This window comes from Shewanella sp. 0m-8 (assembly GCF_052977265.1).
In genome coordinates, this window is the sequence record NZ_JBRIMB010000007.1 from 1 (window position 1) to 57,671 (window position 57,671).

Annotated in this window: 54 protein-coding genes (1 of these 54 running past the window's edge); 34 read left to right on the forward strand and 20 right to left on the reverse strand. The window is 44.5% G+C overall.

Going from position 1 to position 57,671, the window contains the following annotated elements:
* Positions 1-395: 395 nt before the first annotated feature.
* From hemB to rraA, 12 genes are all read right to left on the reverse strand, one after another.
* Entirely contained in the window at positions 396-1,406 is a 1,011-nt protein-coding gene (hemB, locus tag ACVBIO_RS04825) for a porphobilinogen synthase (RefSeq protein WP_447159808.1), read from the reverse strand.
* 24 nt (positions 1,407-1,430) lie between these two features.
* On the reverse strand, positions 1,431-3,305 hold the full coding sequence (locus tag ACVBIO_RS04830) for a sensor domain-containing diguanylate cyclase (protein ID WP_447172116.1): 1,875 nt from the start codon (positions 3,303-3,305) through the stop codon (positions 1,431-1,433).
* The gene (locus tag ACVBIO_RS04835; protein WP_447163298.1) at positions 3,305-4,099 is read right to left on the reverse strand and encodes a TatD family hydrolase; all 795 of its coding nucleotides are present in this window, start codon (positions 4,097-4,099) and stop codon (positions 3,305-3,307) included. The genes ACVBIO_RS04830 and ACVBIO_RS04835 overlap by 1 nt, the downstream gene beginning before the upstream one ends.
* Entirely contained in the window at positions 4,099-4,605 is a 507-nt protein-coding gene (locus ACVBIO_RS04840; protein WP_447159805.1) for a hypothetical protein, read from the reverse strand. Before ACVBIO_RS04840 ends, ACVBIO_RS04835 begins: the two co-directional genes overlap by 1 nt.
* Positions 4,606-4,777: 172 nt before the next feature.
* Positions 4,778-5,545, reverse strand: coding sequence for a twin-arginine translocase subunit TatC (gene tatC / locus ACVBIO_RS04845; RefSeq protein WP_447159804.1), 768 nt, complete (start codon positions 5,543-5,545; stop codon positions 4,778-4,780).
* 3 nt (positions 5,546-5,548) lie between these two features.
* Positions 5,549-5,944 (reverse strand): Sec-independent protein translocase protein TatB, encoded by a 396-nt coding sequence (gene tatB, locus ACVBIO_RS04850; RefSeq protein ID WP_447159803.1) that lies wholly within the window; start codon positions 5,942-5,944, stop codon positions 5,549-5,551.
* 6 nt (positions 5,945-5,950) lie between these two features.
* The gene (tatA, locus tag ACVBIO_RS04855; RefSeq protein ID WP_447159802.1) at positions 5,951-6,220 is read right to left on the reverse strand and encodes a Sec-independent protein translocase subunit TatA; all 270 of its coding nucleotides are present in this window, start codon (positions 6,218-6,220) and stop codon (positions 5,951-5,953) included.
* 60 nt (positions 6,221-6,280) lie between these two features.
* Positions 6,281-7,930 (reverse strand): ubiquinone biosynthesis regulatory protein kinase UbiB, encoded by a 1,650-nt coding sequence (ubiB, locus tag ACVBIO_RS04860; RefSeq protein ID WP_447159801.1) that lies wholly within the window; start codon positions 7,928-7,930, stop codon positions 6,281-6,283.
* Positions 7,927-8,550, reverse strand: a complete 624-nt coding sequence (locus ACVBIO_RS04865; protein WP_447159800.1) for a ubiquinone biosynthesis accessory factor UbiJ — start codon at positions 8,548-8,550, stop codon at positions 7,927-7,929. The genes ubiB and ACVBIO_RS04865 overlap by 4 nt, the downstream gene beginning before the upstream one ends.
* An 11-nt stretch (positions 8,551-8,561) precedes the next feature.
* Positions 8,562-9,317: a bifunctional demethylmenaquinone methyltransferase/2-methoxy-6-polyprenyl-1,4-benzoquinol methylase UbiE gene (gene ubiE, locus ACVBIO_RS04870; RefSeq protein ID WP_447159799.1), complete on the reverse strand. Its 756-nt coding sequence runs from the start codon at positions 9,315-9,317 to the stop codon at positions 8,562-8,564.
* Positions 9,318-9,521: 204 nt separating this feature from the next.
* Positions 9,522-10,556, reverse strand: coding sequence for a formimidoylglutamase (locus ACVBIO_RS04875; protein WP_447172117.1), 1,035 nt, complete (start codon positions 10,554-10,556; stop codon positions 9,522-9,524).
* Between the two features lie 230 nt (positions 10,557-10,786).
* A complete protein-coding gene (rraA, locus tag ACVBIO_RS04880; RefSeq protein WP_447159797.1) occupies positions 10,787-11,272 on the reverse strand; it encodes a ribonuclease E activity regulator RraA in 486 nt (161 codons plus the stop codon).
* 338 nt (positions 11,273-11,610) lie between these two features.
* Here rraA and ACVBIO_RS04885 point away from each other — a divergent pair, with 338 nt between their 5' ends.
* The 4 genes from ACVBIO_RS04885 (at position 11,611) to ACVBIO_RS04900 (ending at position 14,500) form a co-directional block, all read left to right on the forward strand.
* The gene (locus ACVBIO_RS04885; RefSeq protein ID WP_447159796.1) at positions 11,611-11,862 is read left to right on the forward strand and encodes a YgjV family protein; all 252 of its coding nucleotides are present in this window, start codon (positions 11,611-11,613) and stop codon (positions 11,860-11,862) included.
* A 306-nt stretch (positions 11,863-12,168) separates the two neighbouring features.
* Positions 12,169-12,681, forward strand: a complete 513-nt coding sequence (locus ACVBIO_RS04890) for a phosphatase PAP2 family protein (protein ID WP_447163301.1) — start codon at positions 12,169-12,171, stop codon at positions 12,679-12,681.
* Between the two features lie 9 nt (positions 12,682-12,690).
* Positions 12,691-13,746, forward strand: a complete 1,056-nt coding sequence (locus ACVBIO_RS04895; protein ID WP_447159795.1) for an MJ1255/VC2487 family glycosyltransferase — start codon at positions 12,691-12,693, stop codon at positions 13,744-13,746.
* An 82-nt stretch (positions 13,747-13,828) separates the two neighbouring features.
* Positions 13,829-14,500 carry a Crp/Fnr family transcriptional regulator gene (locus ACVBIO_RS04900; protein WP_447159794.1) on the forward strand — a complete coding sequence of 224 codons (672 nt, stop codon included), beginning with the start codon at positions 13,829-13,831 and terminating at the stop codon, positions 14,498-14,500.
* A gap of 53 nt (positions 14,501-14,553) precedes the next feature.
* On the opposite strand, the gene tsgA is transcribed toward ACVBIO_RS04900, so the two are convergent.
* The 8 genes from tsgA to priA all read right to left on the reverse strand — a co-directional run bounded on the left by tsgA (position 14,554) and on the right by priA (position 23,991).
* Positions 14,554-15,723 (reverse strand): MFS transporter TsgA, encoded by a 1,170-nt coding sequence (gene tsgA, locus ACVBIO_RS04905; protein ID WP_447172118.1) that lies wholly within the window; start codon positions 15,721-15,723, stop codon positions 14,554-14,556.
* A gap of 93 nt (positions 15,724-15,816) precedes the next feature.
* Positions 15,817-16,521 (reverse strand): purine-nucleoside phosphorylase, encoded by a 705-nt coding sequence (gene deoD / locus ACVBIO_RS04910; protein ID WP_447159792.1) that lies wholly within the window; start codon positions 16,519-16,521, stop codon positions 15,817-15,819.
* Positions 16,522-16,737: 216 nt separating this feature from the next.
* Positions 16,738-17,133 carry a gamma-butyrobetaine hydroxylase-like domain-containing protein gene (locus ACVBIO_RS04915; RefSeq protein WP_447159791.1) on the reverse strand — a complete coding sequence of 132 codons (396 nt, stop codon included), beginning with the start codon at positions 17,131-17,133 and terminating at the stop codon, positions 16,738-16,740.
* A gap of 116 nt (positions 17,134-17,249) precedes the next feature.
* Positions 17,250-18,575, reverse strand: coding sequence for an ATP-dependent protease ATPase subunit HslU (hslU, locus tag ACVBIO_RS04920; protein ID WP_447159790.1), 1,326 nt, complete (start codon positions 18,573-18,575; stop codon positions 17,250-17,252).
* 89 nt (positions 18,576-18,664) lie between these two features.
* Positions 18,665-19,189 (reverse strand): ATP-dependent protease subunit HslV, encoded by a 525-nt coding sequence (hslV, locus tag ACVBIO_RS04925; RefSeq protein WP_447159789.1) that lies wholly within the window; start codon positions 19,187-19,189, stop codon positions 18,665-18,667.
* A gap of 150 nt (positions 19,190-19,339) precedes the next feature.
* Positions 19,340-19,915 carry an SPOR domain-containing protein gene (locus ACVBIO_RS04930; RefSeq protein WP_447159788.1) on the reverse strand — a complete coding sequence of 192 codons (576 nt, stop codon included), beginning with the start codon at positions 19,913-19,915 and terminating at the stop codon, positions 19,340-19,342.
* Positions 19,916-19,925: 10 nt separating this feature from the next.
* A complete protein-coding gene (gene argS, locus ACVBIO_RS04935) occupies positions 19,926-21,671 on the reverse strand; it encodes an arginine--tRNA ligase (protein ID WP_447159787.1) in 1,746 nt (581 codons plus the stop codon).
* Between the two features lie 124 nt (positions 21,672-21,795).
* Positions 21,796-23,991 carry a primosomal protein N' gene (gene priA / locus ACVBIO_RS04940; protein WP_447159786.1) on the reverse strand — a complete coding sequence of 732 codons (2,196 nt, stop codon included), beginning with the start codon at positions 23,989-23,991 and terminating at the stop codon, positions 21,796-21,798.
* A gap of 245 nt (positions 23,992-24,236) precedes the next feature.
* Here priA and ACVBIO_RS04945 point away from each other — a divergent pair, with 245 nt between their 5' ends.
* The 30 genes from ACVBIO_RS04945 to ACVBIO_RS05090 form a co-directional block, all read left to right on the forward strand.
* On the forward strand, positions 24,237-24,953 hold the full coding sequence (locus ACVBIO_RS04945; RefSeq protein WP_447172119.1) for a FimV/HubP family polar landmark protein: 717 nt from the start codon (positions 24,237-24,239) through the stop codon (positions 24,951-24,953).
* A 201-nt stretch (positions 24,954-25,154) separates the two neighbouring features.
* Positions 25,155-25,367 (forward strand): 50S ribosomal protein L31, encoded by a 213-nt coding sequence (rpmE, locus tag ACVBIO_RS04950; protein ID WP_220762057.1) that lies wholly within the window; start codon positions 25,155-25,157, stop codon positions 25,365-25,367.
* A 201-nt stretch (positions 25,368-25,568) separates the two neighbouring features.
* On the forward strand, positions 25,569-26,342 hold the full coding sequence (locus ACVBIO_RS04955; protein ID WP_447163293.1) for a thermonuclease family protein: 774 nt from the start codon (positions 25,569-25,571) through the stop codon (positions 26,340-26,342).
* 165 nt (positions 26,343-26,507) lie between these two features.
* Positions 26,508-27,758: a malic enzyme-like NAD(P)-binding protein gene (locus tag ACVBIO_RS04960; protein ID WP_447159783.1), complete on the forward strand. Its 1,251-nt coding sequence runs from the start codon at positions 26,508-26,510 to the stop codon at positions 27,756-27,758.
* A gap of 170 nt (positions 27,759-27,928) precedes the next feature.
* Positions 27,929-29,848: an RNase E specificity factor CsrD gene (csrD, locus tag ACVBIO_RS04965; protein WP_447172120.1), complete on the forward strand. Its 1,920-nt coding sequence runs from the start codon at positions 27,929-27,931 to the stop codon at positions 29,846-29,848.
* Positions 29,849-30,065: 217 nt separating this feature from the next.
* Complete coding sequence (locus ACVBIO_RS04970; RefSeq protein ID WP_447169423.1) at positions 30,066-30,947, forward strand: MSHA biogenesis protein MshI; 882 nt, start codon at positions 30,066-30,068, stop codon at positions 30,945-30,947.
* Positions 30,944-31,552, forward strand: a complete 609-nt coding sequence (locus ACVBIO_RS04975; protein WP_447159780.1) for a PilN domain-containing protein — start codon at positions 30,944-30,946, stop codon at positions 31,550-31,552. Before ACVBIO_RS04970 ends, ACVBIO_RS04975 begins: the two co-directional genes overlap by 4 nt.
* Positions 31,549-32,205 (forward strand): MSHA biogenesis protein MshJ, encoded by a 657-nt coding sequence (locus ACVBIO_RS04980; RefSeq protein ID WP_447172121.1) that lies wholly within the window; start codon positions 31,549-31,551, stop codon positions 32,203-32,205. The genes ACVBIO_RS04975 and ACVBIO_RS04980 overlap by 4 nt, the downstream gene beginning before the upstream one ends.
* The gene (locus tag ACVBIO_RS04985) at positions 32,186-32,521 is read left to right on the forward strand and encodes an MSHA biogenesis protein MshK (protein WP_447172122.1); all 336 of its coding nucleotides are present in this window, start codon (positions 32,186-32,188) and stop codon (positions 32,519-32,521) included. Before ACVBIO_RS04980 ends, ACVBIO_RS04985 begins: the two co-directional genes overlap by 20 nt.
* 5 nt (positions 32,522-32,526) lie before the next feature.
* Complete coding sequence (mshL, locus tag ACVBIO_RS04990) at positions 32,527-34,200, forward strand: pilus (MSHA type) biogenesis protein MshL (RefSeq protein ID WP_447163290.1); 1,674 nt, start codon at positions 32,527-32,529, stop codon at positions 34,198-34,200.
* A gap of 2 nt (positions 34,201-34,202) precedes the next feature.
* Positions 34,203-35,111, forward strand: coding sequence for an ExeA family protein (locus ACVBIO_RS04995; RefSeq protein WP_447163289.1), 909 nt, complete (start codon positions 34,203-34,205; stop codon positions 35,109-35,111).
* Positions 35,108-36,361, forward strand: coding sequence for a tetratricopeptide repeat protein (locus tag ACVBIO_RS05000; protein ID WP_447172123.1), 1,254 nt, complete (start codon positions 35,108-35,110; stop codon positions 36,359-36,361). Before ACVBIO_RS04995 ends, ACVBIO_RS05000 begins: the two co-directional genes overlap by 4 nt.
* Positions 36,361-38,094: a GspE/PulE family protein gene (locus ACVBIO_RS05005; RefSeq protein ID WP_447163287.1), complete on the forward strand. Its 1,734-nt coding sequence runs from the start codon at positions 36,361-36,363 to the stop codon at positions 38,092-38,094. Before ACVBIO_RS05000 ends, ACVBIO_RS05005 begins: the two co-directional genes overlap by 1 nt.
* 2 nt (positions 38,095-38,096) lie before the next feature.
* Positions 38,097-39,317, forward strand: coding sequence for a type II secretion system F family protein (locus ACVBIO_RS05010; protein ID WP_447159773.1), 1,221 nt, complete (start codon positions 38,097-38,099; stop codon positions 39,315-39,317).
* A 36-nt stretch (positions 39,318-39,353) separates the two neighbouring features.
* Entirely contained in the window at positions 39,354-39,845 is a 492-nt protein-coding gene (locus ACVBIO_RS05015; RefSeq protein ID WP_447159772.1) for a hypothetical protein, read from the forward strand.
* 69 nt (positions 39,846-39,914) lie between these two features.
* A complete protein-coding gene (locus ACVBIO_RS05020) occupies positions 39,915-40,523 on the forward strand; it encodes a type II secretion system protein (protein WP_447159771.1) in 609 nt (202 codons plus the stop codon).
* A 63-nt stretch (positions 40,524-40,586) separates the two neighbouring features.
* Positions 40,587-41,111, forward strand: coding sequence for a type II secretion system protein (locus ACVBIO_RS05025; protein ID WP_447159770.1), 525 nt, complete (start codon positions 40,587-40,589; stop codon positions 41,109-41,111).
* 26 nt (positions 41,112-41,137) lie between these two features.
* Positions 41,138-41,638, forward strand: a complete 501-nt coding sequence (locus ACVBIO_RS05030) for a type II secretion system protein (protein WP_447172124.1) — start codon at positions 41,138-41,140, stop codon at positions 41,636-41,638.
* A 25-nt stretch (positions 41,639-41,663) separates the two neighbouring features.
* Positions 41,664-42,182 carry a type II secretion system protein gene (locus tag ACVBIO_RS05035; protein ID WP_447172125.1) on the forward strand — a complete coding sequence of 173 codons (519 nt, stop codon included), beginning with the start codon at positions 41,664-41,666 and terminating at the stop codon, positions 42,180-42,182.
* Between the two features lie 372 nt (positions 42,183-42,554).
* Entirely contained in the window at positions 42,555-43,040 is a 486-nt protein-coding gene (locus ACVBIO_RS05040; RefSeq protein WP_447163283.1) for a pilus assembly FimT family protein, read from the forward strand.
* Entirely contained in the window at positions 43,027-43,602 is a 576-nt protein-coding gene (locus ACVBIO_RS05045) for a type IV pilus modification PilV family protein (RefSeq protein ID WP_447159766.1), read from the forward strand. The genes ACVBIO_RS05040 and ACVBIO_RS05045 overlap by 14 nt, the downstream gene beginning before the upstream one ends.
* Positions 43,602-44,528: a PilW family protein gene (locus tag ACVBIO_RS05050; RefSeq protein WP_447172126.1), complete on the forward strand. Its 927-nt coding sequence runs from the start codon at positions 43,602-43,604 to the stop codon at positions 44,526-44,528. The genes ACVBIO_RS05045 and ACVBIO_RS05050 overlap by 1 nt, the downstream gene beginning before the upstream one ends.
* 46 nt (positions 44,529-44,574) lie before the next feature.
* Positions 44,575-45,057: an MSHA biogenesis protein MshP gene (locus tag ACVBIO_RS05055; protein WP_447172155.1), complete on the forward strand. Its 483-nt coding sequence runs from the start codon at positions 44,575-44,577 to the stop codon at positions 45,055-45,057.
* A gap of 7 nt (positions 45,058-45,064) precedes the next feature.
* Positions 45,065-49,486, forward strand: coding sequence for a DUF6701 domain-containing protein (locus ACVBIO_RS05060; protein ID WP_447172127.1), 4,422 nt, complete (start codon positions 45,065-45,067; stop codon positions 49,484-49,486).
* Between the two features lie 172 nt (positions 49,487-49,658).
* Positions 49,659-50,708: a rod shape-determining protein gene (locus ACVBIO_RS05065; RefSeq protein ID WP_447159762.1), complete on the forward strand. Its 1,050-nt coding sequence runs from the start codon at positions 49,659-49,661 to the stop codon at positions 50,706-50,708.
* 41 nt (positions 50,709-50,749) lie between these two features.
* The gene (mreC, locus tag ACVBIO_RS05070) at positions 50,750-51,637 is read left to right on the forward strand and encodes a rod shape-determining protein MreC (protein WP_447159761.1); all 888 of its coding nucleotides are present in this window, start codon (positions 50,750-50,752) and stop codon (positions 51,635-51,637) included.
* Positions 51,634-52,122 carry a rod shape-determining protein MreD gene (gene mreD / locus ACVBIO_RS05075; RefSeq protein ID WP_447159760.1) on the forward strand — a complete coding sequence of 163 codons (489 nt, stop codon included), beginning with the start codon at positions 51,634-51,636 and terminating at the stop codon, positions 52,120-52,122. Before mreC ends, mreD begins: the two co-directional genes overlap by 4 nt.
* Before the next feature lie 125 nt (positions 52,123-52,247).
* The gene (locus tag ACVBIO_RS05080; protein ID WP_447159759.1) at positions 52,248-52,856 is read left to right on the forward strand and encodes a Maf family protein; all 609 of its coding nucleotides are present in this window, start codon (positions 52,248-52,250) and stop codon (positions 52,854-52,856) included.
* 201 nt (positions 52,857-53,057) lie between these two features.
* Entirely contained in the window at positions 53,058-54,524 is a 1,467-nt protein-coding gene (gene rng / locus ACVBIO_RS05085) for a ribonuclease G (protein WP_447159815.1), read from the forward strand.
* Positions 54,524-57,671: the 5' portion of a YhdP family protein gene (locus ACVBIO_RS05090; protein WP_447172128.1), read on the forward strand. It continues 1,214 nt past the right edge of the window; the window shows 3,148 of its 4,362 coding nt (coding positions 1-3,148); the start codon lies at positions 54,524-54,526; its stop codon lies beyond the right edge, outside the window. Before rng ends, ACVBIO_RS05090 begins: the two co-directional genes overlap by 1 nt.

The following is a 57,671-nucleotide window of genomic DNA, read 5'->3' on the forward strand; positions in this document are numbered from 1 at the left end:
TAAAGTTATCCATAACCACAAATGAAGAGAATACGATGAATGCAATTAGATCATATTTTTACTTAGATTGGTATTACACCCACATGTGTTCGCTCCGTAAACCGATCCGTTTACGTGGATCTTTTTCTGCTCTAGATAAAGCCAAAGCTTCTTCAGCGCTGTAGTTTTTTAAAAGGGGAATACGGGTTGTTTGTGATACCTAGATTAGATCACAACTCTTTATTGATTAGTATAAATCAGTTTTTTTTGTTGTACGCTCTAGTAGCAAACAGAACACTTGGTTTTTCAAAGGAGCAAGAGTCTAGTGGGTGGTTTGGAAATAAGGGGTGAGGCTAATATGAAGGGAGAATGAAAAAGCCAGAGGCATTCTCTGGCTTTTTAATGACTAGGTTAAATTATTTGTCTTCTTTTAACCACTGAGCAGCGCGTTTAGCGAAGTAGGTTAGAATGCCATCTGCACCTGCCCGTTTAAAGCAAAGCAATGATTCCATAACGATAGCTTTCTCAGCTAACCAACCATTTTGAATTGCAGCCATGTGCATCGCGTATTCACCGCTTACTTGGTAAGCAAAAGTGGGTACAGCGAGCTCAGTCTTGACACGATGAACGATATCTAAATATGGCATGCCAGGCTTAACCATAACCATATCAGCGCCTTCTTGAATATCTAGAGCGACTTCATGCAGGGCTTCATCGCTGTTAGCTGGATCCATTTGGTAGCTATGCTTATTGCCACCTTTAAGGTTTCCTGCTGAGCCAACGGCATCACGGAAAGGTCCGTAGTAATTTGAAGAGTACTTAGCTGAGTACGCCATGATTTGGGTGTTAACGTGACCAGCTTCTTCTAGCGCTTGGCGAATCGCGCCAATACGCCCATCCATCATATCTGATGGCGCAACAATATCTGCACCAGCTTCAGCATGTGATAGTGCCTGTTTTACTAAAATTTCAGTTGTAATGTCATTCATGATGTAGCCGGTTTCATCAATGATGCCGTCTTGACCATGAGTCGTAAACGGATCAAGTGCTACGTCAGTCATCACACCTAACTGAGGGAAGGCTTCTTTCAGTGCGCGCACAGCACGCTGTGCTAAGGCATCTGCATTGTAGGCTTCTTCGGCCATCAAAGTCTTTTTCTCAGCTGGAGTCACTGGGAAAAGAGCGATCAGAGGAATACCTAGTTCCACTAGCTCTTCGGCTTCTTTAAGCAGAAGATCGATAGATAATCGTTCAACACCAGGCATTGAGGCGACTTGCTCTGTGCGATTGTTCCCTTCGAGAACAAACATTGGGTAGATTAAATCGTTAACTGTTAATCGATTTTCAGCCATTAAGCGGCGACTAAATTCATGTTTGCGCATACGACGCATTCTACGTTGTGGGTAGGCACTGGTAATAATATTCACATTAGGCTCCAGACGATGGTGATATTAATCTTGTTCAGGGCTGTATAACTTAATACGGTTACGCCCTTCATTCTTGGCTTGATAAAGTGCTTTATCAGCCTGTTCTAATAACAAGGTGGTATGGTCTTCTGAGGTGACAATTTCACTGCTCACCCCAATACTTACCGTTAGAGGGATGGCATTGCCTTCCCAGTAAATAACGAGTTCATCGATAACTTTTCTAATTGTCTCAGCGACTTGCTCAGCACCAATTTGATCAGTATTGGGTAATATAATAGCAAACTCCTCACCACCAAAACGTGATACTAGATCGGTTGGTCGCTTTAAGTTTTCTTTTAATTTATTAGCGACCACTCGTAAGGCGTGGTCACCAGCAAGGTGACCGTAGGAGTCATTAATTGATTTGAAACGATCCAAATCAAGCATCAAAATTGCCATTGGAGACTGCTGCCTACGGCTAATTCGGCCCTCTGCAATAATACGCCGATCAAATGAATTACGGTTTTTCACGCCGGTAAGGCTGTCTTTTGTTGTCTGTTCGGTGAGCTTTTGATTCGCTTCATTAAGCTCTCTTAAAGCAATCTCTAACTCAAGGGTTCGCTCTTGTACCATTTGGGCTAATTGCTCACTACTTCTGGCTTCAATTCGTAGCGCTTCTTCTTTATTGTCTTTGGCAAGTTTTGCTTGGGCTAAGGCCTCTTTTTGGACTTTCTGTTTAGATAAACGTTCGTCGTTATAGCGGATGGCTAATAGCGCAGCCATAAAAATAACTTCTATGCTTAGTCCAACCAAAAAAGGGGTTTTAGGGTCAATAGTCCAATTGAGCAGGCCTAAATAGATAGCCCCGGATATCAACGCACCTAGCATCATGCCCGCCCAGCCAATCGCAAATAGTTTTGCTAGCTTGTAGCCCTTAATTGCTTGGGTCACCGACATATACATCAGCATAAGGCTTGCAAACATGACGGCGTAAATATTAATAATTAGCGCGGCCGTGTAGTTAAGTAGTAAGCCAAGAAACAGCAGCAATACAGAAAGGGCTGCACTGGAACGGCAGAGCCTTAGCATGGCTTGGTTGTGATGTTTTAGTTGCATAACCTTCTCTGAGAACAGGAAGGCGAACATCATTGATAAGCTTAGCAGGGCTGGTAATGCGTACTCTTGAAAAATCGGCCAATTTGGCCAAATAAATCGAAAGGCTAAGCCGTGCAGGGTCGCGACAAATAGAGTAATAGAAAGTACATAACCTGCATAATAGCTATAACTGAATGAATTGGATGTGATGGCAATCAGTAAACTAAAGATACCAATAGCCATCAGTACACCTATCTGAAAACCATAGAAAATAGACTGCTGCTCCGCATTTTGATAATAAGCGTCGCTGTTCCATAAGGTGATAGGGAGGTACGCTGAGCCAGTCCCCTTTATTCGTAAGTAGAATCTATGGCTATCATGTTGTTGGCTGCTAAAAGGGTATAAAAAGTCAGTGCTTAGAATAGGTCTTTGACTAAAGGGATAGTTATCGCCGACATTTAGCTGCTCCACTAGAGTCGAACGGTTAAAATGGTATAGCTCAATATAATCAATATGCGGGTTGGTTATCGACAAAATCTGCTGTCTAGGTTCATGGTTATGCTGCTTAAGACTGAACCTAACCCAATACGATTTTTGCCCAATCCCTGTGATGCTTTTAGGATCGTATGGTTGCCATTGTCGCTCTGTAAAGTTTACGGCTTGCTGTATGTTCGAGTCTGGCAGTGCCTCAGCAATATATAGCTGAGGTGATAGCTGAACCTCTGTGGTGTGTTGTTCACTGACAAATTGGTGGTTTTCGGCATTGACGATATTAGAAAAGCTGAATAGAGCGATAAGAGCAATAAGCTGAAAGTGAAAAAGCATTAAAAATCCAATCCAAAAAAACGGCGACTATTTTTATAGGTATTATCTGCAAAAGTACTCATGTCTTGTTTTTTTAGATCGGCAATATACTGAGCGATATAAGGTAGATATTTGGGTTCGTTTTTACTCGACTTAGGCTTTGGCCGCATACTTCTTGGTAAAAGGTATGGGCTGTCTGTTTCGATAAGAAGACGATTATCTGGAATATACGGGACAATCGAAGCCAGCTCTTGGCCACGGCGCTCATCACAAACCCACCCAGTAACCCCAAGATAAATATCTTGCTCTATATAAGCTTCGAGAGACTGCATATTGCCTGTAAAACAGTGCAGCAGCGCTGCGGGGAGATCTGTGCGATATTCTTTTAAAATAGCTAAGAAATCTGGGTGAGCATCGCGTTCATGCATTAACACTGGCATTTCTAGCTCAACAGCGAGCGCTAGCTGCTTAGCAAAAACGTTTCGCTGCACATCCCGTGGTGAAAAATCTCGATTGTAATCAAGACCGCATTCGCCTATGGCAATGACGCATGGCGACTGTGCAAGCATACGGATAGTGTTAGCGCTACTTGTTTGCCATTCACTGGCATGATGAGGGTGAATACCTGCAGTGCTATAGAGTTGATCAGGAAACTGCTCACATAGGGCGATAGCGTGCTTGCTTTCATCTAAGTGGCTACCAATAACAACCATAGAAGTGACCGACTGATTAGTCGCATCTTCAATTACACGTTGAATATCTTTTTCAAGCGAGCTGCCGATAAGATTGACAGCTATATCCATATATTGAGGCATTACTTTAGACGCTTTACTCGAATAGTCGTGTTACGGTCATCCGTACCTAGCATAAATGAACCAAAAGCCGCTTTTTCAATAAAGACTTTTTGCCCTGGTTTTATCCGGAAGGTGCGGTTATCTGTTTGTTTCCAGACTTGATCGTTGGCAAATGAAATTTTTAAGGCGCCGTAAGCATCTTTAGATACTTTTGCAACCTCTAGGTAGATCTTGCTTATCTCTTCTTTGTCGGCTTTTTTTACTTGGCCAAAGTCATCATGTGATGTTTTGTTTGCCGTTGATGCGACGGCAGTGGTTGATGCCGCAACGGCGACGGTTTCTGTAACTGGGAGCTGTCCAGTTTTAGTTGAATTTAGTGATGAAGAAAGCTTGTCATAACAAATTAATCGTTCGAGCTTATCTTGAATTGCTGCGCATTGTGTTAACTGAGTTTCAACGGATGCATGGGCGCCGCTTGAGATAAGTAAAGACGCTGTGGTAAGTAGCAATAAGTGTTGCTTGATCATCAATAACTTCCTTTTATTTTTATAAAGCAGGTTTTAGACTGATTTTACATTTTATTAGGCGAATTGAAACATTAATGTTATTGATGGTTTAATGCTGTAAAAACAAAAAAAAGGCACTATCTCTGTTGATTTATAACGAGATAATACCTTTTTATAAGCTTAACAAGAAAGTCTATTGTGACTCAGATTCTTTCTGTTCATCTCCGTCTTCGCTTTCGTCGTCTTGATTACCTTTGCTGTAGAAGCGTGCGGCAATCAAACCTGCTTCAAACAAAATTAGCATAGGAATTGCTAGCATCGTTTGTGAGATAATATCTGGAGGCGTTAAAAGCATACCGATAACAAAGGCGCCAACAACAATGTAAGGGCGTTTCTGTTTCAGGTCTTCAGGTGTTGTTACACCTGCCCAGCATAACAGAATCACTGCTACAGGGATTTCAAACGCTAAACCAAAAGCAAAGAACAACTTTAGAATAAAGCTTAGATAGCTGCTGATATCAGTTGCGACCTCTACCCCTTCTGGTGCGGCACTGGCGAAGAAGCCAAAGACGACCGGAAAAACTATATAGTAAGCAAAAGCGATACCTAGATAAAAAAGGAGTGTGCTACTGGTTAGTAATGGCACAACCAGACGCTTTTCATGCTTATATAGACCAGGTGCGACAAAAGACCACACTTGGTAAAGAACATAAGGAACTGCAACAAAAAACGACAGAACCAGTGTTAATTTAAAAGGGGCAAAAAATGGCGCAGCTACATCAGTTGCAATCATGCTGCTTGATTCAGGCAGAACTTGCATTAATGGGGTGGCCATATAATGGTAGATATCGTTAGCCCAGTAGACTAAGCAAATAAATACCAAAAGAACACTGCCAATTGCTTTTAGCAACTTAGTGCGTAATTCAAGCAAATGGCTAATTAATGGCTGCTGTTGTGACATGGACTACCCGTTAGGTTTGTCTGAATTAGCACTCGTTGTCGCACTTGTCTCTGCAGGAGGGGTTTCTTTGGCTGGTGTATCCTTCGCCGCTGGAACGTCTTCTACTTGATAAGGACGATTAACAGATTGAGCCGCTTCTTTTAATTGATCGATTGAATCCTGTAACTCTGGAGAAAGGTTCTTTAAACCCTGACTCTCTGCATTTTTCAAATCAGAGTGCAGTTGCTCAATTTTAAGCTCTTGCTCTAATTCGTCTTTTACCGAGTTAGCCATTTTTTTCATGGCGCGGATCCAGCTAGAAATTGAGCGCACAGCGGTTGGGAGTCTTTCAGGGCCAAGTACGACAAGGCCCAAGATCCCAATCAGCAGCAACTCCATAAAGCCGATACCGTCGAACATAGTCGATTATGCCTGTTCTTTGCCTTTAGACTCAGCCTTTTTCTCGGCTGTCTCTGCAACTTTTGCAGTTTCTGTCACTTTTGCAGTGTCTGCAGTTGGTTTGTCAGTTGCGTTTTCTTCTAAAGCTTTCTTTTCTTCTTCAGAAGACATTGCGTTCTTAAAGCCTTTAACTGCACCACCTAAATCGCCGCCTAGTGAACGTAACTTCTTAGTTCCAAACAATAATACGACAATCAAAGCAATAATAAGAAGTTGCCAAATACTAATGCCACCCATGGATGAATCCTCTTAATTAGATACTGGTTCCATTATGAACCTTTGGTTATTTAGGTCTAGCTAAATTTTGCGATTCTTTGGTCTAGATCGCCATCCGAGCACCCACAGAGTGATGCCTATGCCAATACTGCCATAAGAGGGCCATAGTGTAGCGTCTTCGTTTAACAAAATAGTGCCACAGATCACTAAAACAGCTGATGTAATTAAAAGATAGTTACTTTTATGAGCTTTTTGCTGATGTTTGAGATACCGATCTAACAAATTATTCTGGTTTTTAGATAGGTTGCGACCCATTTTTAGGTTGTCGTAGATAAGCTCTGGTAATTCTGGCAAATGTTCGGCCCAATAAGGTAACTGTTTCTTAACCTTGTCGGCCATTGCTTTTGGCCCAACTTGCTCCGCCATCCATTGCTCTAAAAAAGGTTTTGCTGTTTGCCATAAGTCTAGTTGTGGGTATAGCTGACGGCCTAGCCCTTCGATGTACAGCAAGGTTTTTTCGAGTAGTACCAGTTGGGGTTGAACAACGATGTCAAAACGCCGAGCCGTTCTAAAAAGCTCGAGTAAAACGTGTCCAAATGAAATCTCATCCAGTGGCTTGTTGAACATAGGCTCACAAACGACTTTTACTGCTTGTTCAAATGCACCGACATCGGTATCTGGCGAAACCCAGCCTGATTCTATATATAACTGAGCAATACGGCGGTAATCGCGATTGAAAAAGGCTAAAAAATTCTCAGCTAAGTAACGCTTATCTTCATCGGTTAAAGTGCCCATAATGCCGCAGTCCAAACCGATATAGAAAGGATCGTTAGGGTGCTCACGGCTAACAAAAATATTGCCTGGGTGCATATCGGCATGGAAAAAGTTATCACGGAACACCTGTGTGAAGAAGAGTTCCACCCCGCGTTCTGCAAGCAACTTTAAGTTAGTGCCTTGTGCCTCTAGCGCGGCTTTATCTGAAACGGGTACACCATCAATGCGCTCCATTACGATAAGGCGGGTAAAGCATAGTTCCTCGTACATATACGGAATATATAACGCATTGGAATCGAGGAAGTTATTACGTAACTTTATGGCATTAAGGGCTTCAAGCTTGAGGTTTAGTTCGCCTTCAATTGTGGTGCGATAGTCTTCAATCACTTCTGCTGGGCGTAAGCGGTTATTGGCACCGAGTAAACTTTCTAAGACAGCGGCTGCTTGCGACATCAAGAGGATGTCAGCATGTACTTTTTGTTCGACATCGGGGCGTAAAACTTTTAAAACCACCGCTGCACCATTAGATTTAAGTGTTGCAGTATGAACTTGAGAGATAGAAGCTGACGCTAACGGTGTATCGTTAAAGTCATCGAAATAGGTTTCAATAGGGGCATTGAGCTCCGATTCTATAGAGGCACGCGCAATGGCTGAATCAAAAGGCGGCACTCTGTCTTGCAGCATCGCAAGCTCTTCGGCCCATTCATCAGATAGTAGGTCTCGACGCGTCGATAGCATCTGGCCGAATTTGATGTAAACCGGCCCAAGCTCCTGCATTGCTAACTTTAAACGTTCACCACCCACTTTATCTTTGTGTTGGTTTCGTAGCCAGAAGAAGCAACCCCTTAACAGTTTGAAGTACCAAGGCGTTAACTTAGAAGGAATTAAATCATCGAGTCCGTAATGCAAAGCAGTACGAATGACGTGATAAGCGCGCCTGATACTTTTTACTGTCATGGTTTCATTTTTACCCTGTTGATAAGTTGGTCTACTCGTGTAGCCATAGCGTCGACATCGACAGCTAAATCATCGATTCTATCACTTAAATGGATATATTCGAGTTTATGAGGAGCGAGCCTATATTCTTCGATTGTGAGCTGGCCAAGGTGTGAGCGAGTTTTACGCAGCACATCTGTCAGGTCATTTTTGGCTTGTTTGAGGCCTTGGCTAAGAAAGTGCGTTGGCGCGTCACCAATATAGCGTGAGATAGGCTCTGCTATGTCAATCTCAATTTGCTGCATATAATGACTAAAGGTCTGTAATAGGCTTAAGTCACCTTCGAGACTGAGTTTATCTTGCTTAATCAGCTCGGTAAGGTTGGCACCTTCAGTCAGCTGGTAAAGCGTAGTGATATCGGCATTCACTTTAGTGGTAACTTCGCCTTCGTAGCGAGAGAAAACTTGGATCTCTTTGGCAAATAAAAAGTAAAGCGGCCAGTTGAGCTGTGATAGTTGAATGCATAAGACCTTGCCGTGAAGAGTACGCAACTTTGCGTAGTCTTCAGGAGATTGCGAGATCAGCTTATTTAAACTGATCTCTATCGCGGCGCAGGCAAGTAATGGCAGGTCACGAGACATAGTGAGTCCAATCAGAATTTATAGCCCTTGTGTAAGGCAACGATACCGTCAGTCATGTTGGTGTAGTTGACTTGTTCAAAGCCCGCATCTTCCATCATCTGCTTTAAGGTATCTTGATCTGGGTGCATACGGATAGATTCAGCCAGATATTCATAGCTGTCTGCATCTTTGGTGATGAGTGATCCCATCTTTGGCAGTACTTTAAAGCTATACAGATCGTAAATTTTACGCATAATTTCATGCTGAGGTTTAGAGAACTCAAGTACCAGTAGCTTTCCGCCCGGCTTTAATACGCGCAGCATTGATGCAATCGCTGCATCTTTATTGGTTACATTTCGTAGACCAAAAGCAATGGTGATGATATCAAAGTGGTTATCAGGAAAAGGCAGTGCTTCAGCGTTTGCTTGCACGTAATTCACGTTGCCTACAATACCTTTATCTCTTAACTTCTCACGACCCACTTTAAGCATTGAGTCGTTAATATCAGCTAACGTCACTTGGCCTGTTTCACCGACAATGCGAGAAAACTTAGCCGTTAAATCACCGGTACCACCGGCTAAGTCTAACACCTTCATACCTGGGCGCGCACCTGCACTTTCGATAGTGAAGCGCTTCCACATACGGTGGATACCGAAAGACATGACGTCATTCATAATGTCGTACTTTGCGGCGACAGAATGGAATACGCCAGCGACCATGTCGGCTTTCTTCTCTGCTTCAATCGTTTTGTAACCGAAGTGAGTGCTCTTTGGAGTGTCCTCTGACATCTATCTATTCCTATAACGTTAGCAATTAAATTGTTGCGATTGTAAGCCATTGAACTGGATTGCTGAATCTTTCATCTACCACTCTGTGACGAAGGTTAACTATCCATCAAATGATAATAAAAAAATGAGTGATGACGCAGGCTATCGCAAAATTGACAGCGCATTACACCACAATCTTTACCAATGTTGAATAATTATTACTGGCTATAGAGCATTAATACGTCCGCTTATGTAGGAGTAGATCAATTCACTAATGCTTTGGCCTGTTTCGCGGTGGCCAGCTTCTGCTCCTGCAACATGGCAGCAAGGCGCCGCTTCTGCTAAATGCAGGTAGGCGCTTGGGCAATGTTTGGCGATATAACTGACATAATGCAGTGCATCGAGTAACGGTACACCAGCGGCGGTGGATGCACTGCTTGGCATGTTAGTGATGGCGTCAAGATCGAGCTCTATAGCTACGGGAAGTTGGGTGTTATTAAGATCTTTGCTTATCGTTTTTAATGCTGTTTCTAGGCTGATCTCACGACGAACCCAGATCTGCTGCAAGCTATGCCAATGGCCACCAAAAGCTTTTAGTTGCTCGAGTGTCGTTTCGCTATTTTTTAGTTCATGTAGGCCAACTACATGATAATAGCCTAGTGCCCCCGACGCTGCTGCGTAGCTAAAACCATTACCACTATGGCGGCCTTCTTTAGGCCTAAAATCTGAATGTGGATCCATATTCACCGCCGCGATAGGGCGTTTAAATGCACTTTTTGCAGCCATTAATAAGCCGTAGGCATTGTTATGCCCGCCTCCAATGACGATAGGTTCGAGTCCGGCGCTAAAGACCTGAGACAGAATTAGCATGACTCGCTCGTCCAATAGCTCGACATTGTTGCGTAACTCATCAGCTGACGCGCTATTAGGAAGCTGAAGATCTTGGGTATTAATTTGCCCTAGTACTAAGCATTGTTGGCCACAGAGGAATCGGTTTGACTGCAGATTAAGAAATTGGCCCATGGCGCTATCAAATGCATCGGTTGCGCCTCCTCTGCCTAAATTAGCCCGAGGACCAATATCCTCTCCTATTCCGATAAGAGCAAAGCGCGCACCATTTTGTTTAGCCAGCGCCAAATTACTGCTGAGATCTAAATTGTGATCCGCAAGCTGAACTCTTTGTCCTAGCTTGGTTTCGCCATCGCGTGTATTGAGCAGCGTCAGAAGTGTGGCTTGGTTGAAGAGTGTCAAATGCTGCATGTTATTATTCTTATTGTTAGCTCTGATAGCCGTTAGTTTAAGCGGATTAATCCTATTCGCAAGTAGGGGAGAGAGGTATAGAGCTTAACGGATAAATACAGGCACAAAAAAACCAGTCACTTAGGACTGGTTTTTAAATCATCTTGAGCTGGCTCGAGACTGAAATAAACGAACTAACTTTATAGAACTGACTTTATAAAATGGCTCAATAGCGCCTGTTCTCTATCAGATTAGTCGATGTCTAGCGGCTCTGGTGAAAGAATGATACCAGTGTTGTCAGCATAGACGTGATCGCCTGGTAAGAAAGTTACACCACCAAAGTTTACCGGGATTTCTAGTTCACCCACTGCATTGCTGTCAGCGCCAACAGGAATCGAGGCTAATGCTTGGATACCAATGTCTAAATCCTCTAGTGCATCAACATCACGAACAGTACCGTAAACGATGATACCTTCCCAGTTATTAGCTACAGCGACTTCTGCAATTTTGGCATCGAGAAGTGCACGGCGAAGTGATCCACCGCCATCAATTAATAGTACTTTACCTTCTCCATCTTCTTGAACGGCATCAATGATAAGGCCATTGTCTTCAAAACATTTAATGGTGCTAATTGAGCCACCAAAAGAGTTACAACCCCCGAAATTACTGAACATGGGTTCGACAACATCAACAACATCGATATAAGTGTCACAAAGTTCTGAGGTGTTGTATTCCATAAGAACACTCCTGATAGATAGAGATGCTCAGAAGTCCGAGCAAGCAAGTAGTTTCACTCAGTATATAAGGGATTCTTAAAAAGAAAAGTGTTATCAATCACGCAATTGTCTATTAAGGCAGCGTTTGAGTTTGTTGTAGTAATTTTTCTCCCATTTGTTCAATAAAGCCACAAAAACATGATTCAAGTCATTATATGACGTTTTATTATTACAATTAGTGGCTATGTTTGTTAGCATGTTGTCAGATAATTTAACTTAAACTCTAATTTTTACCCGCTTTAGGGGCAAGGATCCCCCAGCTAGCTTAGGGAAGGCATAGGGCCTAAAAAAGGTGCCTTATGGAAGCTGTTAATACTATTGAGATCATCGGCTATGCCGCATCAGTGATGGTGGCGATTTCACTTATGATGAAAGACATTATTTGGTTGAGATGTCTTAACTTTACCGGATGTTCGCTGTTTGTCATTTACGGCGCATCAATTGAAGCATGGCCTGTAGCGGGTATGAATGCTTTCGTTGCCTGTATCAACATATACCATTTATTAAAGCTTTATCGTAATCGTAATAATGCTGAGCTTGCCTCTGAGTAGTCTGCAAAACGCCTATTAAACCAGCCTAGTGTACTTTGCTATCGGGCTGGTTACCTCCGTTTGTTTATTCCTATCCTTACTTCCCATCGTTACTTCCATTGTCATTTGTCATTGCATTCGCTTATCTGACGTTATTCATTGTGGTTATACACGCTAATTGTAAGCTCACCTGGCCGTTATCGCGTTCATTCGCTCAGACTTAATTAATGTGTGTCATAAAACTTTAGATAAGTTGTCACCGTGGTGTCATGGAGTTTTCATAGCTTGCCAATGATATAAGAGCGTAAAAATAATTGGGAGGTAATGATAATGGCTTCGATAACGACGTTAGATAGATCCCTTTACCGTTATATAGTCCAGCAAGGTCAGCAGCACGGGCTGCAAAAGTGGGCGCTTTCCCTATCTGCATCTGGCAACGGTCCAGTGTACCTTTATATGGCGGTGATATTTCTCATCATCGATAGCAAAGGTGAGTATCTGCTTAACTCGATGATTGCTGCATACCTTGTTGAGTTACCGTTGTATTTTGCACTCAAGAATATGATCCGCAGGCCTCGCCCTTGTCATGCCTTAGCTGACGGTGTGGCAAGCTTTGAACCCGCAGATAAATTTAGTTTGCCATCAGGTCATACCGCAGCGGCATTTGTTATGGCAACCAGTATCTACTTTATTTACCCGCAACTTTTTTACATCGCCGTAGCTTGGGCTTTGGCTATAGGTCTCGCTCGGGTGGTGCTGGGTGTGCATTACCCACTCGATATTGTTGCAGGCGCATTGCTGGGCATCGTCTCTGTATTACTGAGTCAGCAATTTATTTAGGAGTGTCATGTGCGAATTCTTTATGGTGTTCAAGGTACGGGGAATGGTCATTTAAGCCGCGCCAGGGTGATGGCAAAAGCCCTTCAGCGACAAGGTGTAGATGTTGATTTCTTTTTTTCTGGTCGCTCATCAGAGCAGTTCTTTGATATGCAATGTTTTGGTGAGTATCAGGTTCAATCTGGGCTGACATTTGCCACTGCAAATGGTCGAGTGAGTGTGGCAAAAACCGCAAAACAGAATGCCTGGTTTGGCTTTATTAAAGACATTAAGAATCTAGACTTAAGCGGTTATGACTTAGTGCTCAATGACTTTGAACCAGTGTCAGCCTGGGCCGCAAAAAATCAAGGCATCCCTTCTATCGGGATTAGTCACCAAGCCGCATTGAACTACCCCGTCCCTAAAGTGGGTGACAGTTGGTTTAATGAGGTCATGTTAAGTTATTTTGCGCCTGTGGATATTGCTTTAGGGTGTCACTGGCATCACTTCGGCTTTCCAATTTTACCGCCGTTTGTCGAGGTGGATAAAGTGCAGAAACAACTAGCACACAAGATCTTAGTCTACCTCCCCTTTGAATCACCGAATGAGATCATAAAATTTCTTACCCCCTTTAGCGACTATACCTTTTTGGTATATCACGCATCTACAGCTCGCCATCCTTTGCCCGAGCATATTCAGTGGCATGGTTTTGATAGAGCTGGTTTTAAAGCGGCGATGGCAAGTTGTGGGGGGGTGATTGGCAATGCGGGCTTTGAGCTTGCCAGCGAAGCATTAACACTGGGTAAAAAGTTATTGATTAAACCTTTATTAGGGCAATTTGAGCAGCAGTCTAACGTGGCAGCGCTAGAGCTGTTAGGCGCGGCAGAGTGCATGAAAACACATTTAGATCCGCATGCATTAAGGCGTTGGTTAAAAGACCCCATGCCAGAAGCGATTCAATACCCAGAAGTGGGGGATGCGCTAGTCACATGGTTACTGCAAGGGAATTGGAGCCAGCCCGAGGTATTATGCAAAGCACTATGGGACAACGTAAGCTTACCAGTGAGTTGGCAGAAAAAGAGCCCCTAGCCTGAGCAAGGTGCCTAGTATGCTAACAAAGGCGTATAATAAAAACATCAATCGCCTGAATGTAAACTAGACCAACAAAACTATGCAGCTAAAACCACTCGCAAAAGGGCGCTTCCATTCTTTATGGGAGCAAGAGCATGATGCTATTGAGCAGATTATGCGAGAGTGCATTACTGAGACCAAAACTGTAGCAGCGCAGCACAAGTTGATGCAGCAAGGTCAACAGGTTAATGCGTTAATCCTGGTGCCTCATGGACGGATTTCTATGGGCTATACCGCCAGAAATGGCCGCAGCTTTCAGTTGGGGACCATGACCTGTGATTCACAGCTATTTGGCGAAATGGAGTTCTTTACCGATTATCTATGCCAGCTGGATATCATTGCAGAGGAAACGTTAGAGATCTCGATTATTAATGGTGACAAGCTGCAACAGGCATTGCTCAAAACGCCGCAGTTTGCACTGTTTTTTGCCAGTGCAATAGCCATCGATTATCAGGACACAGTCGATATTTTTACCCGCAGAATGCTCTATCCGATAGCGTATAACATCGCCTATGATCTTTATCATCAGTATTTAAAAGACCAGCCGGTAGAAGGGTTTACTAAATGTTATTTAGAGGCGGAGCGCTTTGCGACAACTGACAGGGTTTATCGCCGTGCAGTCAAAAAACTCGAAGATCTTACACTAATAAAGCGAGAAAAAGAGGGGCTCATCATTTGTGATTTAGAAGGGTTGAAAGCGTTTATTGAATAGCTCTAAACCTATATGTAGGTTTAGAGCTATTATGTGCAAACTGAGCCTGAGCTTTATGCTGTTTGTTGAGTTAACGCGACTTTTTGGCGATTAGACAGTATCAACATTGCAATGATAAGCGCGTAGATAACCGGAATTGCGTACATGACGGTTTGTAGTCCGATAATGCTTTCAAATAGTGAGCTTATAGCTGGGCTGAACATTGCGCCAGCACTACCACTAATTAAGATATACGACACATTTCGGCTACTGGCATTTTTCACAAACGATACACCGTAAGCGATAAAGGCGTTATACAGTGCGGCACAAGCAAAACCATAGCCATAGGTTAAATAGCCAATCCAGTTTAAGTTATCTGTGGTGACGATAAGACTGGTAATGACTAATGCCAGTGAAATCATACCCATAATAAAGTGTTGGATTTTAACTCTCGATACAATCACTGTTGATACTAACGCACCCACTAAAGCAGCTGACCAGTACTGAGTGATGATGTTACCGGCTTCTTCAAATGGGATGTCGAATTTAGTCTTAACGAACATCGGCGCCCAAGTTAGGAAGGTATAAAGCGCTAACATACCAAGAAATAAGCCTAAACCGCCGCTAATAATGCCTAGGTTCCACTCCGATTGATCTTTGCTTGTGGCAGCTTCGCCCTTAGTTTCACAAAGCTCGAAGTTTGTGGCGAGTGCTATTGCTGCTGTAGCGAGTGCAACAATACCAACGGCAAGGTAGCTATAACTCCAAGAAAGTGCATTGCTTAGTGCGTAGGTCGTGATCAGTGGGAAGACCACACCTGCCACGTTAAAGGTGGCATCTTGCACGACTAGCATGGTGCTTTGAATTTTATCTTTCCATACCGATACCACTATCGTACCCGCAATACAAAGGCCTACACCGCCACAAAGGCCGATCACCGTCATTGCGACCATCACGATGCTCAGTGAGCCGGTAAAGTGAAGGGCTGCAGCGCTCAGGGCAATACTGACATAACTGAGTAGGGTGATACGCTTTATACCAATCTTTTCAATTAAGAAAAAGGCAGCAATAGTACCGGCTAGCGCGCCGCCATTAAGCAGCGAGAAGATGGAAGCGACTTCATTTACGTTGGCAGAGAATTTTTCGCTAATCGGTTCAATTAGCATACCGAATTGGGTTGCAAAGCCTGCCATCACGAAATTGGCTAAAAAGCTGAGCAAGGTTAGAGATATTTTGTTTTTCATCATCTATTCCTATTGTTGCTGTATCACCAGCTAAAAACGAATCATTAAAAAGAAAGCCGCTGGAAGCTAGGCTTCGAGCGGCTTATTTGAGTCTTATTGACAGGCTGTTTCTAAGGCCAGCTCAATCATTTGGTTAAAGGTGAGCTGACGCGCTTCTGCACTGGTCTCTTCGCCAGTTAAGCAGTGGTCAGAAACCGTTAGAATCGCGAGTGACTCAAAGCCTTTGTGGTGGGCAAGGCCGTATAGACCCGCCACTTCCATATCGACGCCTAATACGCCAAAACGTTCAAGAGCTGGGATCATATCTTCATCAGGATCGTAATACATGTCACCACTAAATACGTTACCGACTTTAACGTTGATCTGCTTTTGTTGTGCGATCATATAGGCTTTATGCAGTAGGTCGAAGGTTGCCGAAGTGGCCATCTGATAGCCACTGCTACGCTTAGCGTTAGTGGGTGAATCAGTACCCGCTGCTTGAGCTAGAATTACGTCATTAATTTTAACGTGTTGCTGAGTCGCGCCAAGGCTACCGACTCGAATAATGCGCTTTACCCCAAAGTCAGCAACAAGCTCATGGGCGTATAGCACCATAGATGGAATACCCATACCGTGGCCCATTACCGATATGCGCTGGCCTTTATAGAAGCCGGTGTAACCTAGCATATTACGGATGTTGGTTACTTCAACAGCATCTTCTAGAAAATTCTCTGCGATGTATTTGGCGCGAAGTGGATCGCCCGGCATGATGATTGTTTCAGCAAAATCGCCTGCTTTGCCATTGATATGTGCAGTCATGAGTTATCCTCTTTTTTGATTGCAGCAGATAGTAAATCTCGATGCGGTATGTATAGAGGACATAAGTCCGCATAGGCTGAAATATGCGCATTTTTTTGTATTTGCTCACAGAAAAGTGGCGGGTATAGGCAGAGTTTTGTGATTTGAACGAATAACTACAGTCGAAAGAGAAGATGTAGATCACCTAAAAGGCTTTAGGCGATCTCGTAAAACGTACTACTTGTGATACTTCACAGTCATATCGATTAATGGTTCACGACTGGCTTTTGCCGCGCGTAGACGAGCAAGATACTTTTCCCACAGCTCTATTTGGTGGGTGGCAAGATCGTACAAGACTTTCCAAGAAAACAAACCGGTATCATGGCCATCATCAAAGACGATTTTTACCGCATAGTTACCAACAGGCTCGATAGCGGTGATGTTGACGTTTTTCTTGTGGGTCACCAGTACTGGATTACCGTGGCCATGGACCTCAGCCGAAGGCGAGTAAACCCTCAACATCTCACAGCTCAACTGAAAGGTTTCACCATTATCGAATGTCATCTCAAGCTGGCGAGATTTGCGTTTCAGCTTAAGCGCTTCAACATTTGGGGTGTTGTTATCTTGAGTCATCTATTAACCAAAATGATTTAGAGAGTATTGAAAATACAATAGCGGTTAAGCACAAGATTGTCCTTAACCGCTATCACTTATTTTGCTATTGCAGTGGCTCGTTTTCTAAGTTTAACTTAGAGAATGTAGCGACTTAAATCTTCGTCTTGAACTAAGTTATCTAGGCTTGCTTTCACGTATGCGGCATCAATAACCGTCACTGAACCAGACTTGTCAGAAGCTTCATAAGACAACTCTTCCATTAAGCGTTCCATAACAGTGTGAAGACGACGTGCACCGATATTTTCTGTGCGCTCGTTCACTTGCCATGCCGCTTCTGCAATACTGTCGATACCATCTTCAGTAAATTCAATCGTGACACCTTCTGTCCCCATCAGAGCAATATATTGCTCCGTCAGCGACGCATGCGGCTCAGTTAGAATGCGTTTGAAATCACCTGCTGACAGCGCATCTAACTCGACACGAATAGGTAGGCGGCCTTGAAGCTCAGGGATAAGATCCGAAGGCTTAGACATCTGGAAAGCACCAGAGGCGATAAACAAGATATGGTCGGTTTTTACCATGCCGTGCTTAGTATTAACGGTACAACCTTCAACCAGAGGAAGTAGATCGCGCTGAACGCCTTCACGAGACACATCAGGGCCTGATGATTCGCCGCGCTTACAGATCTTATCGATCTCATCAAGGAACACGATGCCGTGTTGCTCAACCAGTTCAATGGCTTGCTCTTTAAGATCTTCTTGATTAACCAGTTTAGACGCCTCTTCTTCAATCAATAGCTTATAAGCTTCTTTGATTGGCATCTTGCGACGCTTGCTGGCACCAGGTCCCATGTTTTGGAACATGCTTTGTAGTTGGTTCGTCATCTCTTCCATACCTGGAGGAGACATGATCTCGATACCAGCTTGCGGCGCGGCAACATCGATCTCAATTTCTTTGTCGTCTAGCTGACCTTCACGTAGTTTTTTACGGAAAATTTGACGAGTTGCGCTGCTATCCGTTTTTTCGCTATCCCAATCTTCTTTCGGCTTAGGTAGCAAGGCATCTAAAATACGCTCTTCAGCAGCTTCTTCTGCGCGGAATTTACATTTTTTGATCTGCTCTTCGCGAGTAAGCTTGATAGCTGAGTCGGTTAAATCACGAATAATCTGCTCGACTTCCTTACCGACATAACCCACTTCAGTAAATTTAGTCGCTTCGACTTTAATAAATGGCGCTTTTGCTAGCCGAGCTAGGCGACGAGCAATTTCAGTTTTACCTACACCTGTTGGACCAATCATAAGAATGTTCTTTGGCGTGACTTCTTGACGAAGATCGGCAGGAAGCTGCATACGACGCCAGCGGTTACGTAGGGCAATGGCCACTGAGCGTTTGGCTTTTTGCTGGCCAATAATGTGGCTATCTAGCTCATGAACAATTTCACGTGGTGTCATCTCAGACATAATCTTTCCTCATGCTTTGCAGCATTTTTCGTATAAACGAATGAATCGTTTAGTACTTTTTATTTAGTGCGTGGTACTGAGCGCTAGGCTTAGTACTTTAATTCTTCGATAGTCTTAAATTGGTTGGTGAACACGCAAATGTTACCTGCAATTGTCAGCGATTTTTCAGCGATTTCGAGTGCACTTAAATCGGTATTTTCAAGCAGTGCAGTCGCAGCTGATTGGGCAAAGGCGCCACCAGAACCTATCGCAATAAGATCATTTTCAGGCTGAACAACATCACCATTACCGGTAATGATCAGTGAAGACTCTGTATCGGCCACGGCAAGTAATGCTTCAAGCTTGCGTAGAACTTTATCTGAGCGCCAGTCTTTAGCCATCTCGACAGCGGCACGCATAAGGTGACCTTGATGCATCTCGAGTTTAGCTTCGAAACGCTCGAATAGGGTGAATGCATCGGCGGTACTGCCAGCAAAGCCCGCAAGTACCTTGTTGTGGTACAAACGACGAACTTTTTTAGCATTGCCTTTCATAACTGTGTTACCAAGAGAAACCTGGCCATCACCGGCGATAACAACTTGGTTATTTCGGCGTACTGATACGATAGTGGTCACAATAAATCCTCTTCTCTAGCCAGAGGCGGTCTGCCTGCTGGTTGACGATAATAGAGATATGGGGATGCGTGAGTAAATATCAAGGGTAGATAGGGTACTGGCATAAAAAACGCTGCACAGGGCAGCGTTTTAAATTATTGCTGGTGGGCGTTAGCCTTCCCAGAGCCAGATTTGGCAGCCGTTAGTGCCAGAGTTTTGCAACACGTGACGCTGCCTTTCAGCATCACGTTTCTTGTCATAAGGCCCTAGAACCACTTTGTACCAAATGCCACTGGTGCCTTGGACTTTTCGAACTCGAGCCTCTAGTCCTTGGAAAGCGATTATCGCTTTTAGCTCATTAGCCTGTGACTCTTTTCTAAATGAGCCACATTGCATCTGATAAGGACGCTTAGGTTTAGTCGATACCTCAGGAAGGTCTACTTCGACCTTCTTGTTTTCTAACTCTTTAAGATAGGTCCATTCCTCTTTCGGTGCAGGAGGAAGAGCATCAGGATCTTTCTTTACTGGTTTTTTCTTTGGCTGTTCGACAACCACAGGTGTGGTTGCTGGTTCATCATTGCTGCTTAATATCCACAGTAAATAGCCAAAGCCGCCAACGCCTACAAGTGTGATAAGCAACAGCAGAATCGGAAAGCGCTTAGGGGCGCTTCCTTTTGAGCTCTTTTTGCGAGCGCTGTTCTTACCTTTTCGAGCAGGCTTACGGTTTGCATAATCACGATTTGTCATGAGCTGGAGGTTACATCCGTTCTAAGGTTTCTAGGCCAAGAAGATTCAGACCCTGCTTCAATGTCTTAGCGGTTAGCTGAGACAATAGTAGGCGGCTTTTCTTCGACTCTTCTGTTTCGGCGGCCAATACAGGACATGCTTCGTAGAAACTTGAAAAGGCACCAGCCAGCTCAAATAGGTAGCCACAAAGTGCATGGGGCTGCCCTTTGTTGACCATACGCGCCATTACTTCACCAAATTGAGCCAGCTTAGTCCCTAAGTCTTTCTCTTTTTCGTGCTCTAGAGTAATTGTTGCATCGCTTAAGTCAACGTCTTGAGCGCGCTTGAAAATACCCGCTACACGTGTGTATGCGTAGAGTAGGTAAGGCGCGGTGTTGCCTTCAAAGCTCAGCATCTGCTCGAAGCTGAAGATATAGTCACTCGCGCGGTTCTTTGAAAGATCGGCATACTTAACTGATGCGATACCCACAACGCGAGCAATTTCAACTAGTTCAGCTTCATCCATATCTGGGTTCTTGCTACGAACCAATTCTAATGCGCGCGTATCGGCTTCATTTAACAGATCGATTAACTTAACAACGCCGCCAGAACGGGTTTTGAATGGACGACCATCTTCGCCGTTCATGGTACCAAAGCCCATGTGCTCAAAGCTCATGTCTTCACGAACAAACTTAGCTGTTTTAGCTAGCTTAAATACTTGTTGGAAGTGAAGCGCTTGGCGTAAATCCACAAAGTAAAGCGCTCTGTCAGCCTTAAGGACGTTAGAGCGGTAGCGCATAGCTGCTAAATCGCTGGTGGCATAGAGGTAACCGCCATCGGCTTTTTGAATAATAACCGGTAGAGGCTCGCCTTCTTTGTTTTTAAATTCGTCCTGGAATACGACTTTTGCACCGTTACTTTCTGACAGTAAACCCTGAGCGTCTAAGTCGGCAACGACTTGTGCTAAGTCATTGTTATAAGCGCTTTCGCCACGAACGTCTGCACGGGTTAGGCTCACACCTAAACGCTCGTATAGTTCATGACAATGGCTTAGCGAAATATCGTTAAATTCGCGCCATAGCTTGTTGCAGTACTCGTCGCCTGATTGCAGTGCAACCACTAACTTACGAGCGCGAATGGCAAACTCTTCTGATTCATCAAAACGCACTTTAGCAGCGCGGTAGAATGTCTCTAGATCAGACAACTCCATCTTGGCTTGCTCGCCGTTGGCTGCACGCAGCTCTTCCATATAGGCAAGTAACATACCGAACTGAGTGCCCCAGTCACCAACGTGGTTTTGACGTATAACCTTGTGACCCATAAATTCTAGGGCGCGCACTACACTGTCACCAATAATGGTTGAGCGCAGGTGACCTACGTGCATCTCTTTAGCAAGGTTAGGTGAAGAGTAATCGACAACAACCGTTTGTGGTGTTGGTAACTCAAGACCAAAGTGATCGCTGTTGAGTGCTGCCATTAGCTGGTTAGCAAGGGCGTTATCATCGATAAAGAAGTTGATAAATCCAGGACCTGCAATTTCAACTTTTTCGACATGGCTTGATGTCGGCAAGTTATCAATTAATAGCTGAGCGATTTCACGTGGGTTTTTGCCCGCAGCTTTAGTTAGCATCATTGCCAAGTTAGTTGCAAAATCACCGTGGCTTTTATCTTTCGTTCGGTCAACTTGAATACGAGCTTCAAAGTCAGCAGGAACAATCCCTTGTTGTTTAAGAGCATTTAAAGATTCAGCGAGTAAAGATTGAGTATGTGATTTCATTGGCGTTTAATCGACACTTACATAAAGAAAAATAATTAGGGGTAACCGACTATTTTAGCCGCTAGTGGTGGTGAATTACTATCCTCTAGCGAACTTTTTCTGCTTTGAAGCCGATAAAGTCGATTTAAAGCAGATCTTGTGGGTCTCTATCTATGCTCCAACGACATTTTTTAGCCAGTGGCAGCTGTTCGATTTGTGGCAATGCACGCTCGAATTCTAACTGGAGTCTGTTACGGTTTTTTGTCTGGAATAAAAGCTGGCGGCGATACTTACCCGCTTTTCTGTCAAGCGGCGCAGGCATGGGGCCAATCACTTCACACTCTTCATCTTGCGGTAGTAGGGCACCAATTTGGCTTAACAGGTTGTCAGCATCAATAGCCTGATGAGCTTCAGCACGAATTAAGATCATATGCCAAGCGGGTGGCAGTAGTGCTTGAGTACGCTCAAATAACTGATTGCGAGCAAACTCACCATAACCTTTGTGCATCAACTCTCGCAGCATGGCGTTATCGCTCTGATGGGTCTGTAGCAATACCGTGCCGGGCTTAGTGGCTCGCCCTGCGCGGCCGGACACCTGAGTATAGAGCTGGCCAAATCGCTCAGGCGCTCTAAAATCGGCGCTAAATAGCGCACCATCTACATCCAATAAGCCCACTAAGGTGACATCAGGAAAGTGATGGCCTTTCGCCAGCATTTGGGTGCCAACTAAGATTTTGTACTCACCCTTGTGGATCGCATTAAGGTGCCCTTCGAGTGAGCCCTTATTACGAGTGGTATCTCTATCTATTCGTACCACCGGATGATTGGGGAACTCTTTTTCTAAAAATGACGCAAGCTGTTCTGTGCCCACGCCTTGGCCTGCAAGCATGGTACTGCCACAGCTATGACACTGTTTAGGAATGGCGTATTGGTTGCTACAGTGGTGACAACGAATTTCGCCTAAGGCTTGATGCACGGTAAAGAAGGCATCGCAGCGGTCACACTCATGTAGATGGCCACACTCATGGCAGATAAGTGCAGGAGCAAAGCCACGACGGTTCAAAAATAAGATAACCTGGTTGCCAGCGTCGAGATGAATGCGCATCTCATTCAATAGCGCGTGAGACATCCCTGAGCGTAGCGGCTGATTGCGAATATCGATAATGCCCTGGCGCACTTTTTCGGCAGCGCCGGCGCGTTTTGCTAAATGCAGATGTTGATAGCGGCCGCTGAGCGCATTTTGTAGTGTTTCAAGTGATGGCGTGGCCGTCCCTAAAAGCACTGGGACTTGTTCAAGATGGCCGCGCATAACGGCTAAGTCGCGGGCGTGATACCCCACACCTTCTTGCTGCTTAAAGCTAGAGTCGTGCTCTTCATCTAAGATGATCACGCCTGGATAAAGCATCGGGGTAAAGAGCGCGGAGCGGGTACCGATAATAATCGCAGCCTCACCAGATCTTGCTTGTCGCCACGCATCCAGCCTTTGATTGTCGGTAAGACCTGAGTGAATGACGGCCACTTTAACGTTAAATCGGCGTCTAAAGCGATTGATGGTTTGTGGGGTTAGACCAATTTCGGGCACTAAAACCAGTGCCTGTTTGCCTTGTTTTAATACGGTTTCAAGCATGGCTAAGTAGACTTCCGTCTTACCTGATCCGGTAACGCCTTCAAGTAAGGTGCAATGATAGCCTGACTGCTGGGTCAAGGTGGCGACAGCAATGGCTTGCTCTGGGTTAAGCTTGTGCGGCTCTTCTGTCATTTCAAGTTCGGTGCGCCAGCTTAAGTCTGTCGCAAGTATGCGGCTTTTCTTTTCAATCCAGCCTTTATCATCTAGTGCTTTGATTGCGGCTTTGCTTAGCTCTAAGCTGGTAATGTCACTGAGTTCTATGTCGCGTTCACGCAAGCTGTGGAGTAGCTTTCGCTGTGCAGGGGCTCGATTGAGCTGATTGATATCAGCCTCTTTGCCTGCATCGGTTAGCGTCCAGTATGTGACGCTAGATTCTTTGACCTCTGCGCCTTTACGTAGCGCAACAGGAATCGCCTGCGATAACATTTGCCCTAGGCTGCAGAAGTAATATCTTGCGGCCCAAGCAGTTAATTTATAAAGTGAATCTGGCAGTAATGGCTCAGTATCAAGAATGGCCACAATCGGTTTTATCTGCTTAGGTGGAAGTGAGCAGCTATCACTGGTTGCCGTAATAAGGCCGATGAGTTGTTGGCGACCAAACGGAACTTGAACACGCATGCCTTTTTGAGGCGTAATGGTGATATGTTCAGGCACTTGGTAGCTAAAGTTTTGTCGCATTGGAACGGGCAGGGCGACCTCAACAAACAAAGGCATAGTATTACTATTTAGAAGGGAAGTTAGCCTTAAGTGTACCGAGCGAGTTTCATCAGAGCTAGCGGCAATTGATTTTATTGCGGATCAAACATACTCGCTGGCCTTTTGAGAGGGTGCATTGGGATGATTTTACTGTTACTAATTGGTATTAGCTTAAGCTTGATTAAGCAGGCTTATTCAATTGGTTGGAATAATGATTAATAAAAATAGCCAAGAAAAAGTTTTACTGGATTAAGGTACATTTGATGAAGAGATTTATATTCGCGCTGATGGCAATGACAGCATTGGCAACGGCTCAGGCAGAAGTGTCACATGTCAGTATTAATGAGAGGCAGTTTAAGCTCGGTGAGCACCCTAGCTTAAAGCTCAATATTGTTACCTCTCATAGCAACCTGAAAAAAGTACAGTTCTCAATTCGGCAAGCCAATGGTGAAGAGCGACTGCTCTCTACGCCTCTGACCAGTTTTATGGTCGAGGCGACAGGGGTGGAAGATGTGGTTGATAAAAACGCGGTATTGATTGTAAAGGAGTACCGGGTTAATCGCTGGTACCAAGTCAAAGTCTTGAGTTTATTTAATGACAAGGTGAATGAAGCTGGCAGGGATAAGCGCGATAGCACTTATCAGGCGAGCGCTGTTAAAGAGGTCAAGCAAACCGAAGTCGCCTCAAGTGGCATAAAAGTGAGTGGTGCTGATGTGATAGTCAGCCGTTTAGATGACTGCCAAATAGAGTTTGATGGTAAAGAAACCTTATGGCGTATCGCGAATCGACAAGCTAAACGTTGGGGAATAAGCCCTTATGGGGCGATGTTAGCCATTTTTGAGCGTAACCCTAAGGCTTTTAATAACCAGAGTATAAATGGCCTTAAGTCGCAAGCGACCCTAGAGTGTCCATCGATGGTCACGCTCGAAAAGTATGCGGATGCTAAGGTGGCTATGAGGCAATTTAATGCGATGGAATAATGGCTTAAGGCTGCTTGCTAGGGTGCAATAGAATAGGCTTTTGAGGCCTTTTTGCGATTATTTATTATTCACACATAATGGCGCTTGAATCTACAAATAAGATCCTGTAGTATTCGGCGCCTAAATAATTTTATTTTAACTGCATGTGGTGTCCGACTTCGGGTTGGAAGAGCGACATGGCCTTTTACTGAGGTAATTCCAATGAAACCAGGCATTCATCCTGATTATGCAGAAATCACTGCAACTTGTACTTGTGGTAACGTTATCAAGATTAACTCTACTGTAGGTAAAGATTTACACCTAGACGTATGTGGTGCATGTCACCCATTCTACACTGGTACCCAGAAAGTTATGGATACTGGCGGACGTATCGACAAGTTCAACAAGCGCTTTGGTGCACTTGGCAAGAAGTAATTACTTCTGCAATGAATTTAAAAAAGGCGCCTTCTGGCGCCTTTTTGCTATCTAAGCATATTTACTCGCTGAAAAATCACATCTTTATACTGATTAGTATGGTTTGAATAGCTATCGGTTATGGGCTCGTGGTACTTTTACATCTTGATGTGTTGTCGTCACTATAGACACAGTAAGGATTGATAAAAGGAGGGCCGTGGCATGAGTCTAATTAGAATACTGGCAGTCCTGCTGTTATCTTTACCGGTTTTCGTTGTGCAAGCGAGCCTATGCATACCGACGCAGTTTAATGAAACGGTTACGTTAGATTACGTCAATGATGGCGATACTATTACTTTAACCGACGGCCGCTTAGTGCGACTCATCGGTATCGACTCCCCTGAAATTGACTTTCAATTTCCAGAGCTTTCACAGCCTTACGCTACACCTGCAAAAAAATTCCTTTCTGAAGTCGTTAAACCCGGTCAGTCGCTGTTGCTTGCTTTCGATAAGAAGCGCTTAGATCCGTTTGGTCGAACACTGGCTTATGTCTACACTGAGCAATTAGAGCATCTGCAAGAGATGATGCTAGCTAATGGTTTTGCTAAGGCACGAGTCTACCAAAACGACTATTTTTGGCAGTGTTTAAGTAAAATAGAACGAAGCGCACGTACAAATAAAGTGGGCTTATGGAGTCATAAAGCCTATCAACCTTTAACCACCTACAACCTAACGCGTAATGACAGTAATAAATGGCGAGAGGTCAGAGGAGTTGTTACGGGTTATGAAAGAAAAGGTCAAAATTTCGAGCTTAATATCGACAATAACTTGGTTTTGATGATGACTCAGCAAGATATTGGTAAGTTTAGCAACATTTTGACGTTGAATTTGCTTGAAAGCCGCGTAATAGTAAGAGGTAAGTTGTACTTTTCTTACGGCAAATATCGCCTAAATGCGACACATCCATCTCAGATAACCATGGAAAATGCCCCTTAGGAATAATATATAGCGATAAAGTTAAAAAATGAGAAGAACTTGTTTGAAATGACCTGAGATTCAAGTATCTTAGCGGCTATCAACTAACTGTTTTTTGCTCAATTTGAAACTTTAGTTGCCGACCTCTCGCTCAGGATATTATTAGTCGCACTCAGGATTAGAAAAATGGCAGATCTTCGTCAACAAGCCCTCGATTATCATGAATTCCCCGTTCCAGGCAAAACAGCTGTTTGCCTAACTAAACCCGCAGAAACCAGTATGGATCTCGCTCTGGCTTATAGCCCGGGTGTGGCAGAGCCTGTACGTGAAATTGCGGCTAATCCAGACAATGCTTACCGTTATACAGGTAAAGGCAACACAGTTGCTGTTATCTCTAACGGTACGGCAATTTTAGGTCTAGGTAACTTAGGCCCGTTGGCATCTAAGCCTGTAATGGAAGGCAAAGCTTTGCTTTTCAAACACTTTGCTAATATTGATGCTACAGATATCGAAGTAAAGCACAGAACATCTGAAGAGTTCATTAACACAGTTGAAGCGATTGCCGACACATTTGGCGGTATTAACCTTGAAGATATCAAGGCGCCAGAATGTTTTGAAATTGAAAAGGCATTGATTGAGCGCTGTAATGTACCTGTATTTCATGATGATCAGCACGGTACTGCAATTGTAACTGCTGCAGGTATGCTTAATGCACTTGAGATTCAGGGCAAGTCTATCGAAGACGCAGTGTTTGTCTGTATGGGCGCTGGCGCAGCTGCGATCGCTTGTATGACCATGATTGTTAACTGTGGTGCTCAGCGTGAAAACGTATACATGCTAGACAGAAAAGGCGTGATCCATACTCGTCGTGACGACATTAATGAGTATAAGGCGCTATTTGCTAACAACACTGATAAGCGCACGCTGCAAGATGTGATTAAAGGTGCTGATGTATTCTTAGGTCTTTCTGGTCCAGATGTTTTAGCTGCTGAAGATGTTGCCTTAATGGCAGATAAGCCAGTGATTTTTGCTTGTTCTAATCCAGATCCAGAAATCAAACCCGAAATTGCTCATGATGTTCGTAAAGACTTAATTATGGGGACGGGCCGTAGCGACTACCCTAACCAAGTTAACAACGTACTTTGCTTCCCATTCATTTTCCGTGGTGCGCTAGATGTGCGTGCTTCAAGAATCAATGATGAGATGAAGATTGCCGCTGTACACGCAATCGCTGCTTTGGCAAAAGAGCCGGTACCGGCTTCAGTACTTGCAGCCTATCCAAATATTGACTCACTAGAGTTTGGTCCAGAATACGTGATCCCTAAACCAGTTGATGCGCGCCTTTTGCCTAATGTGGCCAAAGCGGTTGCGATTGCAGCAATTGAATCTGGTGTTGCAGTGATTAAAGAATTACCTGCAGGCTATATGGAGTCATAAGCACTCTATTTGTCGAGAAAAGGAGCCTAATGGCTCCTTTTTTGTTGCCGAGAGTTTTTCGATTACTGTATAACTGAAGGCTAGCAAGGTAAGGTTGGCTTACGTCATTCTCCATCGCCTTGAGGATGCAGGTTTAGATGCAACAATAAGATCCAGCAGGAAGCGGACAGATGAAACTGACTCGAATTCTTACAAAAAAACTGACTAGCTTTTGGCTTATGTCACTGGCAGGTGTCGCGTTCATCTGTTTTTTGACCGCTATGGTTAGCTTTATTCAACTGACCTATACCTTTCAGCAGCAAAAGGTTACCGAACTAGAAAACTTACTTGAACAACAGGTTGAACACCAGGTAGCGCAGCAAAATAGTGGGCAGATTAATGCGTGGTTACCGCCTTTACTTAATGCGTATCGTGCGCAGGCCTTTACATTATCGACAGGCAAAGACGTTATTTTTGAGTATCATTCACCGACTCCTCAACGAGGCGGGGTGAACTATCACAGTCAACTCGCTGGTGGCAAGTTGTCGATGAAGCTTACTTTACCTCAACCATTTAGTCGCGCTGATATTGGCTGGTATGAATTACTGATTATTGTCATCGGCTGCCTTGCTGTATTCCTATTTGTACGTTTTGGGTTTCGCTGGTTCTCACTGCACCTTGAAGGGATTGAGCATTTAGCGCAACGCTCAAGTCTTATTCTGTCGGGGCAGTATGATAAAGCGTTGGCCGAAAAGGGGCATGGTAAGCCGAGGTTAATCAATCGAGCGTTAACGCACCTGCTGTTAGAGCTTGATGATGCTCATAAAGAGCGTGCTCGATTTGATCAGTTTATTCGTTCTAATACATTTTTAGATGCAGAAACAGGCATAGGTAATAGTTTGTTTTTGAAAAACCGCTTGGATGCGTTAAGTAATCACTCAGGTATGATGACGCCAGGTGTTTTGTATCTGTTTGAGATGGAGGATTTAGACTTACTCGGTAAAGAGTTAGCTGATCACGAGGTCGACGAGCTGCTGTTACAGTTAATTAATACCGTAAACCAAATCTTAGCGGATAAAGCGAATAGCATTTTCTCAAGACGTTCATACAATCAATTTGCTGTCGTCGTGCCACAAATATCTCAAGCTGAGGCCGATCAGCTCGCCGCTAAGTTACTGCGTTTGAGCCTTAATCAACTCAATACATTTATCCCACTTCCAGACGACTTTATACATTTAGGTGGCGCTTACTTTAAAGTCGGTGATGATAAAGATGCGTTAATGGAAGAGGCTGAACTCGCGCTGCGCTCCGCTCAATTCCAGGGCGGGAGTAGTTGGTTTATGTACGACAAGGGCTCGGTTGACGGTGACTTGTCAAAAGGCTCTGTACGTTGGCGAAGTTTTCTTGAGAATGTATTGGTGAGCAAAAGAGTATTTCTTTTTTCGCAGCCTGTCGTAGACAGTGACTCGCTGGCTCATCATCAAGAAGTAACCTGCCGCCTACGAGATACGCAGGGTAACTTAGTCAGGGCAACGCTATTTTTACCTATGGCGATAAAGTGCGGTCTGACACCACAAATTGAACGTCAGGTCATCGAGATGGTGATGTTTGATATATTGCCTAAACACAAGGATAACAGCTTAAAATTTAGTATTAATTTGAGCTTGGATACCTTAACCAGCCGCGCCTTCGTACGCTGGTTGAAGACGACACTGCTTGAGTACCGACATATAGCTCCAAGGCTTATTTTTGAGGTGAATGAAGCGATTTTAGTTAAGCATCAGAAGCAGCTTATAGCACCTTTAGATATGATCAATAAAATGGGGTCGAGCATCTGTGTCGATCGTGTGGGTCAACAAGTTGTGAGCACTGAGTATATTCACCATTACCCTATATCGTTAATTAAGCTTCATCGCTCTATCGTTAATCAAATACATCTACGAGCAGAAAATCAGCTATTTGTTAGAAGCTTAATTGCAGGTTTATTTCGCACCGATGTACAGGTGTGCGCAGAAGGGGTTGAAGTGTTTGAAGAGTGGCAAACATTACAAATTTTAGGCGTGAGTGCTGGACAGGGGAGCTTTTTCAGTGAGCCGATCGAAGAGGTATAGTTTGTTTCGTATTTTGAGGTGATTGTTACTAGATATTCTTAATTTAGGGTTTTATCTATAATAATCAGGGATAACTCGCTACACTAATGGCATAATAAGAGTCTTGCGCTATCGAGATAAGAACTCGCAGTATTTAATATACACATTTATTTACTCAACATCGTTTTACTCACTTATTTAGATTCGATTTAGGGTCATTTTTTTAAGGCATGGATTAATGGAAGAAAGCCTGTTAGATAAAATCCAGTTTTGGCGTAAACCTGCACCTACATTAGCGTTAGGTGTTTATGTTTGCGCCGATAAAATATCCGTGTTTCAAGCATCGACAGCTCAGACAGATGCAAAAGCAATGACTTTCTCTTTTAGTCATCACGACTGGCAGCAAGCTTTCTCTCAATTGGTGAGTGAGTTTGGTGTTGCGAAAATTCAAATTGTACTGGCTGCAGACTTTTATCAACTATTTTTGGTGGATAAGCCAAATGTACCAGTAGAAGAGCTCAATGCAGCACTGCTTTGGTCTGTAAAAGATCTTGCTGCCCAACCTGTCACAGATATTCACTTGGATTACTTTGAATCATCAAAACAAACCACCAATAAAGTTAATGTGGTTGTTACAGAGAAACCCCTACTCAGCTCGTTGTTATTAGCCGCCAAAAATGCAGGCTTGCTCATCAGTGGTGTCTCGATTGAAGAGATGGCGATGAGTAATTTATTTGATGATAACCAAGCTCGGTTAGTATTAAGTCACCGTGAAGGGCAAGAGTTATTATTGACGGTTGTCAGGGCAGGCGAAGTCTTTATGCAACGACGGGTAAGGGGCTTTTTACAAATCGATAAGATTTCGGCTGAAGATTTAGCTTATGGCGTTGCTGACAATTTAAGTTTAGAGATCCAGCGCTCGATGGATTATTTTGAGAGTCAGCTACGTGAGGCGCCTGTATCCTCGATAGAGTTAGTCATGGATGGGCAGTGTGAACACCTTGCAAGCTTGATCAGTAGTAACTTTAACCAAAGTGTGACTCCTCATAAAGGCGCTTCTGTTGACGCAACGTTTGCTGAGTTGGCTTTAGCTGAAACGATGCGAGGTCAGCAGTTATGAAACTAAGAGTAAACCTCTATTCTGAAACCCTATTTCCGCCTGAATTGCGTTTATCCTTTTCACGGTTAAGCCGAGCGATGCTAGCGGTTGTCGTGGTACTCTTATTATCCAGCGCGGCTGTATTTGCGTTAAATTCTAGCCTTGAGTCTGACAAAGCGCAGTTGATGCAAGATAAGCAACGGCTTGATTCAGATAAAAAAGACCTCGAGGCTGCTTTAGCAAAGCGAGGACCAAGTGAAGCCTTGGTTGCAGAGGTGAATTTAAAAGCGCAGCAGCTGGAATTGAAACAGAAACTGTTTGGTAAGCTCAGCCAGCAAGAAGTATTAACTAGCTATGGCTACTCACCATTAATGACCGATCTTGCTCGCGTTGCAGACTCGAGTATTTGGCTGAACCGCATTCAGGTTAATGAAAAAAGCTATATTTTCGAAGGTTTTACCTCTAGCCCTGAAAGCGTCCCCTTATGGATTGAACGCTTAAAAACCACCACGACACTCAAAGGTCATGCCTTTGCGACAATGACCATGAATCTAGGTGAAAATCAGCCGCTTGCCTTTAAGCTAACAAGTGATGCCACTCCTACAGGTAAGGAGTTGATTAAATGAAGCAGCAGTGGGTTAAATTAACAGAAAAATTTGACGCCTTAAGTCAGCGAGAGCGAGTATTAATCGCTGCTGCGGGGCTGATTATTACGGGTTTATTGTTTTATATCCCACTCGAGTCGACGTTGAAACAGCACAGTCAACTCAATGAGCAGATCCGAGCGATTGCAAGCGAAAACAGAATTTCTGAGCAGCAAATAGAGCTCTATGAAGAGAGTCTTCGCAAAGATCCAGATGAAGAATATCGTCAGCGTTTAAACAATATTAACCAACAAAATAAGTCAATTGATAAGCAGCTTTCTTATCAGATGGTCGATATGGTGCCTGCGGATCATATGCCAACCTTATTGGCAGGCTTGCTGTCTAAAATAAAAGGCATTGAGCTGAAATCTTTTACTTCAATTGCGCCAACTCCGTTATTAGAGGTGGGGGGCGATAAAAAAGTTAACTTATACAGCCACGGTATACATCTTGAATTTGTTGGTGACTACTTTGCGGTAATGCGGTTTGTGGAAGCGGTTGAAAATATGCCTAACAAACTGTACTGGCGCAGTATGGACTATCAAGTCGATACCTATCCAAAGGCCTCTGTTTCATTAGAACTTTATACCTTGAGTATTAATAAGGACTTTATCAGTGTTGCCAAAAAAGATTAGTGCGCTATTGATTGGGCTTCTGTGCAGTACTTTAGGTTTTAACCTTAATGCTGCAGCGCTGCGTGATCCTACAAAACCAGGTCATTTATCGGGTAAAACAACCTCGGTGAAAGCCTCATCAAACACCAACTTAGTGCTCAATAGTATCGTGCTGAAAGGTAGCTCTGCTTACGCTGTGATAAATAATCAAATTTTCACATTAGGTGGAAGTGTAAAAGGTGTCAAAATCGTGAAAATTGGTAAAGACACGGTGTCATTAGCTGACGGTCGTAAGTTGACTTTGTTTCCAGCTGTAACAGATCTTAAGGGACAATAATTAAAATGCGCTCAATAATCTATATCACCCCTTTGCTGTCATTATTGCTAGTGGCTTGCCAAACAGTTGACAGACCTAATCCGGTAGCGTCTAAAGAGGCATTGGCTGAGGCTATAGTCGATGATAAAGCGGCAAATACTACGCCTCCGCCTGCAGTGATGCCTGATGATGTTCAGCGTGAGCTGTCATCAGATAACTTGTTGCAAGGTTTTGCACCAGCAAGGCCGACTGAGCGACGTTTTGATGTTTCAGCTAACAATGTTGATGCTAAAGTCTTTTTTCCAAGTCTTGCTCAAGGTACGCCGTTAAGCGTTGCTGTACACCCTGATGTGACAGGCAAAATTTCATTGTCTTTAAAAAGCGTGACGTTGCAAGAAGCGCTACAAGTCGTTGAAGATATCTATGGCTATGAAGTGAGCCGAGAAGGGCGCATATTGCGTATTTTCCCTGCAGGCATGCGAACCGAAACCTTTTCATTAAATTATCTGTATATGGAACGCCAAGGCTTATCGTTAACGTCGGTGAGTTCGGGTCGTATTTCAGATAATGATTCAAATTCTAATGGCAACAGTAATAGTAACGGCAGCAGTAATAGTAATTTCAATAACTCGTCAAGCAGTGACTCAGGTTCAAATAGCGGTTCAAGCGATCAAACCAACGGCACCTTTATCCGCTCTGAGACTAAATCAGATTTTTGGGGTGAGTTAAAAGAGACCTTAGTATCGATTATTGGTAACTCTGGTGGTGGACGTCAAGTGGTGGTGACACCACAGGCGGGATTAGTGACTATCAGAGCGTATCCAAATGAGATCCGTCAGGTACGTAACTTTATCAAAACCGCAGAAAGCCATTTGCAACGTCAAGTCATCTTGGAAGCAAAAGTGCTTGAGGTGACGCTATCTGATGGCTATCAACAGGGGATCCATTGGGAGAGTGTGCTAGGCCATGCTGGTAGTACAGATATTACCTTTGGCACGAGCCCGACTACTGGTCTTAGCGATCAAATTTCTAGCGTACTAGGCGGAGTGACATCTATTAAGCTAGATGGCTCTGACTTTAGCACCATGATTAGCTTGCTCGATACCCAAGGTGACGTGGATGTATTATCAAGCCCACGAGTGACCGCGTCGAATAACCAAAAAGCGGTTATTAAGGTCGGTACTGATGAGTACTTTGTAACTAACGTATCTTCAACAACTGTTGCAAGTAATACCCCAATCACTACTCCAGATGTTGAATTAACACCATTCTTCTCTGGTATCGCGCTTGACGTTACGCCGCAAATTGATGAGCAAGGTAATGTATTGCTGCATATCCATCCTTCAGTGATAGACATTAAAGAGCAAACCAAAATTATTAAGATCTCCGGTAGCACATTAGAGCTGCCTCTTGCACAGAGTGAGATCCGCGAATCAGACACTGTGATTAAGGCTGCTAGTGGTGATGTGGTGGTGATTGGTGGTTTGATGAAGAGTGAGAACAAAGAGATTGTCTCTAAAGTTCCATTACTTGGTGACATCCCATATCTAGGTGAAGCCTTTACTAACCGTGCAAACTCCACCGTTAAGACCGAGTTAGTTATTTTGCTTAAACCCATTGTTGTCGGTGCTAACACATGGGAAAACGAATTGAAGCGTTCTCAAGAGCTGCTTGATCGTTGGTATCCTGAGGAGCAATAAGCTTGTATCTGCAGCATTTTGGCTTAACAGAAGTCCCGTTTTCACTTACACCGAATACGGGATTCTTCTTTGGCCTTGCCCCGCACGTAGAAGCCTTACAAGTGCTGCAAACAGCGTTACAGACTGGTGAGGGCTTTATAAAAGTTACTGGTGAGGTCGGAACGGGTAAGACACTCATATGCCGTAAGCTGATGAACGATCTACCTGAACGTTTTCATTGTGCGTATCTGCCTAATCCTTACTTAACGCCTGATGAATTACGCTGGGCTGTGGCGATGGAGCTTGGTCTAAAGCATTCAAGCCAAATAGATCAGCAACAGTTAACAGGCCTAATTCAGCAACAACTTATGGCACTAAGCGCACACGGCCACTCGATTATTTTAGTGCTCGATGAAGCGCAGGCTTTACCAGATGAAAGTCTTGAAGCGCTACGCTTATTTACTAACTTAGAAACCGAAAGCCGTAAGTTACTGCAGGTGGTGTTATTTGCCCAACCAGAGCTCGATGAACGTTTGGCGCAAAACAAATTTAGGCAGCTAAGGCAAAGGATCACTTTTAGCTATTGCTTACGTCCATTAACGCTTGATGAATCTGCTGCCTATATTCAACACCGGTTGAGTGTCGCGGGCAGTGAAAATGGATATCTATTCAGTGAGCTCTATGCGAAGCGTATTGCAAAGGCGGCCAGAGGGATCCCACGCTTGATTAATGTGTTGTCCCATAAAGCGTTATTGGTAGCTTTCGGGGAAGGTAGAGCCAAAATTGAGCGACATCATGTCGATGCCGCCATCGCAGATACAAGTGATGCTACAAACAATCAAGGTTTAGCGGTTAAATGGACTATAGCTCTAGCTGTGATAACAGGCATTTCAGTCAGTTTATTTTATTGGTTTAAAGGAGGCGTAATATGAGCGTAATCAACAAAATGCTCAAAGATTTAGATAAGCGCCAACAGCCTCACGGCCTCGAAAGTATGGCTACGTCGCCCATCGCACACAAAGTGAATTCAACACCGAAGCGAGCTTTGGTGCTAACAAGTATATTGTCTCTATTTATCGGTGGCTTAGTGGTCTTTTTAGCGACGGGGTCGTTTCCGTCAGATCCAGGATTAGGACTGAATGCTAATCAAGCCGATATTCAGCCATTAGCAACAAATACTGAGGCTGTGAAAACAGCAGAGGGTAAGGCCGAGGTTGCTAAAACGATAACTGCAGAGCAGCTTGAAATTAAGCTTGAGACTAAACCTGAAGTTAAAGCTGAAGTTAAAGCTGGGTCTAAATTAATAGAACCGGCTCAGATAGCGTCAACAGTAGAAACCTCAACCATAGCGAGTCCTATAGCAGAAGATTTTGAGTCCAAGGCGGCACAGCCAATCGAAACACCAGCACAGGTAGTTGCGAAGCGCGAACCTAAGGTTAAGGATGAAGCTAAGGCTAAGGATGAAGCTAAGGTTAAGTTTAAGCAAACAGATAGTGCCAATGAGCTTGCTGCGTCGTCCTCACAGATGAATATCGCACCAGCCAGCAAACGTTCGAGCGAATTGTATAGCGGCGGCAATATGGCAGTCAAAGAGGTGAAGCTGTCTGCCGAGCAGCTTGCCAAAAAGCAGATGATGTTGGCAACCGACGCACAGCAGCAAGGTCAGCACCTGGATGCCTTAACTTATTACGAAGCAGCGCTGATGTATAACCCTGCGTTGCACCAGGCTAGAAGACAGGCGGCAGCCTTATATTATGGCCAAAATAAATTAGCCCAAGCGGCGAAGCTATTAGAGCAAGGTCAGCTGTTATTCCCACAAGAATACGAGTTTTCATTGTTATTAGCGCGGGTCCTGCTGGCGGGGGGGCAAAATGAGCAAGCACTTAAAAGCTTAGCGCTGATCCCAGACACCAGTGATTTAGCGATAAACAAGTGGCATCAGCAAAGTGATTTAGCTCAAAAGCAGAAGGATTATCCCGTTGCCGAGCAAAGTTTTAGGCAGCTAGCCAAGAGTGAACCTAATCAAGGGCGCTGGTGGATGGGGTTAGGTTATGCGTTAGATGCCCAGCAACAATATACCGAGGCAAAGTTGGCTTACAACCAAGCCTTGTCGCAAGGCAATCTATCAGCGCAGGCTAAAGTTTATGTAGATAATCGATTGCTGCAGTTAGGAGCGTACTAGTGAAACCTAAGTTAAAGATGCGATTAGGTGATCTGCTTGTTCAAGAGCACATCATTTCAGAAGCGCAATTACAGCAAGCATTAAGCGAACAGCGAAATACGGGAAAGAAACTTGGGCGCACGCTAATTGACTTGTCATCGATCACTGAGCAGCAACTACTGCAGTTTTTGTCGCATCAGCTCAACATTCCCTTCCTCGATATTAGTAAGCGTGCCATCGCTACCGAAGTGGTTAGCTTACTGCCTGAGGTGCAGGCTCGTCGATATCGCGCCTTAGTTGTCGAAGATAAGGGTGACAGCGTGCTAATCGCTATGAGCGATCCTGCCGATCTACAGGCCATGGATAACTTAGAATTGTTGCTAGCACCTAAGAGTATTTCAATTGCGGTTGTGACTGAAGAGCAGCTATTGGATGCGTTTGATAATCTCTATCGACGTACCGATGAAATTGCGCAAATAGCGGGTAGGCTGGAAGAAGAATACGCCGCTGATGATCTATTTGATCTGGGCAGTTTGACCGAGGGTGATAGCGACAACGAAACCACGGTTGTTAAACTGCTACAGTCCATCTTTGAAGATGCAGTGCAGATGCGAGCATCAGATATTCATATTGAGCCAGGTGAAAAAACGTTACGTATTCGTCAGCGTATCGACGGTCAGTTACATGAGAATATTTTGCCTGAAGTCAGCATCGCAGCGGCATTAGTATTGCGTTTAAAGTTGATGGCAGGCTTAGATATTTCCGAGAAGCGATTGCCTCAAGATGGCCGTTTTCACATGGAAATCAAAGGGCATAAGATTGACGTACGTATGTCGACGATGCCGATCTACCACGGTGAGTCTGTGGTGATGCGTTTGCTGGATCAATCTGCAGGTCTACTGACACTAAACGAAACGGGTATGCCGCCAGAAATGCTGGCGAGGATCCGTCGTCAAATCAAGCGTCCTCACGGAATGTTACTGGTTACCGGGCCGACTGGTAGCGGTAAAACTACCACTCTTTACGGCGTGTTGAGCGAGCTTAACACCGCAGATCGCAAGATCATTACGGTCGAAGATCCAGTAGAATATCAGTTACCTCGTATTAATCAGGTTCAAGTTAATCATAAAATTGGCCTCGATTTTTCTAATGTACTTAGAACCACGTTACGACAAGATCCCGACATCATTATGGTCGGTGAGATGCGTGACCAAGAAACGGTAGAAATTGGTCTACGTGGTGCATTAACCGGTCACTTTGTACTGTCGACTCTGCATACTAACGATGCGGTAACCAGTGCACTGCGTTTGCTCGATATGGGGGCTGCAAGCTACTTAGTGGCGAGCGCGCTAAGAGTCATCATTGCTCAGCGATTAGTGCGCCGTGTGTGCCAAAACTGCGCCATCGACTACCATCTCAGCGCCCAAGACAAGGCCTGGCTATCTAGCGTGAGTCAGCTCGATTACTCACAAGCCACATTTAAAATAGGTACGGGTTGTCAAAGCTGTAATGGCAGTGGTTATCGCGGCCGTATTGGTGTGTTTGAGATCTTAGAGCTTGATGAGCCTATGATTGAGGCGATGCGTAGTGGTAACCCACAAGACTTTACTCACGCAGCTTACCAGAGTCCAAACTTTACTCCGCTTGCAAAGTCGGCCCTAAAATATTTAGCACAGGGCATGACGACCATAGAAGAGGTCGCCAAGTTGGTTGAAGATGTTAGCGATAATTCATTAGATTTGGGTGAGGCTTAAACATGCCTACATATCAGTACCGCGGTCGAAGCGCTCAAGGTGAGCAGATAAAAGGGCAAGTTGATGCTAGCTCAGAGAGTGCGGCTGCCGATCAACTGATGTCTCGTGGCGTGATCCCCTTGGAGCTAGTATTAGCGAAAGAAGCTAAAGAGTTTGACTTAAAGTCTTTATTTAAAGGTAAGGTCGCCTTAGAAGAACTGCAGATATTTACTCGGCAGATGTACTCCTTGACTCGTTCAGGGATCCCGATCTTAAGAGCGATCGCAGGGCTTTCGGAAACGACGCATTCAGTGCGCATGAAAGAGGCGCTCGATGATATTTCAGCACAGTTGACCTCAGGTCGCCCGCTATCATCAGCGATGAATCAGCATCCCGATGTATTCGATGCACTGTTTGTCTCTATGGTTCATGTGGGTGAAAACACCGGTAAGCTTGAAGACGCCTTTATTCAGTTGTCGGGTTATATCGAACGCGAGCAGGAAACCCGCAGACGGATTAAAGCGGCGATGCGTTACCCGATATTTGTCTTAATAGCGATCGCGATAGCCATGGTTATCTTAAACATCATGGTGATCCCCAAGTTTGCAGAAATGTTCTCGCGTTTTGGTGCCGATCTGCCATGGGCGACTAAACTGTTAATTAATACATCAAATATTTTCGTTAATTACTGGCCTGCGATGATCCTGGTTATTGTTGCGAGTTTTGTGGGCATTCGTTATTGGCATAACTCTGAAAAAGGCGAGAAGCAGTGGGATAGATGGAAGTTAAATATCCCCATAGTTGGCAGTATTATCGAACGTTCAACGCTATCGCGCTATTGCCGTAGCTTTTCAATGATGTTGAGTGCAGGCGTGCCAATGACGCAAGCATTGAGTCTTGTTGCTGACGCCGTAGATAATGCCTATATGCACGACAGTATTGTGGGTATGCGCCGTGGTATCGAGTCAGGCGAGTCGATGCTAAGAGTATCGAATAACAGTCAGCTATTTACGCCTCTTGTACTACAGATGGTGGCAGTAGGTGAAGAGACCGGTCAAATTGATCAGTTGTTAAATGATGCGGCTGACTTTTACGAAGGTGAAGTGGACTACGATCTTAAAAACTTAACCGCCAAGTTAGAACCCATTCTGATTGGCTTTGTTGCCTGTATTGTATTGGTGCTAGCACTGGGTATTTACCTACCTATGTGGGACATGCTCAATGTCGTTAAAGGTGGGCGCTAGTGAAGTCATTGTCAATGAACGCATGGGCCGGTTAACGTGCTTAGCCAACAAAAAGCAGAAGCAGAGCTGATCACTATCTATGGCAAAGTGATTGCCTTGATTATTTTGCTCATTATTTTATTTTTCTTAGGCTTTCATTACTTTGGCGGCATTAAGCAGCTTAGTCAGCCAAGTATTCGGGTAGAGCATACACGACTGCTTAATGTTATGGCGGTGGCGCGCTCACAATGGCTGATGCGTAGTAAGCCAGACGTTTTATTGTTGGATTGGTACTCAGATAGTGAAGATCGTGTTTCATCCACGGGGCAAGTGCGTATGGCTGCTGGTGGTTGGCCCATTTTGAATGAGACAAGTGTTGCTGGTTGTCAGCAGTTATTGTCCGAATTGTTGGGTCAAGGTTATGTGCAACAAATTGATACTGAGTTCAACTTAGATACAGGAGTATGCCGATATATTGGCGAGTCTGGCGATAGTATTAGCTATCAAACTAGCTCTGGACGGGTCATTTTTTTGACTAGGGCCGACTAAAGAGCGAAATTATCTGTTTTCTAATTTTAACAAACTGCTAGAATAGTCGCATACAACACTGGGGGTAAAATGAAACAACAGTATCAAAAGGGGTTCTCCCTTATCGAATTAGTCATAGTCATAGTGATATTAGGTTTGTTGGCTGCGACGGCTATCCCCCGTTTTTTAAACGTAACTGATGATGCTGAAGATGCCAGTGTCGACGGCGTAGCAGGTGGCTTAAGCACCGCAGTGAGCTTTGTTCGCTCACAGTGGGAAGTCGATGGTCGTCGTAATAATACCGTGTTGCTAGATGGTACAACGGTATCACTCGATACTCGTTTTGGTTATCCAACGGGTGCAACCAACACAGATGCAAAAGGCATGGACCAAAATTCTTGCCAACAAGTGTTTGATCTTGTTTTACAAAATTCACCAAGAAGCGTAGTTTCAGGAGAAGATGCGCGTAAAGCAAGATATGTAGTGAGCGTGGCAAAAGGAGCGGGTGGTAGCTCAAATACCATAGATGGCGTGCTTGTTAGCGATCTTGATGTTTGTTTGTATTACCTAGCCTCATCACTCGTGTTAAATCCACAAACGGGAATACCGTCAGGGGATTTGTCTGATTTGAACAATTTGGCAGGTAAAGGGGTGACTTACAACCCAGGTTCAGGCCAAGTAGCGAGTTTTATTGACTAAATTTTTTACAACTTAACGAGTAGATTCGTTAGTTGTATTTGTTACGTGATCGAGGAATTTTATATGCAAAAGCAAAATGGTTTTACCCTAATCGAATTAGTGGTTGTGATCATCATTCTTGGTATTTTGGCTGTTACAGCAGCGCCTAAGTTTATCAACCTACAAAGCGACGCACGCGCATCAGCACTGCAAGGTGTTAAAGGTGCCATTCAAGGCGCTAATGGCCTAGTGTTCGCTAAAGCGGCTTTAGCTGGTTTGGAGAAAAGTGATGATACTGATGGAACTGAAGTTGTAATATCTGGTACAGCTCCAAACGAAGTCGAAGTACTAACTATATACGGATACTTGTTAGCTAAAGAAGCCGACTTTTCAAAAGCAATGGATGTTAACTTTGCTTTATCTACTGCAGATGATGCTGAAAAAGCCGCTGCAGACTGGATTATTACTGAAGACTCGCCTGCAGCGGGACAAGCGACTGTTTACCAGGTTGGCGCTCCTAGCGATGGCGCTACTTGTAATGTTGTTTACACTCAAGCAAAAAGCACATCTGAAATACCTACTTACGTTATTACAAAATCAGGCTGTTAATCGGATCGGTTTAAGAGAAAATGACAATGCAAAAACAAAATGGTTTTACCCTCATCGAATTAGTGGTTGTGATCATCATTCTAGGTATCTTGGCTGTTACAGCTGCGCCTAAGTTTATCAACCTACAAAGTGACGCGCGTGCATCAGCACTGCAAGGTGTTAAAGGTGCCATTCAAGGCGCTAACGGCCTAGTGTTCGCTAAAGCTGCTTTAGCTGGTGATGAGAAGAAAGCGGGTTCATCTTGGGCTACTGATGAAGGTGTAGAAATTGGAGCTGAAGACCCAGCGCAAACTAACTTTGGTTACCTTCAAGCTACTGAAACTGAGTTCAACAACGCTATCGATGCCGATTTTGGAACTTCAGCAGATGATCCTCTTCCTGAGTGGCTCGTAGCTACAGGAACGACAGCTGGTACTCTGGTTATCACCCAAAATGGTGCACCAGCAACGGATTGCCAGCTTATTTATACACAGGCAGAAGATGCTAACACAATCCCTACTTACGTGATTACAGATACAGGCTGTTAATCAGACCGCTTAAGAGAAAATGAAAATGCAAAAGCAAAATGGTTTTACACTAATCGAATTAGTGGTTGTGATCATCATTCTAGGTATCTTGGCAGTAACCGCAGCACCTAAGTTTATTAATCTACAGAGTGATGCGCGTGCATCAACTCTTCAAGGTATAAAAGGTGCATTACAAGGTGCTAACTCTTTAGTCTTTTCTAAGGCTGCGATTGCTGGTGAAGAGAAGAAAGGTGGTACTGCTGTAGGTGATTTAGGCAAGGTTAATATCGGAACTGGAACCGATGCCACAACTAACTATGGGTATTTGATTTCTACAGCAGAACAGCTGAAGAACGCGTTAGATATCAATATTAGTACAGATGAAACAGTCGATGCTGATTGGTATATAGCACCAGTTGGTACAGGCTTCACAGCTGTTGAGCTTTACCAGGCTGGCTCGCCGCGTTTCGGCGCAACGACAGCAACTGAATGCTACGTTACTTATACTCCAGCTACATCAGCATTAGTTGGTCCAAAGTATGTTGTAAGTGCCGATGATTGTTAATTAGCTCTTAGTGAAAAAGGCCTGCCTCGCAGGCCTTTTTTGTATCTAGGGCATTAATTGTGGCTTTATTTGCCATAATTATTAAACTGTTGGGAAATCAGGTTTAAGATGGTGAAAAGCCGGAAAAGCCGGAAAAGCCGGAAAAGCCGGAAAAGCCGGAAAAGCCGGAAAAGCCGGAAAAGCCGGAAAAGCTAGACTAGACACCAGCTTGTGGTTTCATCTTTTATAGCAGGGCGCAGCCCGCTCTAGCCGTCGCAACGCGGCGTCCTAGACTCTCGATTCTAGCGTCAAAGATCGTGAGTTTGCTTTAGCAGCAAAAAATAAACGGCAATCAATACAACTTACAACTGCACATATCAATCAGGACGAGTAATGCATAGATCGCAGCGCCACACAGGTTTTACGCTAGTCGAGCTTGTGACGACGATAATCCTTATTGCCATCCTTGCTGTGGTGGTGATTCCTCGGCTGCTGACCTCTTCAAGCTACAGTGCTTTTACCCTACGTGATGAGTTTATTAGTGAGCTTAGAAAGGTGCAGATCATGGCGATGAATAATCAAGATCGCTGCTACCGTTTATCTGTCACCGATACCAATTATCAAGTCTCTCGCTACCAAGGCGCTTACAACAATGCTTGTTTAGGCGCTCTCATTCGTACCGATATGCCACAGACGTTTCAAGGTGGTGCTAGCTTAGCTTTGCTCAATGGCGCGAGCAGTTTCAATATTGAATTTAATGCCCAAGGCGTACCCATAGTGAATGGTGCGCGCTGCAATGGTAATTGCATTAGCGTGATTGCCGATGAAACTCTATTGCTTGCTATAGAGTCAGAGGGGTATATTCATGATGGGCAATAGATTCTTAAGGTTTAAATTGCACAGTCAAAAAGCCTTTACCTTGGTTGAGCTTGTTGTCGGCATGGTGGTGATAAGCATCGCCTTTGTGTTACTTAGCACTATGCTATTCCCTCAAGCGGAAAGAGCCGCTGATACCTTGCATCGAGTACGTACAGCAGAACTTGCCCATTCTATTTTAAATGAGATCTGGGGTAAGCGTTTTGATCAAAATACCAATGCTAATGGTGGGGTGCCAGCATGCGGCGCACCAGCAAAGCCTACGTTAGGTTTGCCAGCGGGGAAGCCTTGTACAGCCAAAGGCAATTTGGGACCTGATAAGGTTAATGGCGCCGAAGAAAGCCGTAATAATTATAACGATGTCGACGATTACAACGGACTTAATATCAACAGTCTGATGCTTGATAGCAGCGAAACTTATGCTCAGCGCTATGTTAATTATGGCCTTAACGTTGAAGTGACATATAACAATTTACCTAGCCTTAATACCAAGCTTATTACTATTAATGTGACCACGCCTAATGGCGAGGTGATGACCTTCAACGCGATCCGGAGCAACTATTAATGCAATCGTTAATACGCCCAGCTTCGAGGTCGAAATTGAGTCAACGAACTCAATTAAATCAGCCTCAACTAACTCAGCTAACTCAACTTAAGCAACTCAAAAATAGCGGCTTCACTTTGGTCGAGATGGTCACTGTGGTGATTATCCTCGGTGTATTGGTACTTGGGGTGAGTAGCTTTCTGATTTTTGGTACTCGGATATTTATCGACGCTACCTCGGTTGATCAGGTAATGAGCCAAAGTCGATTTGCTATTGAGCGCATGACCCGAGAGATCCGTAACGCAGCGCCAAACAGTATTCGTGTTCGCGATAGTGGTGATGGTGCTTGGCAATGTATCGAGATGATGCCGATTATCTCCAGTGCGTCTTATATCGATATGCCTATCGTGCCAGCCTCAACAGCAAGTAGTGGCACTGCGATGCAATCGACTGCTAATGCGCCATTAACCGCGGATCAATTACTACTGATTTACCCGCTCACCCCTGCCGATGTTTACACCTTTGCTGCTGGCACCCAAGGCAAGCTATTTACTATTGACTCAATTACAGCGAATAGCAGCAATGATCTCAGTATTAATTTTGGACGAGCGGTGCGTTTTGATGAGGCATCTCCAAGACAGCGTTATTTTGGCGTAAAAGGCGCGGTTAGCTATTGCTTCGAGCAAGTGACGACAGAGTTGAGCTTATTAAAGCGCTACGCAGGTTATGGTTTTAATCATCCTAATTTGCAGCCATCACCAACTGATATGGGGACAGGTGTGTTGATGGCGGAAAATATAGTCAATACCATAGGTACCAATAGCCCTATTGCTTATACCCCTGGCACGCTTAGAAACAACGCTATGGTTCACTTAAGCCCACTGTTTAATGTGCAAGGGCAAACGTTTCAATATCATCATCAAGTGCAGGTGATTAATGTCCCCTAACCAAATGCTTTTGCCCACTCGTAGTAAGCCTATCTCTATAGGTTCTATGAGTTCTATTAATCGCTCTAGGCGCTCTATTAATTGCTCTAGGCAGCGCGGTAGCGCCTTGGTGATAGGTATTTTCATTATCACAGTGATGTTTTTACTGGCTGCGACATTGATTAATGTCTTAGATGATGCTGACCAAGATATCAGCCTTGAAGTATGGGGAACACGCGCCTTTGCTGCAGCAAACACCGGCGCCGATCGCGCTTTAGCCACTTTGTTTCCAGTTGATGGCAGTAGCGGTAGTTGTGATGCTCAAACTACGTGGCATATTGGTACTGCAACTGGACTCGTGGGCTTTAACGGCTGCGCTGTAGTGATGACCTGCTCTGCGATAACAACAACATTACCGCAAAATAATATGACCCAATACCTCGTTACCAGCACTGGCACTTGCAGTACCGGGCAATGTGACTCAGGCACTGATAGCGATGCCAGTTGCATTCGCGTGAGTCGTCAAGTGGAGGTAGAAGCTCGTGATTAGAACCTTAATGTTTATTTGCAGTTTAAGCTTACTGGGTCAATCTGCAGTGGCGTCAGATTGGAGCTCTGTTTTCCAGGAGGGGATTAATACTCATGGCGCAAGAGGTGAAATTGAATTTAAAAAAGATGCTCGTCTTGAAAATGCGCCGTCAAATGGAGAGCTACCTGCTAGAGACGTAAAAGATAAAGACGACAACTCTTGCTGGGTAAGTGATGGGCGTAGAATCGAGTGTGAGGAGTCCGATACCCCCTCAGAGTTCCCACCGGATAGAATTAGTTTTGAGCAGTGCAAATCACATAGTAATGACGATATTACTACCTCAAATAGCGACCGTGAATTTGAGCTGCCAGATGGTGAATATGGTCATATCCATATGGAAAATAGTGCCAGTGATAAAATATCATTCACAACGACAAATGGTATTTACAAGATTAAGCATTTAAAGGCAAAGCTAGGAACGCTAACTTTTGCCCCGGGTAAATACTGGATTGAGGATTTAGAAATTGATGATGCAGTACAAATCGTATTTCCAACTTCTGGCGATATAGGTTTTTTTGTAAAAAAAGACTATAAGCATGAGAAACTGCAGTTTTTACCCTATAGCGCTGAGCAAATGCTGTTCTATGGTTACGGTAAGATTGAGCTTGAAAATAGCACCTATTTGCGTGGTTTTGTTTTTTCAGAAAAAGACGTCAATTTGAAAAATAGTTCATCGATTGAAGGCGCTGTAGCAGGTAAAGACAAGGTTAGGCTTGATAACAATAGCCGTGTCATTCAAAAAAATACCATGGGAAACCTTCGTATCAATCCGAACTGTGACCCGGTGCCGGTTCCAAAACCTCCCATCATCCCTCAATGCCCCGCAGAACAAAGCAATATTGAAGGTCTAACCTACAGAACTTATGATGCTCGTAGCTGGTACGCTGATAACTATAGTCCGGCAAATAAAAATGAATTTCGAGAGCTTGTTAGTGAGGTCAGTAAAACCAGCAATCAAATTGGTGAGTCAATTGAAACGAATCTAAATCAGCATGGTTATAGCATCAATCCTCATTCAAAGGCTGCAGCCGATCAAGATCTATATTTAGGCGTTTTTGAAGGCTATATTCAAGTTCCTGAAACAGGCGAGTATACGTTTGCTATTGATGGCGATGATGCTATTGAAGTCTTGATCGATGGTGAGGTCGTTACTGGGTTTTATAGTACCCATGCCGTGTGTAATTGCACTCGATATCAAGGTAAGGTTTTGCTAGAACAAGGGGCTCATAGGATTGAATTTCGCTTTCATGAAGCCTTTGGTGCAGAAGCCTTTAGACTGTATTGGCAACCCCCTTCCTCAAATCGTTTTGAGATAGTTCCGTCGAGCCAGTTGCTGACTTGTCCGGCGCCGCAGTTTGAGTTTGGCCGCGCCGAGCTTGATGCCAACGGCAATGCGGTTATTAATTTTGATAATACTTATTCTACAGCTCCTGTCATCATGGTTATGCCGACGATAGATCCAAATGATACTGATAGACATGGGAAAATCATAGATCGATCTTCTACGGTAAGAGTCGATAGTCTTAGTTCGAGTCATGCCTCTATTAAGCAGGTGAACTCCGGTTATCCATATGGCTTAAATAAAAAGATGGATAAAATCGATTATTTTGTCATGGAGCAAGGTTACCGTTTTCTAGAAAGAGGCAAGGCATTGCAGGCGGGAGCGATATCAACCAAATTGTATCAAGGTAAATATCTGCCAAGCTCAGGTCGGGGTTATGAGCATATCGCCTTCAATCATCATTTCGGCCTAAAGCCAGCTATACTTGGGCAAACACTGACCAATAATAATCAACGTTTTAGTACTACAGTAATCAACAACGTCAACAGCGATGGCTACGACTTTGAAATTGCTATTGAAGGTTCTGAAATTAGTAGTCCAATTTGGACTGAAGAGACCTTGGGCTATGTTGCTGGTGTTGGTCAGGGCGTGATGACAGTCAATGGTGAGAACCTAAAGTACGAGTTTGCAAACGGCTTAAATCATGGCAATGGTAGTTCAACTCAAACATTGAGCCAGCAGTGCGTTTTTAATAACAACTATCAGCAAACCTATTCAGACCAACCTTTAACGATCGCTAATAAAAACCAGCGCCGTGGGGCAGATGGCGGCTGGGTAAGGCGCTGCACCAAAGAGAGTTTTAACAATCAGGTGAGCTTTGCGATAGATGAAGATCAGCAGCGAGATGATGAGCGCAGCCATCTAGCTGAGAGTATTGGTTACTTTGCCTTTGAGTATGCGCCAGACGCGCCAGCCGTTAATCATTATCGAATTAACTTTGATTCTGGCGCGCTTAGCTGCGCGGCTAAATCAATCACCCTTCAGGCATGTGCTAATCCAGACTGTACATCTTTACTTAGCGATCCCGCTTCTGTGACGCTGACGAAAAACAATACCAGTTATACTCGTGAAACCTTTACCGGCAACACAACAACAGAGTTGTGGCACCCTCAGGGTGGCTTGGTCACGCTTGGGTTAAGCTCGACCTTGCCGACGGCTAACTACAGCTGTTATATCGATGGAAGTTTTGTTGCCAATAGTCAATGCCAATTGAACTTTGAAGATAGCGGCATCTACTTTAATATCGATGATTCTACAGCCTGTAAAAATTCAAATAACTTCGAGCTGTTCGCGGTTAAAAAAGATCAAACCACTCAGCAATGTGTACCGCTATTTGCCAACAAAACAAAACCGATTTCAATGGCATTTAATTACATTACCCCCGATTCATCAGGGATAAATGAAGCGGCCAAGCTGACCATTAACAGTCTCAATTCGCCAACGGCGAGTAAAGAGATTACAGGCGGGGCAAGTCAACAGCTACAAGTACATTTTGATGCCAACGGTAAGGCGCTACTTAATGTGAACTACCCTGAAGCGGGTAAAGTTGAGCTTGCAGCAACGCTTACTGAAACGATTAGTTCTCCCGATGGCAGCACGAGCGAGACCTTGGTGCTTGAACATAGTGAGCAGTTTGTCTCTAAGCCCGATGGATTCCATTTTTTTAATGATTCCGGCACTAATGGTTGCAGCGGTGCAAGTTGTGACTTGTTTGCTAAAGCTGGCGCTGATTTTAAGATGAATGTAAAAGCGGTGTGTGGCGTTGATAACGGAGCGACCTATAAGGATCGCCCAGCACTTAAAAATTTCCAATTTTCAGACTTAAACATTAAGCCTGTGCTACAAGCGCCATTAGTCACTAATGGGGATGATAAAGATGGAGGACTTGGAGGTCTGGGGCTCACAGGCTTAAACTTTACCAAGACTAACAGTGCACCATTGAAAGTGACCAATCAGACTTATTCTGAGGTGGGCGCGATAAGCATTATGCTTGATGGCGAAGTTAATTACCTCGGCGCGACGATTGCTGAGGCGAACTCTAGCAGCGACACGTTTGGTCGCTTCTCTCCTTACTATTTAACCTTAACGGGCAATGCTCCTAGCCTTGAAGCTCAGTGTGGCAGTTTCACCTATATGGGGCAGCCGTTTGGCTTCTTAACGGGTAAAGAGCCAACTTTGTCTATTGTCGGTAAAAGTAAGAGCGGGGCGATAACTAATAATTACCAAATTGGTGATTGGTGGCGCTATAAGGGGAAGCAATGGCTGGCTCGCAGTTATAGCGATACCTCAGGCGCCACTTCGTTTAATGGTGTAGCGCTGCAAATAGCAGATGAAACACCGATTTCTGGCGTTGTTGATTACTACCCTATTAATGATACTAACAGTGTTCAAAGGGCTTATCTAAAGGGATCAGAGCTGCATTATGTCCGTACGGCCTCATTAGCTGTGCCATTTAATGCGCAGTTTGATTTAGACCTTTCTAAGACCGATGTCACCGATATCGATGCAATTTGTTATCAAGACTCCGCATCTGGTGCCTGTATTGGCTTTAGCTTTGATGATATTGGCAAAGACGAGAGTTTTGCTATGCGCTATGGTCGATTTGTGAAGCAAAATGCTTACGGCCCCTCATCGGAAGAGTTGCGTGTTGAGGTAAGTACTCAATATGTGGCTGCTAATGTTGATGGTAAAGCGCAGTGGGTGACTAATACTAGTGACAGCTGCTCGGTTTTCGATACGACCACAGCCACAGAGTCAGCAGATACAGGCTTGAATTTAAAACCAGATGCAGGGCTTGAGTTAGTGCAAGGTTTTACTCAATCAGGGGGAACCGGAAAAGCCGGTACTATAGAGTTAGGTAAAAGCTTTATTTATTTGCCAGCACCTAATAGCGATGGCGAGGTGCTCTTACAGCAGCATGTTGATAAATGGCTACAGTGGTATTGGAATTATGATGGAAATACCGGCCTGCAAGACCCTCGAGCAACTGCTTACTTTGGTACTTATCGAGGTCATGACCGGATTATTTATTGGCGAGAAGTTAACTAAATGTCAGTAACAGGGGGCGAGACAAGTTATTGACTCGCTCTTTTGGTAGAAGAACGCAAAAAACAGCGTTTCATTAGCAATTGTTAACCTCTGTGGTCTTGTGGATTTTAAGAAGCATGATAAAGTTACCTGATTTCTTTTTTCTACGACTCCACTGAGACAGGCTGGTTACATGTTCAAGAAGCTACGCGGCATTTTTTCTAATGATCTTTCGATCGATTTAGGTACAGCAAATACACTAATTTATGTCCGTGAAGAAGGCATAGTGCTAAACGAACCATCAGTCGTTGCCATTCGTGGAGAGCGAAACGGTTCTGGTCAGAAGTCGGTTGCGGCCGTCGGTACTGAAGCTAAGCAGATGCTAGGTCGTACGCCTGGAAACATTCAAGCAATTCGTCCAATGAAAGACGGTGTTATCGCCGACTTTTATGTCACAGAAAAAATGCTACAGCATTTTATCAAGCAAGTTCATAACAATAGCGTATTTCGTCCAAGCCCTCGTGTTCTAGTGTGTGTGCCAGTGGGTGCAACGCAAGTTGAACGTCGTGCAATCCGTGAATCGGCAATGGGCGCAGGTGCGCGTGAAGTGTATTTGATTGAAGAGCCAATGGCTGCTGCAATCGGTGCCGGTCTTCCGGTTTCTGAAGCAACAGGTTCTATGGTTGTTGATATCGGTGGTGGTACTACAGAAGTTGCGATTATCTCGCTAAACGGTGTGGTTTACTCATCTTCAGTGCGTATCGGTGGTGACAAGTTTGATGATGCGATTATCAACTATGTACGTCGTAACTACGGTAGCTTGATTGGTGAAGCAACAGCAGAACGTATCAAGCACACAATCGGTACCGCGTACCCAGGTGATGAAGTACTAGAGATTGAAGTACGCGGTCGTAACCTTGCTGAAGGTGTACCACGTAGCTTTACGCTAAACAGCAACGAAATCCTAGAGGCGCTACAAGAGCCACTATCGGGTATTGTCAGTGCCGTAATGGTTGCGCTAGAGCAGTCTCCACCAGAATTGGCATCGGATATTTCAGAGCGCGGTATGGTGTTAACTGGCGGTGGCGCACTTATACGTGACCTAGACAGATTACTGATGCAAGAAACGGGTATTCCGGTAATGATCGCAGAAGATCCATTAACGTGTGTTGCTCGTGGCGGCGGTAGAGCTTTAGAGATGATCGATATGCATGGCGGCGACCTGTTCTCTGAAGAAAACTAACCACGGTTAAAAAGGGCGGTATTGAACCGCCCTAGTTTGTTATGAAGCCTATTTTTGCTCGCGGTATTTCCAATCAATTTAGATTAACACTGGCTGTTATCATGTCGGTGATCCTGCTTGTCGCTAATGACAGGCTTGAACCTGTGCGTAACTCCCTCTCTTCGTTATTAAGTCCGTTGCAGTATGTCGCTAATATTCCTGGTGCATTACTCGATCTTTCTGCTGAAAGTTTGGCAACGCGAAACATGCTCGCGAAACAAAATAAAGAATTATTACGTCATCAACTGCTGATGAGTGAGCGTTTACAGCGATTTGAACATTTGCGTCAAGAAAACGATCGTCTACGTGGTTTACTGGGATCTCCGGTACATATGGATGCGAAGAAGGTCGTTGCTGAGGTGATGGAGGTCGCCAGCGATCCTTTTCACCAATATGTAGTACTAAACCATGGATCACGCAGTGGCACATTTGTCGGTCAACCTGTGGTTGATGCTCAAGGTGTTGTCGGCCAGGTGGTGCAGGTGAGCGAGCTCACTAGCCGAGTACTGCTGCTTTCAGATACCACCCATGGTATTCCGGTACGAATTACCCGTAATGATGTGCGCCTTATGGCTGTCGGCACAGGTGTGCTCGATGAATTAGAGCTCAGGCATGTGGCTAAGAGTACCGATGTGCGGGTTGGCGATCTTCTGGTGTCATCAGGCTTAGGCAAGCGTTTTCCTGAGGGCTACCCGGTGGCTCGAGTGATCAGCGTCGAAAAAGACGATGGTAAGAACTATGCTACCGTCGTTGCTCAGCCGTTAGCCGCATTAGATAGAATTCGTTATTTATTATTACTTTGGCCAGATATTGAATCTGACAGTGCTGAACTCACGCCGCCTGAGGGTGTCGAAGAAGCGGTTAAGGCGAGTCAAGAGGTCACACAATGAGTTTACATGTGGCAAATGGCCGCTGGGTCGTTTGGTTAAGCCTATTAGTGGCGATGCTGTTTCAAATCATGCCACTGCCAGATTTGGTAGAAGCATGGCGTCCCGACTGGTTATTGCTGGTCATTATCTATTGGGCGATGGCGCTGCCTCACCGATACAATATTCTCACGGCATGGGTGCTGGGTGTGATGCTAGACATCTTGCTCGGGGCCACATTAGGGATCCGTGCGTTTGCTATGTCAGTCGTCGTATATGTGGTGGTACTGCATTTTCAGCGCTTACGTAACTTCCCTATGTGGCAACAGTCGCTGCTGGTGGCTATGCAGGTGGCACTTTATAACCTAGTGGTATTTTGGGTGCAATTTGTTAGCGACTCCGCCGTTTTCGATATTAGTTTGTTCTATCCAGCACTTTCTAGCCTTGTGATGTGGCCGTGGATCTTTTGGATTTTACGCCGTGTAAGACGTCTTTATAAGGTCAGATAGCAACAATTGGTTTTAGGTTATTTTCTTCGTTAGCTTGTGACGTTAGCTTGTGACGTTAGCTTATGACTTTAAGTTAATCACTAGAATAAGTTAGCTCAGCTAGAATCTTAAAAAAGGTACTCATTATGAAGTTAGTACTTGCCTCGGGCTCGCCTCGTCGTAAAGAATTGTTAGGTCAGTTAGGTTTTTTGAACACTAACAGTGCGAGTCCATTCGAGTTCGAGATTTTAGCGGCGGATATTGACGAAAGTCATCAAGCAGGAGAGTCTGCTGAAGCGTTTGTGTTAAGACTTGCTGAAGAGAAAGCACTCGCAGGATTAGCGCTATATAGGGCGGAAAGTGGCGCCGATAACCAGGCTGTAGTGTTAGGTTCTGACACTATCGTAGTGCAAGGCGACATCATTTTAGGCAAGCCAAAAGATGAAGCCGATGCGGCGCAAATATTGGCAAGTCTGTCAGGATTGCAGCATCAAGTGATGACTGCTGTGGCGTTAACTGATGGCACCAAGACGGTGAGTCGCCTGGTTAAAACTAAGGTGCAGTTTTGCCAGCTAACCCAGGCGGATATCTTAGCTTATATCGCAACGGGTGAGCCGATGGATAAAGCCGGTGCATACGGGATCCAAGGTTTGGGTGGAAGTTTTGTTGAAGCTATCGAGGGAAGTTATTCTGCGGTAGTCGGGTTACCTTTGGTAGAAACCCGCGCGTTATTGTGTGAGATGCAAATTTTATAGCCATAAAATAGCGTAATAAATAGGCCTTAATTGCCAAGCTATAAAACATCATTCTTTGCAGACTTTAACTGGCTAATCGGTATTTTACCTCCGTTTAGCTAGATCACGATCTACGCCAAATCCTTTTTAAATTAGCTATTTCCCTAAGTGGGGTGAGTTGTGAGTAGAAGTCGATTCGCGCAAAGCCGAGTGCAGAAAAAAATAGGCTCTGAGCTCTTAATCAATGTAACACCAACAGAAGCTCGAGTTGCATTAGTCGAGCATGGTGTGCTGCAAGAAGTCCATATTGAACGACGCATGAAGCGTGGTTTAGTTGGCAATATTTATAAAGGTAAAGTGAGCCGCGTACTACCGGGTATGCAGGCGGCTTTTGTTGATATCGGCCTCGATAAGGCTGCATTTTTGCATGCCTCAGATATTGTGCCGCATACCGAATGTGTTGCCGATGTTGAAAAAGGCAATTTTGTGGTGCGCGACATTGCCGAGCTTGTTAGGCAAGGGCAAGACATCATGGTGCAAGTGGTTAAAGATCCGCTAGGCACCAAAGGCGCGCGCTTAACGACAGATATCACCTTACCCTCTCGCTATCTGGTGTTTATGCCAGGCTCTAGCCATGTGGGTGTGTCGCAACGCATTGAGTCCGAAGAAATTCGGGCTCGCCTGAAAAAAATAACACAACCCTTTGTTGATGATGATGGCGGCTTTATTATTCGCACCGCAGCTGAGAGCGCGGGTGAAGATGAACTCGTGCAAGATGCGGGCTTTTTAAGACGTGTGTGGGCCAAAGTTAGCGAGAGACGCAAGCGCCGTGGCGTGTCTTTATTGTATCAAGACCTCGCCCTACCTGTGCGTATTGTGCGCGATTTTGTGGGTACTGAGCTGGACCAAATTCAGGTCGACTCAGCGCAAACTTATGAAGAGCTGCAGCAGTTTGCGCAAGAGTTCATGCCTGAGATCGCCGATAAGCTTGAGCACTACAATGGGCCTATCCCCATTTTTGACCTTTATGATGTCGAAAATGAAGTGCAGCGCGCCTTGGGGCGTAAAGTCGAGCTTAAATCTGGCGGCTACTTGATCATAGATCAAACCGAAGCCATGACCACGGTAGATATCAATACGGGGGCGTTTGTTGGCCATCGTAATCTTGCAGAAACCATTTTTAATACCAACCTCGAAGCGACCCATGCCATAGCACGTCAATTACGTCTGCGTAATTTAGGCGGCATTATCATTATCGACTTTATCGATATGATGAATAACGACCATAAAAAGCGTGTGCTAGCCAGTTTAGAAAGTGCTTTGTCTAAAGACAGAGTGAAAACCAATATCAGTGGTTTCTCTGGCTTAGGCCTAGTGGAGATGACCCGTAAACGTACTCGTGAAAGCTTAGAGCATGTATTGTGCGGTGAATGTCCAGCTTGTTTCGGCACGGGTAATTTAAAGACGGTTGAAACTGTCTCTTACGAAATTTTCAGAGAGATCATTCGTTTGAATCGTGGCTACGATGCTGATGAGTTCTTGGTTTACTGCTCGCCTGCTGTTTATCAGAGTCTGAAAGGTGACGAGAGTCATCTACTGGGAGAATTGGAGGTCTACATCGGTAAACGAGTGAGGCTGCAAAACGAACCTATGTATGCACAGAACAAATTTGATGTGGTGATAATGTAGTGTCATCAGAGACTTGCGCACCTAAAAAGCGCTCTTTTAATTTGACTCGTTTTTGCTGGCAATTTCTCGCCATCATTTTAGTGCTGTTTGCACTTATGGTCAGTCTATTTAGGGGCTTGTTACCACAACTTGATCAGGTCCGTATGGAGCTGATCAGTTTTGTTGAGTCTGAGTATCAAGTCAAAGTGGACATCGGTAACCTCGCTGCGGAATGGCAGGCATATGGCCCTGCATTAACGGTTAAAAACTTCGTTCTACCCGCGCAGGACAACCTTCCTGTCACCCTGCTATTTAATCAAGTGCATGTGAAATTTGATTTTTGGCAGTCGTTAGTCACAGCGTCACCACAAATCGAGGATGTGATCTTCGATGGGGCAAATGTCGCCTTAGATCTGGATCGTTTAAAGGCGCTTGAGCCTCGCGAGTCGACCACCCAAATGCAGACGGATTGGATCTATAAGTTGTTATTAGAACAACTGGATCGCTTTTCAATTACCGATGCTAGATTTCAGTTGCTTAGCAAAGAGCATGATTATCGCCCCATCTTTATTAAAGATATGAAGTGGCGCAATACCAGTGGCCGGCATCGAGCTGAAGGCAAGGTTGTACTCGATGAAAATGCCTCAGAGGTAGAGCAGTTGGCATTAAGCGTCGATATTAAGGGTAATGGTAATCGCCCAGAATCTTTAGTGGGCCAGTTCTACTTAGCGGCGCGCTCACTGGATATTGGCGAGTGGGCCTCCAGACAACCTAATCCATATGACATGACAACAAGTCTGCCACTGGAAGGCGTTGTCAATCTTCAGGCATGGGCTGGATTTGCAAATAGAAGCATTGAGGGAGTAACGGTCGAGTTTCAACCTAGCTGGTTAGAGTGGTTTCTTAATGAAAAACCGCAGAAATTTACCATTAACTCTGGCGCAGTCCTGTGGCAGCCAAAAGCACAAGGTTGGTCATTAACAAGTCATGGACTTGATTTTTCAACCAATGAATCCTCTTGGCCTGCATTATCGCTGGTCGCCGAAAAAACAGAGCAAGGTATTGATGCGACTGCAAATCAGCTGGCGCTGGATATGTTATTGCCTTTGCTGCCGCTCATTCCCGGTGTAGAGCTCGATAGCCTAAATACCTGGCAGGCATTAAAGCTAACCGGCAAGATTAAAAACATTAACGCCCATTGGGGTGAGCTGCTGAAACAGCCTGAAGTGTCGCTTGAACTCGATAGCGTCGCTTGGCTTGCTTATGATGGCATTCCTGGTGTTGCTGCGATTGATGTCAAAGCGAATATACTTGATGACACGCTGAGATTTTCACTGCCTGAACAAAGCTACCTCCTCGACTTTAATGGTGATTTTGCCGCGCCAATACAGCTTAAAGGCGATGCATTTTGTGGTGATGTTAACTTCTCAGATTTATCGCTATCTTTACCAAAGATACACTTTAGTAATGCCGACTTAGACATTGATGCTGGCGTACGCTTTGAGTTTGCCGATGCGGTGCATATGGCCTTACTCGCCAACATAGATATTAATGATGTGGCTAACGTGCATCAATATTTTCCGTTAAATGGCATGAGTAGCGAGCTGGTTACTTACCTAACTCAAGCGCTTAAAGCGGGTAACACTGATGATGCGGTTGTAGTGTGGCATGGTGCATTTAGTCGTTACCCCTATGCTCAGCACGATGGTATTTTCCAGGCAGATTTTACGTTAACAAACGCTAACTTTGAATTTCAGCCAACCTGGCCTGCAGTGAGTCAGCTTAACTTGTCAGCCTTGTTTGAAAATGATGCGATGGATCTTCGGGTCAATCAAGGCCAGTTATTAGATGTTAAAGCGGACGGTGCTTATATCGGCATTCCTTCGCTGGGCGACAGAAGCTTATTGCAAGTGAAAGTAGACTTAGCGACAAAGGCTGAAGCTGCTAATGCCGTTATTCAACAATCACCGTTAGTTGATTCTGTTGGAGCAACGCTTGATGTAGTGCAGATAAGTGGTGATATTACCGGGCAGATCGATCTCAGCATTCCACTTTACGATGGTGAAAGTGAGGTGATTAAAGGGACGGTTAATTTTAAAGATACGCCTGTTTACGTGGCTGAACCTGGGATCCAACTCGATAAGGTCACCGGACAGATTCAGTTTGTCAATGATGTGGTCACAGGCTCAAACCTTAACGCTGTTATGTATCAGCAGCCGCTGCAATTTAGCTTTAATACCAAAAGCATGAATAAGAACTATGGGGTGAACGTCGATCTCGCTGGGCAGTGGCAATTAGCCGATTTGCCACCAGAGCTGCATAATCCCCTTAGCGATTATTATGACGGTCAAGTTGATTGGAATGGTGATTTGAGGTTGATCTTCGATCCCATAGGTTACCGAATTCAAGCGCGAGTCGAAACCGATCTTATTGACGCCGCCCTTAATTTACCAGCGCCTTTTTCTAAGGCAAAAGGCGAAGCTAAGCACTTAGTTGCCGAGTTAATTGGTGATAATAAACAAGCTTCTTTAGGCATTAAGCTGGATAAGCAGATGGAGTTTTGGGGTGGCTTTGGGGCTGACTCAGGCAATGCGCTAGCGCATTATGACTTGTTACTGGGGCGGTTATTTAAGCCTGGAGACAAGTTACGTAAGCACCAGGGTCACTTGCAGATCGATTTAGATAAGACCGAGCTGTCACCTTGGTTGCCGATTGTGCAGGCCTTTGTGAGTCAAGGCGAGGTTAGTCAAAGCGATATCAGTCAAGATGATGCGCCAAGCGTGTTGACTGATGAGTCCGTGACAACCAAAGCAGCTTTCTTTCCTGCTTTGGTATCAATTGATGCTGATTTAAATGATCTCAATCTTATGGGGCAACCGCTGACGGACCTCCACTTTAGCGCAGAGCCGACTGAACATGCCTGGCGATTCGATGTTAACTCGCAGCAGTTTGATGGTCGTCTCGACTTTTATCCGGACTGGGTTAATCAAGGACTAAAGATCGTCGCAAGTAAGTTCCATATGGCACCAGAATCTCGTACAGAAGAAAATGCGCATTATAAGTCTGATACGATTATGGCTAACTTGCCGCCATTGGCGATCGATGTCGATAATTTTTCATTATATGGTAAGTCGTTAGGCCACTTAGTGCTGCAAGGAACACCTAAGG

Bases quoted from the DNA above. Each gene is read 5' to 3' on its own strand.
- ACVBIO_RS04830 (WP_447172116.1), bottom strand. From the start codon at position 3,305: ATGCTTTTTCACTTTCAGCTTATTGCTCTTATCGCTCTATTCAGCTTT.
- ACVBIO_RS04835 (WP_447163298.1), bottom strand. From the start codon at position 4,099: ATGCCTCAATATATGGATATAGCTGTCAATCTTATCGGCAGCTCGCTT.
- ACVBIO_RS04840 (WP_447159805.1), bottom strand. From the start codon at position 4,605: ATGATCAAGCAACACTTATTGCTACTTACCACAGCGTCTTTACTTATC.
- tatC (WP_447159804.1), bottom strand. From the start codon at position 5,545: ATGTCACAACAGCAGCCATTAATTAGCCATTTGCTTGAATTACGCACT.
- tatB (WP_447159803.1), bottom strand. From the start codon at position 5,944: ATGTTCGACGGTATCGGCTTTATGGAGTTGCTGCTGATTGGGATCTTG.
- tatA (WP_447159802.1), bottom strand. From the start codon at position 6,220: ATGGGTGGCATTAGTATTTGGCAACTTCTTATTATTGCTTTGATTGTC.
- ubiB (WP_447159801.1), bottom strand. From the start codon at position 7,930: ATGACAGTAAAAAGTATCAGGCGCGCTTATCACGTCATTCGTACTGCT.
- ACVBIO_RS04865 (WP_447159800.1), bottom strand. From the start codon at position 8,550: ATGTCTCGTGACCTGCCATTACTTGCCTGCGCCGCGATAGAGATCAGT.
- ubiE (WP_447159799.1), bottom strand. From the start codon at position 9,317: ATGTCAGAGGACACTCCAAAGAGCACTCACTTCGGTTACAAAACGATT.
- ACVBIO_RS04875 (WP_447172117.1), bottom strand. From the start codon at position 10,556: ATGCAGCATTTGACACTCTTCAACCAAGCCACACTTCTGACGCTGCTC.
- rraA (WP_447159797.1), bottom strand. From the start codon at position 11,272: ATGGAATACAACACCTCAGAACTTTGTGACACTTATATCGATGTTGTT.
- ACVBIO_RS04885 (WP_447159796.1), top strand. From the start codon at position 11,611: ATGGAAGCTGTTAATACTATTGAGATCATCGGCTATGCCGCATCAGTG.
- ACVBIO_RS04900 (WP_447159794.1), top strand. From the start codon at position 13,829: ATGCAGCTAAAACCACTCGCAAAAGGGCGCTTCCATTCTTTATGGGAG.
- tsgA (WP_447172118.1), bottom strand. From the start codon at position 15,723: ATGAAAAACAAAATATCTCTAACCTTGCTCAGCTTTTTAGCCAATTTC.
- deoD (WP_447159792.1), bottom strand. From the start codon at position 16,521: ATGACTGCACATATCAATGGCAAAGCAGGCGATTTTGCTGAAACAATC.
- ACVBIO_RS04915 (WP_447159791.1), bottom strand. From the start codon at position 17,133: ATGACTCAAGATAACAACACCCCAAATGTTGAAGCGCTTAAGCTGAAA.
- hslU (WP_447159790.1), bottom strand. From the start codon at position 18,575: ATGTCTGAGATGACACCACGTGAAATTGTTCATGAGCTAGATAGCCAC.
- ACVBIO_RS04930 (WP_447159788.1), bottom strand. From the start codon at position 19,915: ATGACAAATCGTGATTATGCAAACCGTAAGCCTGCTCGAAAAGGTAAG.
- argS (WP_447159787.1), bottom strand. From the start codon at position 21,671: ATGAAATCACATACTCAATCTTTACTCGCTGAATCTTTAAATGCTCTT.
- priA (WP_447159786.1), bottom strand. From the start codon at position 23,991: ATGCCTTTGTTTGTTGAGGTCGCCCTGCCCGTTCCAATGCGACAAAAC.
- ACVBIO_RS04945 (WP_447172119.1), top strand. From the start codon at position 24,237: ATGAAGAGATTTATATTCGCGCTGATGGCAATGACAGCATTGGCAACG.
- rpmE (WP_220762057.1), top strand. From the start codon at position 25,155: ATGAAACCAGGCATTCATCCTGATTATGCAGAAATCACTGCAACTTGT.
- ACVBIO_RS04955 (WP_447163293.1), top strand. From the start codon at position 25,569: ATGAGTCTAATTAGAATACTGGCAGTCCTGCTGTTATCTTTACCGGTT.
- ACVBIO_RS04960 (WP_447159783.1), top strand. From the start codon at position 26,508: ATGGCAGATCTTCGTCAACAAGCCCTCGATTATCATGAATTCCCCGTT.
- csrD (WP_447172120.1), top strand. From the start codon at position 27,929: ATGAAACTGACTCGAATTCTTACAAAAAAACTGACTAGCTTTTGGCTT.
- ACVBIO_RS04970 (WP_447169423.1), top strand. From the start codon at position 30,066: ATGGAAGAAAGCCTGTTAGATAAAATCCAGTTTTGGCGTAAACCTGCA.
- ACVBIO_RS04975 (WP_447159780.1), top strand. From the start codon at position 30,944: ATGAAACTAAGAGTAAACCTCTATTCTGAAACCCTATTTCCGCCTGAA.
- ACVBIO_RS04980 (WP_447172121.1), top strand. From the start codon at position 31,549: ATGAAGCAGCAGTGGGTTAAATTAACAGAAAAATTTGACGCCTTAAGT.
- mshL (WP_447163290.1), top strand. From the start codon at position 32,527: ATGCGCTCAATAATCTATATCACCCCTTTGCTGTCATTATTGCTAGTG.
- ACVBIO_RS05000 (WP_447172123.1), top strand. From the start codon at position 35,108: ATGAGCGTAATCAACAAAATGCTCAAAGATTTAGATAAGCGCCAACAG.
- ACVBIO_RS05010 (WP_447159773.1), top strand. From the start codon at position 38,097: ATGCCTACATATCAGTACCGCGGTCGAAGCGCTCAAGGTGAGCAGATA.
- ACVBIO_RS05020 (WP_447159771.1), top strand. From the start codon at position 39,915: ATGAAACAACAGTATCAAAAGGGGTTCTCCCTTATCGAATTAGTCATA.
- ACVBIO_RS05025 (WP_447159770.1), top strand. From the start codon at position 40,587: ATGCAAAAGCAAAATGGTTTTACCCTAATCGAATTAGTGGTTGTGATC.
- ACVBIO_RS05030 (WP_447172124.1), top strand. From the start codon at position 41,138: ATGCAAAAACAAAATGGTTTTACCCTCATCGAATTAGTGGTTGTGATC.
- ACVBIO_RS05035 (WP_447172125.1), top strand. From the start codon at position 41,664: ATGCAAAAGCAAAATGGTTTTACACTAATCGAATTAGTGGTTGTGATC.
- ACVBIO_RS05040 (WP_447163283.1), top strand. From the start codon at position 42,555: ATGCATAGATCGCAGCGCCACACAGGTTTTACGCTAGTCGAGCTTGTG.
- ACVBIO_RS05045 (WP_447159766.1), top strand. From the start codon at position 43,027: ATGATGGGCAATAGATTCTTAAGGTTTAAATTGCACAGTCAAAAAGCC.
- ACVBIO_RS05050 (WP_447172126.1), top strand. From the start codon at position 43,602: ATGCAATCGTTAATACGCCCAGCTTCGAGGTCGAAATTGAGTCAACGA.
- ACVBIO_RS05055 (WP_447172155.1), top strand. From the start codon at position 44,575: ATGAGTTCTATTAATCGCTCTAGGCGCTCTATTAATTGCTCTAGGCAG.
- ACVBIO_RS05060 (WP_447172127.1), top strand. From the start codon at position 45,065: ATGTTTATTTGCAGTTTAAGCTTACTGGGTCAATCTGCAGTGGCGTCA.
- ACVBIO_RS05065 (WP_447159762.1), top strand. From the start codon at position 49,659: ATGTTCAAGAAGCTACGCGGCATTTTTTCTAATGATCTTTCGATCGAT.
- mreC (WP_447159761.1), top strand. From the start codon at position 50,750: ATGAAGCCTATTTTTGCTCGCGGTATTTCCAATCAATTTAGATTAACA.
- mreD (WP_447159760.1), top strand. From the start codon at position 51,634: ATGAGTTTACATGTGGCAAATGGCCGCTGGGTCGTTTGGTTAAGCCTA.
- ACVBIO_RS05080 (WP_447159759.1), top strand. From the start codon at position 52,248: ATGAAGTTAGTACTTGCCTCGGGCTCGCCTCGTCGTAAAGAATTGTTA.